This is a genomic window from Dactylosporangium maewongense, from assembly GCF_039531485.1.
Classification (GTDB): domain Bacteria; phylum Actinomycetota; class Actinomycetes; order Mycobacteriales; family Micromonosporaceae; genus Dactylosporangium; species Dactylosporangium maewongense.
Map to the genome: position 1 here is coordinate 1 of NZ_BAAAQD010000005.1, position 57,671 is coordinate 57,671.

Below are 57,671 nucleotides of genomic sequence, written 5' to 3' on the forward strand. Positions count from 1 at the left end.
AACCGGCGCCGCAACTCCGCGGCCTCAGCCCGCACCACCGCCAACTCAGCCCGCAACGCCTCGATCGTCGCCGCCTGCTCAGCAATCACCACAGCCTACGCAGCCACCAACGCCGCCAGATCGACAGACATCACAGGCTCCGACACCCCGCGATCGTCCTACAACCAGCCATCACCATCGATCAGACACGCCGACCACCTGAATAGTTACGGATCCGGTCGTGCTGACGGCCAGAATTGTCCTTCGATCATGCCGCGGCGCGAGGATCAGCGTTGCGCACCTGGCGGCTGGGCCCGGAACACCGGCACGGGGGCGGACGCGGGATCGACCCAAACATTGAGCGCCGGAAGCACAACCCATCGCAGCCGGCCAGCGGATGCAGCGCGCAAGCGAGTGAGGCTGCCGCGCGCAAGCGCTGGCAGCGCGCCGCGCGGCGGCGCACTGGGGCGCGGGTGAGGATCCCGCCAGTGCCCGCCGCGCCAGCAATGGGCCGGAAGCTCAGCCCGGCCGGCGCCGCCCCGGACGAATCCTGCGGCAGGCAGGCCGCGGCCAGGACCGGCTCGGGTCAGGGATCGATCCGGTCGCCAAGCGCGTCGCTGCTGGATCCCCCGCCTGGTGATCCAAGGACGGATCCGGTCGTGCTGGCGGCCAGAACTGTCCTTCGATCATGCCGCGGCGCGAGGATCGGCGTTGCGCGCGTGGTGGCCGGGCGTCGGGAGCACAACTCGTCGCAGGCCGTCCACCGGACGCCGCGCGCACGCGTCCGAAGCTGCCGCGCGCAAGCGCTGGCAGTGCGCCGCGCAGCGGCGCATTGGGGCGCGGGTGAGAATCCCCGCCGGGACCCGCCGCGGCAGCGGTGGGGCGGAAGCACAGCGGTCGGGTGAGAATCCCCGCCGGGACCCGCCGCGAAGCGGTGGGGCGGCAGTACAGCAGCAGGTCAGCCGGCGCCGTAGCAGACGAAGCCGGCGCTGCTGTAGCGGGCGTCGCCGTCGGTGGCGAGCAGGGCGGCGGAGAGGGCGGCGGCCTCGGTGCAGCCGGTGCCCAGGCGCTTGTGGAAGTCGGTCATCAGGGTGCGGGTGGCCTCGTCGTCGACCGGGCCGGTGCTCGCGACCACGGTGCGGGTGCCGAGCTGGAGCAGGGTGCTGGTCAGGCCGAGCAGCTCCTCGCCGGGGTGCACGGCGGACAGGCCGGTGTCGCAGCCGGACAGGACCAGGGTGCCGGGCGGGCGGTTGAGGGCCGAGAGGTCGTACATCGTCAAGGGGCCGTCGGCGAGCAGGAGCGCGGAGAAGAGGGCGTTGTCGGTGCGGAACTGGCCGTGGCAGGCGATGTGGCCCAGTGAGGCGCCGTCCAGGGCGTGCAGCACGTCGCCGACGAGGGCGCGGGCGCCGGCGAGCAACGTCGCGCCGGGTGTACCGGCGGCGATCCCCGTGACCTCGCGCAGCGCCTGCGGCGGGTCGGCGGCGCCGACGAAGACCGAGGGGCCGTCGGGGCGGGGGGTCCGCTGCGCCCGCCACCAGGTCGCGGCGGAGGGGGTGACGCGGACGGCGCGGCCGCGGCAGCGGGGCAGCAGGGACCAGGACAGCGCCTGCAGCTGGCCGGTCGGGGCGAGGACCAGGTCGCGGTCGCCGATGAGGTCGTCGAGCGGGGCGAGCAGCATGCGGTCGAGGTCGGCGGCGGCGTGGTCGGCGGCGAGGGTCGCGGCGCCGCGGTGGCCGCGGCGGGCGACGAGGCGGCGCTGGGCGAAGCGCAGGGCGTGCAGCTCGTCGAGGACCGGCTGGGCCGGGCCCAGGGGACGGTGCGTGACCCGGCCGCCGACGAGGACCAGCGCGTGCAGGCAGGCGTCGACGGCGAGCAGGTCGACGAACGCGAGGTCGCCGAGGGCCGCGGCCAGCACGTCGAGGGGCGGGCCGGCGGCGGTCGCCTCCTCGGTGCCGTGCGCCTGCCAGGAGCGGCGGCGCACCTGCTCCTCCAGGTCGCGCTGGCGCTGCAGCAGGCGGCCGGTGTGCGCGGCGCCGATCGGGGCGGCGGCCAGGTCGGCGTGGACGCTGCGCAGGCGGGCCAGGTCGCGGGCGATCACGGGGTCGCCGCTGGGCCGGGCGGGCGGCAGCCAGAGCGCCGCGGCCCGGCACCGCTGCGACCACTGCAGGATCTGCTCCGCGGGCTCGTGCTCCACGGCCAGGCGCAGCCGGAACGCGGCGAGGTCGGCGACCGTGCCGCCGCTGCGGACGCGCAGCTCGGTGGCGCCGAGGCTGGCCCGGTGCGCCTCGAACTCGCGCAGCCCGGCGTCGGCGCAGCGCGCGGCGGCGGGGACGTCGCCGTCGGCGAGGTGCGCGACCGCCCGCAGGTGCCACCAGCGGGCTCGCAGCACGGCCGGGCCGCGCCGGGCGACGACGGCGGCCCGGTCCAGGCAGGCGGCGGCGGTGGCGCGGTCGCCGAGAGAGCCGAGCGCGAGGGCGAGTTGGGCGGCGTCGAGCCACGACTCGCAGCCGGGCAGCAGCCAGCCGGCGGTGGTGAGCTCCGCCGCCACCTCCTGGACCGCGCGCAGCGTGCCGCGGTGCGCCCGGCCGGCGGCGATGACCGCACCCAGCTCGACGGCGCGGGCGCGGGCGGCGGGCAGGTGGCGGCGCTGCGCGGTGAAGGCGCGCCGCGCGGAGCGGGCCGCGTCGCGGGCCTCCTCGGCGTTGCCGCGGGCCAGCGCGACCCGGGCGAGCAGGAGCGCCGCCTCGCCGCGGGCGGTGTCGAGGCGGCCGCGGCGGCAGGTGTCGACGGCGTCCTGGGCCGCCTGTTGCGCCTCCGGGAGCAGCCGGGCCGAGCGCAGCAGCTCCGCGAGGTCGAGCAGGGCGTCGGCGGGTACCCCGGCCTCGCGGGTCAGCACGGCGCGGGCCTGCTCGTAGCGGGCCAGGGCGAGCGGGACGTCGCCGGCCTGCGCGGCGACGAACCCGAGGTTGTGGTGCACCTGGGCGGCCGCCGTGGGCAGGTCCAGGTCGGCGTAGATGGCGGCGGCGGCGCCGAGGTCGGCGGCGGCGAGGCGGTGGCTGCCGTGGTAGCCGTGCAGGATGGCCCGGTTGTTCAGTGCCCGGGCCTCCCAGAGCCGGTCGCCTTCGCGCCGGAAGACCCGCAGCGCCGACCGGTAGCCGGCCATCGCCTCCTCGTCGTGGCCGAGCCGGCGCAGGATCAGCGCCCGCTGCATCACGGCCCGGCCCCGGCGCAGCCCGCGCAGGCTGCGCAGGGCGACGTCGATCTCGCGGACCGCGGCGGCCGGCCGGCCGAGGTCGTCGAGCACCAGCGCGAGGCTCATCCGCGCCTCCGCGGCGAGGGTCATCCGCTCGTGCCGCTCCGCGACCCGCAGCGCGGCGCGCAGGTGCCGGGCCGCGGTGTGCGCGTCGTCGCCGACGCGGGCGGCCAGTCCCAGCGCCCGGTGCGCCACCGACGTCGCGTCGGGGTCCTTCGCCCGGCGGGTCGCGGCGAGGGCCGCCACGGCCAGGGCGCGGGCCTCGTCGGGGTCGGCGGCAACCGCCTCGACGGCACGCGTCGCCAAGGTCAAGGCAGACGGCGGCGCCGGCGTCGGGCCGGAAAGCGGCGGCTTCACAACCGACGATCCTTCCACCGCCGGGAACTGTCGGGTACCCGACGTATCGGCGGACTCGCTCGAACGTCACGTTGAACATGACTGACTTCGAAGGCGGCCCCGTGGACCCGACCCGGCGACTCGAGCGGTGGCGGCAGCGGCGCGCGGCGCACCTGGCCGGCCTGCGCTGGCTGGGCACGGAGACCACCGGCGGCCAGCCGGTGCGGTACGTCAGCGGCGAGCTGCTGGTCGTCGACGAGCACTACGACGACGCCCGGCGGGTCGTGGAGGGCCTCGGGCACCGCGCCGCCGACGTGGCGACCGACGAGCCGCTGCCCGGCGTGCGCCGGCTGCGGGCCCCCGGTCTCGACGCGATCAAGGCGACCCGCCGGACCCGCGAGCGCGCGTCCGACGGGACCGTCGCCGGCCCGAACCACGTGCTGCTCGCCTCGCCGTTCGAGCAGGGCGGCCCCTTCGGCCGGCCGATCGCGGCGGCGGCCGCCTCGATCGACGCGGCACCCGCGGCCGCCGGCGCCGCCCGGGTCGTGGTCATGGACACCGGTGTGTGGGCGGACAGCCCGCTGCCGGCCAGCCGGTACCGGGTCGGCGAGAGCGACTACGAGACCGAGATCGACGTCGACCGGGACAACGTCATCGACTCCGACGTCGGGCACGCCAACTTCATCGCCGGGGTGATCCTGCAGGGCACCCGGCGGGCGCAGGTCCGCATCGTCAAGGTGCTCGACACGTTCGGCGTGGGCACCGAGCTGCAGCTGGCGCTGCGGATCGCCGCGCTCACCGACACCGACGTGCTCAACCTGTCGCTCGGCTCGTACACCGTGGACGGCCAGCCGCCGGTGCTGCTGCGCTGGGCGCTCAACCGCTTCCTGGTCGGCCGGGACCGGGTCGTGGTCGCCGCCGCCGGCAACGACGGCGTCACCGACCGGCCGTTCTGGCCCGCCGGGTTCGCCGGCGCGGACGTGCCGTGGCGGCAGCAGGTCGTCGCGGTCGCCGCGCACAACGGCACGGCGCTGTGCGAGTGGAGCAACAGCGGGCCGTGGGTGACCGTGGCCGCGCCGGGCGCCGACGTGGTCAGCACGTACATCCACCACCCGGACTTCGGCACCGGCTGGGCCACCTGGAGCGGCACGTCGTTCGCCACCCCGCACGTGGTCGCGCTGATCGTGGAGCGCGCCGCGTCGACCGGAAGCGTGCTTTCGGCGACCAAGGAGGTGACGTCGGAATCGACACGATCAGTTGGCGGGTACGCTGCTGTGCTGTGACGGCATTCGATCCGACCATCGCCCTGATCGAGGCCGCGGACGGCGATCAGCGGGCCTGGGACGCACTCGTGGCCCGCTATTCGGGGCTTGTATGGGCGGTCGCGCGCGGCTTCCGGTTCAACGAGGCCGACGCGAGCGACGTGTTCCAGGCGACCTGGTTCCGCCTGGTCGAGAAGCTCGGTCAGATCCGCGACGGCGACGGTCTCGGGTCGTGGCTGGCCACGACCGCCCGCAACGAGGCGATCGACATGATCCGCAGGCGCGGCCGGGAGTCCCCGGCCGACGTCGCGGAGCACCTCGGCCGGGCGCCGTCGACGACGGACCTGCCGGAGGAGGAGGCTCTGCGCGCGGAGGAGCAGCGGCTGCTGTGGCAGGCGGTCGACCGGATGCCGGACCGGTGCGCGCGGCTGCTGCGGGCGATGGGCGCACACCCGGCACCGTCCTACGCGGAGCTGGGTGCCGCGCTGGACATGCCGGTCGGCAGCATCGGCCCGACCCGGGCCCGCTGCCTGGAGACGTTACGCGGCCTGCTCACGGGCGAGCCGTACCCCGGAGCGGCCGCACACAGGCAACAGGCGGCCGCGCCCAGGCAACAACACGGACAGCACGGACCGACGGTGAAGGGAGGCACACATGACGCAACCACCCGCGGGTGAGGATCTGGGCGAGGCGGTGGCTCGACTGTACGTCGACACCGACCCCGTCCCGGCGAGGCTGCTGCAGGCGGCGTCGGCCGGCCTGGCCTGGCGCGACCCGGACGCGGCGCTGGCCGCCCTGCTGCTGGACAGTGCCGTCGCGGGCGCGCCCGCCGGGGTCCGTGCCGGCCCGGGACCGGACGGTGACGCGGACGACCCCCGGCTGCTGAGCTTCGACAGCGGCGGCACCGTCATCGACGTCGAGGTCGTCGTCGACGGCGGCCGGGTGCGGCTCGTCGGGCAGGTCAGCCACCCGGTCGAGGCGCCGGTGCGGGTCCGGCACTCCGGCGGCGAGTGGACCGGCACGACCGACCGGCTCGGCCGCTTCTCGGTGCCGGACCTGCCGGTCGGCCCGCTGCGCATCTGGTGGGGCCCGGCCGGCCCCGAGACGACCCAGGTCGGCACCGCCACGTTCCTCACCTGAGGAACGCGGCGGTGCCGCCGCATCCGCGGTCGCTACCTGGTCAGCGCAGCGACCAGACCTGGTTGGACTGGGTGCCTCCGCCGCCGTAGCAGTCCCAGATCTGCAGGCCGGTGCCGTTGGCGGTGCCGCGGCCGGACGCGTCGAGGCACTTGCCCGACGCGGGGTTGACGAACGTGCCGTTGCCGTTGACCACCCACTGCTGGGCGGAGTTGTTCAGGCACGTCCACAGCCACACCTGCGCGCCGTTGGCGGTGCTGGCGCCCCGGACGTCGAGGCACTTGCCCGACTGCGGGTTGACGAACGTGTTGCCGCTGCGGGTCCACTTCTGCGCGCCGCTGCCGTTGCAGTCCCACAGCTGGACCTTGGTGCCGTCGGCGGTGCCCTGCGCGTCGACGTCGACGCACCGGCCGGAGCCCTGACCGACGATCGTCTGCCCGCCGCCGGTGTTGCCGCCGGTGGTGCTGTAGTTGAAGTCGGTGACGGCGAGCCCGGCGCCGCCCTGCCACGGCTCGAACCCGGCCTGCACGCTGGTCAGGTACCAGCTGTTCTGCGCGTACCCGCGGGCCATCATGTCGTTGTAGAAGTCGCGGACCGCGAAGTTGATGGAGCCGGTCCCGGCGGTGCGCACGTACGACACGACGTTCCAGCCGATGTTGCCGAACCACACGGTCCAGGTGCCGCCGGCGATGTTCACGGTGCCGACGGGCGAGCCGACGGGCTGCGGCGCGCCCGCGTGGTTGAGCCACACCATGAGCTCCGCGCCGGTGTTCTGGCCGTTGGTCCGCGGGGTGGGGTCGAACCAGACGTCGTACGCGGCGTCCCACTGCCCACCGGCGTACGTCATCGACACGCTGGTCGTCACGTTCTGGAACGCGCTGCTGGAGACCTGCATCGGCAGGCCGCTGCCGGTGGTGCAGTTGCCGTAGTGGCAGCCGGCGTAGATCGAGGGGTAGGAGGCGGGGGCGCCGTTCGTGGGCACGTTGTGCCCGGACTGGGTGATCGTGAAGCCGCGGTCGGTGGCGTTGATGCACTGCGGCGTGCTGGCGCCCCAGACGTTGTTCTGCACGATGTACTTCCCGCCGGCGACGCTCGCCGAGCCGAAGGTCGCGCAGATCTGGGTGTCGGCGCTCGCCGCCTGCGGGCTGACCGCGACGGCGGCGGTCAGCAGCAGCGCGAGGGCGCCGAGCGATTGCAACAAGCGGAGCATGGTACTGCCTTTCGGAAGGTTGGCGGACATTCCGGAAGGCAGGGTGCGGCCGGGGCCACGCCGCCCGGGAGTTTGTCCCTGCGGCGCGGCCCGATTCCGTGAAACTTTCACGCCGCCCCGGGACGACCGGGGCACGCGACAGCGTCAGGCGTTGGACTTCGGCAGGCCCGGCGGGTTCACCTGGGAGGTCGGCACGGCCTCCGTGTCCAGGTTGTAGGCGGCGAGCCACTGCTTGTACTGGCCGTTGGCGATGAGGTAGTTGATCGCCTCGGCGAGCGCCCTGGCGAGCTGGCTGTCCTTCTTCGTGGTGGCCGCGATCAGCCCCTGGAGGGTCTCGCCGGCGCCGGAGTACACGCCCGCGTTCCGCACGGCGTCGGCGGTGCCTTTGGTCCGGCTGATCTGGTAGGCGATGCCCGGGTTCGGGCCGAAGTAGGCGTCGATCTGGCCGGAGACGAGCGCCTTGAAGGTGGTGGGTGTGTCAGCGAAGTACTTGATGTCGAGGGTCTTGCCTTCGGCCTTCAGCTTCTCCTGCCACGCGACCAGGATCTTCTCCTGGTTGGTGCCCGCGCCGACGGCGACCTTGAGGCCGGCCAGCTTCTTGAGGTCCTTGTCGAAGTTCCAGGCGTTGCCGTCCTTCACCGCGAAGCCCAGGTTGTCCTGCCGGTATGAGGCGAAGTCGTACTTCTCCTTGCGTTGCTCGGTGTCGGTGATGTTCGAGAAGCCGACCTCGGTCTTGCCGGAGTCGATGCCGACGAACAGGTTGTCCCACGTGGCGTTGTTGATCTCGGGTGTGAGGCCGAACACGGCGGCGACGAGGCGGCCGAGGTCCGGCTCGGCGCCGGTGAGGGTCTTGTCGTCGTCGCCGACGAAGGCGAGCGGCGGGAAGCCGGTCGGCAGCGCGCCGAGCCCGATGGTCAGCTTGCCGTCGGCCTTGATCGCGTCCGGGACCAGATCGGCGATCGCCTGCTGCTTCTCGACCTTCAGCTCGGTCTGCTTGCCGATGCCGTTCGCCTGCGCGCCGATCGTCACCGTGCCGCTCGCGGCGGCCGCGGTGCCGGCCTCGGCCTCGTCGTCGCTGCCGCAGGCGGCCAGGCTCGCGGTGAGGGTGACGGCGATGGCCGCGGCCGCGAACGCCCGGCGGGATGGTCTGACGGTGCGCATGGTTCTCCTTCGATGCATTTTTCAGAGGACTTTGGAAAGGAACTCGCGGGTGCGGGGCTGCTGCGGAGCGGTGAGCACCTGGGCCGGCGGCCCCTGCTCGACGATCACGCCGTCGTCGATGAACACCACGGTGTCAGCGACTTCGCGGGCGAACCCGATCTCGTGGGTGACGATGATCAGCGTGGTGCCGCTGTCGGCGAGCTGCCGGATGACCGAGAGCACCTCGCCGACCAGCTCGGGGTCGAGCGCGGAGGTCGGCTCGTCGAAGAGCAGCAGATTCGGTTCGAGGGCCAGTGACCGGGCGATCGCGACGCGCTGCTGCTGCCCGCCGGACAGCCTCCGGGGGTACGCGTCGCCGCGGTCACCGAGGCCGACCTTCGCCAGCAGCTCCGTGGCCCGCTCGTACGCGGCGGGCCTGGCCAGCCGCTTGTGCGCGATGAGCGGCTCGGCGACGTTGTCCCGCGCGGTGAGGTTGGGGAACAGGTTGAAGCTCTGCGCCACGAAGCCGATCCGGGTGCGCTGCCGCCGCACGGCACGCGGGGACAGCTCGTGCAGCCGGGCGCCGCGGGCCTCGACCCCGATCAGCTCGCCGTGCACCGCGACATAGCCGTGGTCGGGCTGCTCGAGGTGGTTGATGGTGCGCAACAGCGTCGACTTGCCCGACCCGGATGGGCCGAGGATCGCCACGACCCCGCCGGGCCGGACGGTCAGGTCGACGCCGCGCAGCACCTCCCGGGTGCCGAACGACTTGTGCACATTGCGGATCTCCAGCGCAGCCGCCGTGTCCAGGGTCGCGGTCATCTACAGGCCCCTCCGGGTCAGGCGGACGTAGGACGAGACGGTGAGGCGGCGCAGCCGCTGCAGCGGGGTCGGCGGCAGTACCCGGACGGTGCCGCGGGCGTAGAACCGCTCGACGTAGAACTGCACGACCGACAGGGCGGCGGTGATGACGAGGTACCAGACGGCACCGACGATGAGAATCGGCACGAGCGACTCGGGGTGCCGCGACTCCAGCACGAACACCGCGCCGAACAGGTCCAGCAGCGAGACGTAGTAGACCAGCGAGCTGGCCTTCACCAGGCCGACGAGCTGGTTGCCGTAGGCCGGCACGATCGAGCGCAGCGCCTGGGGCAGCACGATCCGGCGCAGCTGCCGGGCCTTGGACAGGCCGAGCGCGTTGGCGGCCTCGATCTGACCGGGCTCGACCGACAGGATGCCGCCGCGGATCACCTCGGCCGCATACGCCGCCTCGTTGAGGCCCAGCGCGATGACGCCGATCACGAGCGGTGTGAGGCTGGCGGTCCGCACCTCGGCGAACACCGGCCCGAAGGGCACGCCGACGCCCAGCCGCGGGTAGAAGTACGAGAAGTTGAAGGTGATGATCAGCAGCAGCGGCAGGGGCAGCGCGCGGAAGAACCACACGTACGCCCACGACAGGCCGTTGACCAGTGGGTTCGTCGACAGCCGGCCGAGCGCGACGAGCACGCCGAGGACCAGTCCGACCAGCGCGCTGAGCGCCACGACCTTCAGGGTGACCACGACGCCGTCGACGATCGACTCGCGGGTGAAGTACGCCCAGAACTTGTGCCACTCGTAGCGGGGGTTGGTGAAGACGCCGACGACGACCTGGGTGAGCACCACCAGCACGACGGCGCTGACGAACCAGCGCCAGGGGCGCGGCCGCGGGGTGACCCTGCGCTGCGCCGCCTGCGGGTCGAACCGGACGGGCGGGGTGTCGATCGGTGGACCGGCGGGTGCGGCTTCGAGGGTTGCGGGCTCGCTCATGCGCGCGCTCCATCAGGGTGCGACGAATCCACCCACGACGAGGGGGGCGTGGGCGGATCGGGTTGCGGATCGGGCTTGCCAGCAACCTAAAGAGACGCGAATAAGTTGTCAATCCCTATCGGAAAACTAGTATTTACACATGGCGCAGGACACGTCCGCGGCGCGCAGGAGCGCCGCTACGGCAGGGGCAGCCAGGCGAGGACGTCGCGGATCTTGTCGTCCCAGTGGGACCACTCGTGCGTGCCGGCGCTGAACTGCGACGTGAGCGGGACACCACGGGAGGCGCAGGCGTCGCGGAAGCGCACGTTGCCGGGGTACAGGGCGTCCTCGGTGCCGCACCACTGGAACAGCGGCGGCGGGTCGCTGACCTTGTCCAGCAGGGCGAACAGGTCGTTGTCGCCGCCGTCGAACGGGGCGTCGCCGAAGACCCGCCGCCACATGAGCGGGTCCACCTCGGAGGTCATGGTCCGCATCCGGTCGCCGAGGTCCAGGACCCCGGAGAGGCTGGCCGCGGCGCCGAACCGGTCGGGGTGGCGCAGGGCGAGCTTGAACGCGCCGTAGCCGCCCATCGACAGCCCTGCCACGAACGTCTCCTCGGGCCGCGCCGACAGCCGGAAGAACTGCCGCGCGATCGCGGGCAGCTCCTCGGCGACGAACGTCCAGTACGGCCGGCCCCACACCTCGTCGGTGTAGAAGCTGCGCTGCACCTGCGGCATGACGACGGCGATGCCGAGCTCCGCCACGTACCGCTCGATCGAGGTCCGCCGGGCCCAGATGGTGTCGTCGTCGCTGAGACCGTGCAGCAGGTAGAGGGTCGGCACGTCGCCGTCGCGCCCGCTGCCACCCATGCCGACCTGCCCGGACGTGCGCTGCGGAAGCACGACCGTCATCGATGTACTGAAGCCGAGGACATCGGAGAAGAAATCACACCGCACAAGGGCCATGCCCCTTACCCTAAACAGCACTTATGGTGGTCAGGTGGACCGCCGCGCCAACGCCGCCCTCGCCGCGTTGTCGGTTGCGACATTCACGTTCGTCACCGTCGAGGTGATGCCGATAGGGCTGCTCACGGTGATCGCCGACGACCTGGGGCGCACCCGGGCCGAGGCCGGCCTGCTGCTGACCGGGTATGCGGCGGTCGTGCTGGTGCTGTCGGTGCCGATGGCGGTGCTGACCCGGCGGCTCCCGCGCCGGCTGCTGCTGGGTGCGGCGCTCGGGGTGTCGGCGGCGGCGACGGCGGTGTCCGGGCTCGCGCAGGGGTACGCGATGCTGCTCGGCGCGCGGCTCGTCGTCGGCCTGACGCAGGCGCTGTTCTGGTCGATCGTGGCGTCGACGGCGACCGCCATGTTCCCGCCGTCGCGGCGGGGGCGCACCGTCGCCCGGCTGTCGATCGGGGCATCCCTCGCGCCGGTGCTCGGGGTGCCGCTGGGCACGTGGCTCGGCCAGCAGCTCGGCTGGCGGGCCGCGTTCGGGGTGATGGCCGTCATCGGCGCGGCGACCTGCGTGGCCGTCGTGGCGCTGCTGCCCGGCGCGCTGCCCTCCGGCGCCGCCTCGGCCCGCGGCGCGGCCCCCGACCTGCGGCGCTACCTGTTGCTGCTGCTCGTCACGTCGCTCGGGGTCGCGGGGGCGATGACCGCGCAGACCTACGTCACGCCGTTCCTGCTGGACGTGACGCACTTCGACGCGTCGTCGCTCGGCCCGCTGCTGCTGGTCTCCGGCGTCGGCGGCGTCGTCGGCACCCTCGCCGTCGGCCGCTTCCTCGACCGCTACCCGTGGCCGGCCCTGGCCGTGCCGATGTCGCTGCTGTGCGCGGCGTCGGTCGTGCTGTACGCCGGCGGCACCGTGCGGGCCCTCGTGGTCGCCGCGCTCGCCACGTCCGGCGGCGCGTACGCGGCGTTCGCGGCCGCGGTGCAGAACCGGGCGCTGCAGATCGCCCCCGGCAGCACCGACATGGCGTCGGCCGGCGGCAGCTCCGCGTTCAACATCGGCATCTCCGCCGGGTCGTTCGTCGGCGGCCTGATCATCGAGGGCGCCGGCCCGCGGGCCGTCGCGCTCGCCGCGGCCGTCCTCATCGCCACCGCCCTCGCGGCGCTCCTGCTCGACCCGCTGCTGTCCGCGGCCGGGCCGCCGCCGTCCGGGCACCCAGTACCGAAGCAGCGCGACCCTCAGCAGCACGCCGCCGCATGGGGCGAAAAGTCCGGTAATCCGAACGCGTGACCCGCTGTCGGATCTCCTACATTCACCCCGGGAACCCGCCGGCGAATACACCTTTTCCGAATCGCGAGCACCGCTGCCAGCAGCGCAAACAGCGGCACTTGAATCCACACGTACCAATGCGGAAACGGCGAAAAGACAGCACCGCCGGATGGCTGTGCTCCCCTACGATCGGGCTGGTTCAGGCAGTTTCTTCGGGACCGGTGAGGGGGGCAGGGACGTGGCGGACGAGCATGCCGCGACCGTCCGCACCACACCCGCCGAGAAGCGAGCGCTGGCGCGCCGGCTCCGCGACGCCGACACCCACCGCGCCTACGCCGCCTGCAACACCCTCACCGGTCCGCTCACCACCCCCGCCGGCCCCCATCTGCCGGTCGTGTACAGGAACACGGCCCGGCCTGCGCAGCGGTTCATGCTCAGCGTCCTCATCTCGCTCAACTTCCTGACCGCGATCGTCTTCATCGGCTGGCTCGCGCTGCCGCGGCACGTCCCGGGCGCGATGACCGGCGAGCTGTCGGGGACCGTGGTCGTGGCGCGGGTCGCGTTCTGCTTCGTGCTCCTCGTGGAGCTGGTGCGCCTGCTGCAGAACCTGGCCGTGTGGGTGTTCGCGTGGAAGGCCGCCGACCCGGTGCCGATGGTGCCGGAGCCCGGGCTGCGCATCGCGATGCTCACCACGATCGTGCCGGCGAAGGAACCGATCGACGTCGTCGAGCGGTCCCTCAAGGCGATGCAGCGGGTGCGGTACCCGGGACACGTCGACATCTGGATCCTCGACGAGGGCAACGACCCGCGGGTGAAGGCGATGGCGAAGAAGCTCGGCGTCAAGCACTTCAGCCGCCGCGGGAAGCCGGAGTTCAACCAGCCCGACGGGCCGTTCCGCGCGAAGACCAAGGCCGGCAACCACAACGCGTGGCGCTTCACCCACGAGCACGTCTACGACGTGGTCGCGCAGATGGACCCCGACCACGTGCCGCTGCCGAGCTTCCTGGAGCGCACCGTCGGCTACTTCCGCGACCCCGACGTCGCGTTCGTCGTCGCCCCGCAGGTCTACGGCAACATGTACGGCGGCTGGGTCGTGCACGGCGCGTCGGTGCAGCAGTACCTCTTCAGCGGCCTGATCGAGCGAGGCGGCAACGGGCTCGGCGCGCCGCTGCTCATCGGCACCAACCATCTCTACCGGCCCCTGGCGTGGGCGCTGATCGACGGCTACCAGGACAGCATCATCGAGGACCATCTCACCTCGATGGTCGTGATGGGCGCGAAGAACCCACTGACCGACCGGCGCTGGAAGGGTGTCTACACCCCCGACGTGATCGCGGTCGGCGAGGGCCCGACGACCTGGACCGACTACTTCAACCAGCAGAAGCGCTGGGCGTACGGCGTGTGGGAGATCCTGCTGCGCTCCAAGCGTTTCCTGAAACCGCTGAGCCTCACCCAGCGGCTCTGCTACGGCCTCGTGCAGTCGTACTACCCGAGCGTCGCGCTGTCCGCGGTGTCGGGCACCGTCGCGACCGCCGCGTACCTCGCGTTCGGCATCGGCGCGATGCGGGTCGAGTGGCAGCTGTGGCTGGTCCTGTGGTCGGCGAGCATGGGCAGCTGGGCGCTGCTGTGGCTGTGGCTGCGCCGGTTCAACCTGGCCGAGCACGAGCGTCGCGAGCTGGGCGTGCACGGGATGCTGCTCGCGTTGTTCGCGGTCCCGGTGTACGTCGTGGCCGGCGTCGCCGCGCTGCTGCGCCGCCCCCTGGCGTACGCGGTGACCGCGAAGGGGCGGCTCGCGTCCGCGGACGGGCTGAAGTCGTTCCGGCTGCACATGGCGTGGGCCGGGGTGTCGGCGGCGTTGCTCGGGGTGAGCATGTGGCTCGGCCACCACTCCGACGCGCTGCGGTTCTGGTCGGGGCTCAGCATCGTCGCCGGGCTCTGCCCGCCGCTGATCGCGTGGGTCACCGGGCTGCGCAACCGGCGTCTCGTCGCCCAGGAGGTCGACCTCACCACGCAGACCGGTCCGCTGGTCATGACGGTGCGCGGCAAGGCCGCCGTGGTCCGCGAGTCGCTCACCACCACCTCGACGATCCGGCTGTCGGACCTGCCGCAGGTGCCGGGCCTCTCCGTCACCCGGGGGCCGGCGTGATCACGCTGCCCCGGGTCATGCTCGTCGTGCTGCTGCTCGTCGGCGGCTACACGTTCGTGGTCGCGCCCGCCGTCGCCGCCTCGTCCGGCCCGGCCGTGCGCTGGGAGACGAAGCGGAGCGAGCCGCGCCCGACCTTCCCTCCCGCACCCGGGCGGCCGGTCGCCTTCCCGCAGGCCGGGAAGGCGTTCTTCGGCGTGTTCACCTCGCGCGGCCCGGCCGACCTCACCGAGTACGACGGGTTCGTCGCCGCCGCCGGCCGGCAGCCGCAGGTGATGATGTTCGCGCAGGGCTGGGCGGGGGCGAAGACGTTCGACCGGCAGCCGTTCGACCGGATCGTGAACCGGGGCATGCTGCCGATGCTCGCATGGGAGCCGTGGAACTTCCGCTCCGAGCCCAAGCAGGACGCCTCCCGCGGCGACCAGCCCGACTACCGGCTGTCGAGGATCACCGGCGGCTCGTACGACGCCTATATCAAGGCGTGGGCCGCCGGGATCAAGGGGCTCGGCTACCCGGTCGCGGTCCGGTTCGCGCACGAGATGAACGGCTACTGGTACCCGTGGTGCGAGTCCGCCAACGGCAACCGCAAGGGCGACTACGTCGCGGCGTGGCGGCACGTGCACGACCTCTTCGAGGCCGCCGGCGCCGGCAACGTCATCTGGGTGTGGAGCCCCAACGTCGCCTACGACGGCTCGACGCCGCTGCAGCAGCTGTACCCCGGCGACGACTACGTCGACTGGGTCGGCCTGTCCGGCTACTACGGCACCGGTGGGCTCGAGCAGTACCAGACCTTCGACCAGATCTACCGCAGGACGCTCGCCTCGGTCACGGCGATCTCGAAGCGGCCGGTCGTCGTCACGGAGGTCGCCGCCACCGACGCCGCCGGGCGCAAGGCGGAGTGGATCACCGATCTGCTCCGGTCGCTGCCGAAGCACCCGGAGATCATCGGGTTCCTCTGGTACGAGGCGGTCAAGGAGACCGACTGGCGCATCGCGGCGACCCCGGCGGCGGCGAAGGCGTTCGCGGCCGGGATCGCGCAGCCGTACTTCACCGCGTCCTGGTCACCCGACATGACGCCGTCCGTCGTTCGTCGCTCAGGGGGCACCTCATGACGGGTCACGTCGTCGGCATCGACCTGGGCACCTCCAACACCGTCGCGGTGATCCGCTCCCCCGACGGCCGGCGCCGCCCCGTCCTCTTCGACGGCGCGCCGATCCTGCCGTCCGCGGTGTACCTCCAGGACAACGGGCAGCTCGCGGTCGGCCGCGACGCGCAGCGCCTCGCCCAGCTCGACCCGGCCCGCTACGAGCCCAACCCGAAGCGCCGCATCGACGAGACGACGGTCCTGCTCGGCGGCACGGAGGTCCCGACCCGGGAGATGCTCGCCGCAGTGCTGCGGGCCGTCGCCGCCGGCGTCGCCGAGATCACCCGGACCCCGCCGCCGGCCGTGCTCACGTACCCGGCGTCGTGGGCGCACACCCGCCGCTCGCTGCTGCAGGAGGCCGCGGCGCTCGCGGGCTGGCGGCAGGTCAGCCTGGTGCCGGAGCCGGTCGCCGCGGCCCGCTACTTCATCAGCGCCCTCAATCACCCGCTCCCCCTCGGCGCGGCCATGGTCGTCTACGACTTCGGCGGCGGCACCGTCGACATCGCCGTCGTCCGCCACTCCCCCGAAGGCTTCACCGTCATCGGCGCGGGCGGTCTGGAGGACGTCGGCGGCCTCGACCTCGACGCGACCCTGGTCGAGCACGTCGGCGGCCTGCTGCGCCGCTCCGACCCGATGGCGTGGCAGCGCCTGCACCAGCCGCACACCGCCCAGGACCGCCGCGACCGCCGCCTCTTCTGGGAGGACGTCCGCGGCGCGAAGGAGATGCTGTCGCGGACCGCGGCCGCGCCGGTCTCCGTGCCCGGCGTCGAGGCGGCGCTGCACCTCACCCGCGACGAGCTGGAGGCGCTCGTCGAGCCGATGCTGCGCCAGACCGTCGCGGAGACGGCCCGGGTCGTCGCCTCGTGCCGGCTCGCCCCGAACCAGCTCGCCGGCATCATGCTCACCGGCGGCTCGTCGCGGGTGCCGCTGGTCGCCCGGATGCTGCACCGCTCGCTCGGCGTGGTGCCGACCGTCCTCGAGCAGCCGGAGCTCCCGGTCGCCGAGGGCGCCGTCGTCCACCCGTCGGAGCTGTCCGCCGCCCCGGCCACCGGCACCGCCTCCGTCGCCCGCACGCTCCCCCAGCAGACCACCTACCAGACCGAGGGCTACCGGGCGCAGCAGCTGACCGGCGCCACCACCGGCGTCTACGGCGCCCCGGTCTCGCCGGCGTCCCCGCCCGACGCCCCCGTGTCGGGCGTGCCGGTCTCGGGCGTGCCGGTCTCGGGCGTGCCGGTCTCAGGAATGCCGGTCTCGGGCTCCCCCATGTCCGGCGCTCCCGTCTCGGGCCCGCCGGTGTCCGCGCCGCCGGTGCCTGTCCCCGCTCCCGGCCGGCGGCGCCTCGCGCTCGTCGCGGCCGCCGTGGTGCTGCTGCTCGTCGCCGGTGGCACCGCGTGGTGGCTGACCAGACCGGATCCGCTCGGCTCGTGGGAGACCCTGCCGGACGTGCCGACCACGACCGGCGGCGGTCCCGTCGGCATCGAGGGCGCCGCCGCGGCGGTCCTGGGCGGCAAGCTGTACGTCATCGGCGGCTTCACCGCGGACGACCCGCGCACCCGGCTCGACACGGTCTGGGTGCTCGACACCGCGACGAAGACGTGGACGGAGGGGCCGCGGCTGCAGCAGGCGGTGAGCCAGACGGCGGCCGTGGTGACGCCCTCGGGCGAGCTGTTCATCATCGGCGGCTGGGCGAAGGACGGCCCGATCCCGAACGTCTACCGCCTCGACCCGGCCGCCGGGAAATGGGTCGGGGCCGGCGCGCTGCCGGTGCCCCGGCAGGCGGGTGCCGCGGTCTTCGACGGCAAGGGCATCGTCTACGCCGGCGGCAAGGACAGCAACGGGCAGCCCACGGCCACGATCTTCGTGCAGCAACCCACCGGCGACGGCTGGGGCGTGGCGGACGTCTCGCTGCGCCAGCCGCGGGAGAAGCTGGCCGGAGCCAGCGACGGCGCCGGCACCTCCTGGTTCATCGGCGGCAACGGCACCGGGGGCACGACCAGCGACATCGACGTCCTCGTCGAGCGCAAGCTCGCCGACGACCATCCGAAGCTGCCCGAGCCGCGGCAGGGCGCCTCCGCCGTGCGCCTCGAAGGCTTCGGGCTGTGCGTGCTCGGCGGCAACAACGACGAGAAGGTCTTCCAGTGGTGGTGCCAGCAGGACGGGGTCGCGGAGCGGCTGCCCGAGCTCGCCGTCCCGCGCGCCGGCATGGCGGTCACCACCAGCGGCAACACCGTCTACGCCGTCGGCGGGTACAACACCGCGAAGAACTCCAACGGCACCACCGCCGCGGAGCGCTTCACCGCCCACGAGTCGTAAGGCTCCCGGAACGCTGCTAGTCGTTGGCGAGGCTCCAGGCGACGGTGTTGAGGTTGTCGGTCAGGAAGATGTCGTGGCCGCCCAGGCGCTGTGCCCAGGAGGTCGGCATCAACTCGGCGGCCCGTGTGACGACCGCGTCCATCCAGACCTTGAGTCGAGCCTGCCGGTTGTCGTCCGGCACGCCGGCGGCTGCGGCGGCCTGTGGCAGGGCGACGGTGCGTAGCGCTTCGGCGGCGCTGGTGCGCAGGTCGTGGATGTACTCGCGGTTGACCACGACGTCCTCGGGGGTGCCGGGCAGCGCCATGTGTCCGGACACGATGGTGTCGAAGTCGTACTGCAGGATGCGGTCCATCGCGTCGAAGTACGCGGGCACGTTCGGTGAGAAGAGCAGGCGGAAGAACGGCGCGTTCTTGACCGTGAAGCTGTCGATCGCGGTCAGGATCCGCCGTTGTGGCAGATGGATGAAGAGGTTGCCGGGTTGGTGCCAGTCGCCGGTGTACTCCAGGACGAGCCGTTCGCCGTCGATGGTCAGGTCGTGCCTGGGTCCGTTGAATGCCTCGGTGGGCAGTGGGCGGCGGTCGTCGTGGGCGTGCTGGATGAACCGGCCGGTGAATTCGTGGGCGACGATCTGCAGGTCGGCGCGGGCGAGGAGGTGCGCGGAGCCGATGTGGTCGGCGTGGGCGTGGCTGTAGATGAGGTGGGTGACCGGTTTCGGGGTGACCTCCCCGATACCGGCCAGCAGGCGTTCGCCGAGGTCTGTCGGGGCGTCCACGAGGACGACGCCGTTGCGGGTCTCCAGGAACATGGTGTTCACCGTGCCGCTGGTGATGAAGTAGGCGCCGCCGCCGAGCTCCGTGACGAGGTAGCCGGCGCCAGGGATGTCGGGGCCTCGGGCGAACGCCGGCACGGGTGCGAAGACCGTCATCCTTCCGAAGCTAGGACGGTGCCGGCCCGGCCATGCCGGCGTTTCCGGATTTTCATTCGTCGCCGCCCCGACCCGACCACGGACCGACACGCCTAAAGCACGGCGCCGACCTGCTTCACGTGGCGCAGGGCCGGGGCGGTCTCGACGCGCTCGATGCCGGGCAGCGGGCCGATCCGGCGGGTGAGGTAGTCGTACAGGCCGGCCATGTCGGGGCAGATGACGGTGGCGACGAGGTTGGTGGCGCCGGTGGTGGCCGCGGCGAAGACGACCTCCGGGTGGGTGGCAAGGGCGCGGCCGGCGGCCTCCAGGTGGGCGGGCGCCACGGCCATCCAGAGCAGGATGCGGGCCCTGAAACCGAACAGCGCCGGGTTGACCTCCACGTCGAAGAACAGGGCGCCGGTGCGCAGGAGGTGCTCGAGGCGGCGCCGCACCGTGGACTCGGACCAGCCGGTGGCGGCGGCGAGCTCGGGCAGGCCGGTGCGGCCGTCGCGGGCGAGGGCGGCGACGAGCGGCCGGTCGGTGTCGAGCAGGACGGCCTCGCCCGCGGGCGGCTGCGGCTGGACCGCCGCGGTCTGCGCCTGGGTGAGGGCGGTGGGTCCGGCGGCGTCGACCGCCCCACCGGCGAAGTCGTGGATCAGGCAGTGCGCGCGGACCGACACGATCCGCGGGGTGCTCGGCAGCTTCTGCAGCAGCAGCGCCTCCCGGTCGGCGGTGCCGGGGTTCTGCACGATGCAGGTCACCTCGGTGCCGCCGGACGCGATCGTCACCCACGTCGTGTCGGGGCGGCGGGCGAGGGCCTCCGCGATCGCCGACGCGCCGCCCGGGGTGCTCTGCACGCGGATCATCCACTTGTCGTAGCCGAGCCGGACCCCGTTGGGCAGGCCGACGACCCGCACCCCGGCCTCCGCGCGCAGCCGCCGGAACCGGCGGGCGACCGTCTGGTCGGAGACGCCGAGCACCTCGGCGATGCGGCTGAAGCCGGCCCTGCCGTCGACCCGCAGCGCGTCCACGATCTGCCGGTCCAGCGTGTCGATTTCCACCACCCGAGCGTACGTCGTGTCGAAATCCGCAGGATCTGCCCCGCTCGCTTCGCGACAGCGTCAGGGAAGCCGCAGAGTCGTCGGCATGCGAAAATGGTCCCCCTTGCTTGCCGTGTGCATCGGCACGTTCATGCTGCTGGTCGACGTCACGATCGTGACCGTGGCGCTGCCGGCCGTCGCCGGCGACCTGCACGCCTCGCTCGACGGGCTGCAGTGGGTCCTCGACGGCTACGCGCTCGCCCTCGCGGCCCTGCTGCTCGGCGCGGGCGCCCTCGCGGACCGGCACGGCCGGCGCCGGATGTACCTTGCGGGCACGGTCGTCTTCGCCGCCGCGTCGCTGCTGTGCGCGGTCGCGAACAGCGCCGGGCTGCTCATCGCCGCGCGGTTCCTGCAGGGCGCCGGCGGTGCCGCGATGTTCGCGACCACCGTGGCGCTGCTCAGCGTGACGTACAGCGGCAAGGACCGCGGCGTCGCCTTCGGCGTGTGGGGCGCGGTCAACGGCGCCGCCGCGGCGGCCGGGCCGATCGTCGGCGGGCTGCTCACCGAGCACCTCGGCTGGCGCTGGATCTTCCTGGTCAACCTGCCCGTCAGCCTCCTCGCCGTGTGGTTCACCGTCCGCGGCGTCACCGAGTCGAAGGGCCGCCCCGGCACCCGCTTCGACCTGCCCGGCACCATCGCGTTCACGGTCAGCGCCGCGGCGGTGACGTTCGCGCTCATCCGCGGCGGCGAGGCGGGGTGGACCGCGCCGTCGACGTCGGCCGCGTTCGGGATCTCGGCGGCGGCGCTGGTGGCCTTCGTACTGATCGAGCGCGCGACCGAGCAGCCGATGCTGGACCTGCGGCTGTTCCGCAGCGCCTCGTTCGGCACGCTGATGGTGGCGGCGGTCCTGGTGCAGGCGGCGGCGTTCGCGTACCTGCCGTTCGTGACGGTGTGGCTGCAGGAGTTCCTCCACAAGGGCCCGGTCGACGCGGGCCTGCTGGGCGCGCTGCCGATGAGCATCGCGTCGTTCGTGGTCGCCGCGCTGGGCGGCCGGCTGCTGCAGCGGATCGCGCCGCGCTGGACGGTCGGCATCGGCCTGCTGCTCATCGCCGCCGGCGACCTGTTGCAGGCGCGCCTCACCGCCTCGAGCCCGGCGACGGCGCTCATCCCGGGCCTCGTGGTGGCGGGCGTCGGCGTCGCGGCCGTGCTGCCGGTCCTGTCCTCGGCCGCCCTCTCCGCCGCCCCGCCCGAACGCAGCGGCATGGCCAGCGGCGCGGTGAACACGTTCCGCCAGCTCGGGTTCGCCCTCGGCGTGGCCGTCTTCGGCGCCGTGTTCAGCCACCGGCTCGCCGCCCACCAGGACCCCCGCGCCGGGGTGGCGGACGCGCTCAACCAGACCCTGTTCGTCGCGGGCGGCCTGGCCCTGCTCGCGGGCGTGCTGGTCCTGCTCCTGGTCCGCCACGCCGCCGCCGCGCCGTCGGCCGGCCGGCCGGTGGCGCCGGCCACGTCCGGGGTCACGGCCGCGGCCACATCCGGCGGTCACTGACCCGGCCACGTCCGGCGACTGACCCGCACGGGCCGCGCCGGTCCTGCTGTGGCGGTGGAACGCCTCGTACGACCAGTCGTGGGACATCAACTACACCTACTGAACCGTGCGGGGCGCGTCCGGCGGCGGGCGCGCCCCTACGAACGGACGGCCGGCCGGGGTCAGTGCGCGCCGGCGGGGATCGGGCGGAGGTCGGGCTCGACCCAGCCGGTCCTGGCGGCCTCCGACGCCAGGGTGGCGGAGCGGTAGAAGCGGGTCAGGAGGCGCTTGTCGAGCAGGTCGGGAAACCTGGCCAGGAACGCGTCGAAGTCGTCCCCGCCGGGCTCGTCGTGGCAGGCGACCAGCTCGACCCAGGCGCGGCTGACAGTGGCGTGGTACTTCTGCGGCACGCCGGCATACCTGGCGGTGCGGCGGATCCCGTCGCTGATCAGCTCGACGGCCGCCGCGGTGCCGTGCCGCCGGACCGCGAGCCAGGTGACGTGGACGTGCTCCCGGTGGCCGAACCGGCCGGCGGCCCCGACGACCTCGGCGAACAGTGCCTCGAACGGCCCGGCATCCGCCCGCGGCTCCTGCGTGGGGCTCATGTCAGGGCCCGCAGGACGGTGAGGGCGGCCTCGACGGTCCCGGCGGGCAGGTCCGCCAGGGCCTCGCGCTCCAGATCGGCGATGGCCCGGGTGATGACGGCCGCGGTGGCGGCGCCCTCCGCGGTGAGGGTGACGAGGACGGCCCGGCGGTCGCCGGGGTGCGCGGCGCGGGTGATGAGGCCACGCCGCTCCAGACGGTCCAGGACGCCGGTGAGCGTGGTGGGGCGGGTGCCGGTGGCGGCGCCGAGCTCCGAGACGGTGCGGCCGGCGCCCTCCTCCGGCCGGTCCCCGGAGGCGGTGCGGCCGAGGTTGCCCAGGGCGTTGAGCTCCGACGGGGTCAGGTCCAGGTCGGCCAGGCGGGCCGACAGCACCTGCAGGGTCGCGTGGGTGGCACGCTGCAGCTCAAGTATCACGGTTTCGGATTATACGGATCCGTAGTATCAGGGCAACGCGTCGACCCAGGCGTCGTCGAGGTGGTCGGCGTACGGGCCGCCCGGCGGGTCCACGGTCCACACGTGGATCATCTCCGGCAGGGTCGTGGCGAAGGTGAGGCCGGGGCACGAGCCGAACGGCGACACCACGCCGAAGCCCGGCGGGAGCAGCCCCACGCACACGTCGTGCGCGTGCCAGCGGGCGCCGCCGATCGAGGGCCCGGCCGCGCCTGCGACGGGCACCTGGAACACCACGCCCAGCAGGATCGCGCGGTCCGGGCGGACGGCGTAGACGAGCTGCTCCGGCGCGGCGGGGTCGAGGACCCGGCCGTCGTTCTGGTGGCCCTTGTGCTCGAAGTGCACCTGCGTCCCGGTGCGCGGGCCGGTCGCGTGGTATCCGTCGGCCTCGGCGGCGGCCAGGTCGGCGTAGCGGGCGGTCGACGCGCGGACCCGCGCGGCGAGGTCCCGGGCGCCGGCCCGCTCGACGGCGCTCGGCGGCGGGCCGGCCGGGCGCCGCACCGTGCCGGCCTGGATGCGGTCGGGGCCGTCGTGGTCGTGGGCGGCGAGGGACACGGCCCACATCGCGGTGCCGAACACCAGCACCAGCGCCACCGTGCCCACCCGCGCCAGGAAGCGCCGGCAGGAGACGGCGAGCAGCGCGAGCTCCAGGCACGCCACCGTCAGGGCGACCTGGTCGGGGGCGACCGCCCGTACACCCGACGCCGCGACGAACAGGAGCAGCTGCGCCGGCACGAGGAACCCGGCCTGGACCCGCCACGAGCGGCCGGCGAGGCAGCGCACGGCGAGCCACCCGAAGAGCCCGGCGGACAGCACCGAGCCGAGCGGCCACGGCAGTCCGATGTGGACGACGGCGAGGGTGGCGAGCAGGCCGGAGCACCAGCGGACCTCGGAGCCGGCCCGGCGCCAGGCGGGGAGCTGGACGAGCAGCAGCGGCGACGCGACCAGCAGCAGCAGTGCGACGCGGTGTGCGGGGGCGATGCCGAGCCAGAAGTCACGCACGGGCGGTCACCCGCCGCGCGCACAGCACGAGCACCGTCAGCGGCAGGGCGAGGGTGGTGAGCAGGCCGGTGAGGTTGACGGTGAAGTCCAGCTGCGGCAGCAGCCCGAGCAGCAGCTGCCCCTCCCAGCCGGCCACCGCCAGAACCTCCGCGACCAGCGCCGCGACGAGCGCCCAGCGGCGGCGCTCCAGCAGCGCGCCGAGGGTCATGAGCAGCGCGGCGTGCGCGACCGGCGCGACCGCGTACACCGGGTTGAACCCCATCAGCGTCAGCATGCCCAGGGTGCCGGTCAGCCCCAGCGCGCCCTGCAGCAGGAGCAGTCCCCGCAGCACAGCCATGCCGGCCATGCTCGGCCCCGGCGATGAGCCGCGGATGAGCGGAAGCTAAGAAGACGATGAGAGCGGCAGGTCCGCGACGAACGACGCCCCGCCGGTGGCGTTGTTGGCGGCGACGATCGTGCCGCCGTGGGCATCCACGATGGACAGTGCGATGGCGAGGCCGAGCCCGGCGCCGGGGCCGGTGCGGGCCTCGTCGCCGCGGTGGAACCGTTCGAAGATCTGGCGTTCGGCGCCGGGCGGGATGCCGGTGCCGTCGTCGGTGACGTTGAGCTGCGCCCGGTCGCCGCGCTGGGTGACGGTGACCCACACGTTGCCGCCGGTGGCCGAGTACTTCACGGCGTTGTCGAGCAGGATCCACACCAGCTGGGTGAGCGCGTCGGGCGAGCCGTGCACCGGCGGCGCGGGGGTGATCGCGCGGTGGAAGTGCCGGTCGGGGTGCTGCGCCTCGGCCTGCCGGCACACGTCGGACACGAGCGCGCCGAGGTCGACCGGCCGCAGCTCGAGACCCGACGCGTCGGACCGGGCGAGGGTCAGCAGGTGCTCGACGAGGCGGCTCATCCGCGCGCTCTCCCCGGCGATGTCCCGCACCGCCGCGGCCACGTCCTCCGGCGCCGCGTCCGGGTGCCGCCGCAGGAACCCGGCGTTGTTGCGGATCGTGGTCAGCGGCGTGCGCAGCTCGTGCGACGCGTCGGCGACGAACCTGCGCTGCGCGGCGTAGCTGCCCTGCAGCCGCTCCATCATCGTGTTGAACGCGGCGGTGAGCCGGCCGACGTCGTCGCGGGCCGGGGCGGGCGGCAGCCGGCGGGTGAAGTCCTGCTCCCGCCCGATCTCCTCCACGTGGCCGGTGAGCTGCCGCAGGGGTTTGAGGGCGCGGCCGGAGACGAGCCAGGTGGCGCCGGCCGCCGCCGCGAGCGACAGCACCGCGTAGACGCAGACCAGCACGAACAGCCCGCGCCGGTCGTCGGTGACCTTCCGGGTCGTCTGCGCGGCGACGACGTGCCCACCGGCGGCCTCGCGCACCGCGACCCGCACGGGCACCCCGATGTCCACGGTGGACCTCGGGGTCAGCGTCGCCGTCGCCGGTACGGGCGGCAGCCGGCCGTCCAGCGCGCCGGTGCTGACGAGCACCCGCCCCTGCGCGTCGAGCACCATGACGAAGACGTCCGGGCTGGTGCGCACGTCGACCGCCGCGGGCGCCGGGCCGTCGGCGGCGGCCGGCAGGCGGGTCAGGGACCGCGCGACCTCGTCGGCCCGCTTGCCCAGGGCGGTGTCCTGGCCGGTCGCGGCGCCGGCGGCGAGCAACAGGTACACGGCGGCGCAGAACAGCCCGAGCACGGCACCGGCGACGCCGAGCCCGAACAGGGTGATGCGCAAGCGGATCGACATCACGGCGCCTTGAGCACGTAGCCGACGCCGCGGACCGTGTGCAGCAGGCGCGGCTCGCCGAGCTTGGCCCGCAGGTAGCCGACGTAGACGTCGACGACGTTGCTGGCGCTGGCGAACCCCATGCCCCACACGGCGTCGAGCAGCTGCCCCCGGCTGAGCACCTGCCGCGGGTGGGTGAGGAAGTGTTCGAGGAGCCGGAACTCCAGGGCCGTCAGCTCCAGCGGCGTGCCGCCGCGCCGGCACTCGTGGGCGCCCGGGTCGAGCCACAGGTCGTGGAACTCGAGGCCGTCCTGCCTGGTCCGGCGCAGCAGCGCGCGGACCCGCGCGAGGAGCTCGTCGGGCTCGAACGGCTTGACGAGGTAGTCGTCGGCGCCGGCGTCGAGCCCTTCCACGCGGTCGGCGGTCGTGTCGCGGGCGGTGAGCATGAGCACGGGCAGGTCCCGGTCGGTGGCCCGCAGCCGCCGGCACACCCCGACACCGTCGAGCCCCGGCAGCATCCTGTCGAGGACCACGAGGTCGGGCCGTTCGTGCGCGACCGCGTCGAGCGCCGCCGGCCCGCTGCCGGCGACGGTGACGCGGTAGCCGCTGTAGACGAGCGCCCGCCGCAGCGAGTCCGCGAGCGGCGGGTCGTCGTCGACCACCAGGACGTGCACCACGGCAGCATCGTAGTTCCGCGGCGCACGGTGCACCTGGCTCAGCAGAAGAACGCGGCGGGAGGTCAGGCGGCTTCGCGGCGGGCGAGCGCGGTCGACGGGGCGGCGGGCTCGGCGGCGGGGACGGCGGTCATGCCCTTGCGCACGGCCTCCAGCAGGGCGGTGCCCTGGGCGGCGAGGGACGCGACGACGCTGTTGAGGCCCTCGGCGCCGTCCAGGACGGTAAGGTTGGCGCCCTGCAGGCCCTCCGCGGCGGCGCGGAGCAGGTCCGGCAGCTGCTCGATCATCATCTGGTCGAGGGCGATGCGGCCCTGCGCGGCGGCGGCCTCCGCGGACAGCTTCGTGGCGTCGGCGTCGGCGCGGGCCAGGGTGCGGATCCGCTCGGCCTCGGCCTCCGCCGGGCGGATGACCTCGGCGACGAGCTCGGCTTGGCGCAGCTCGGCGCGCTTCGCCGCGACGATCGCCTGCTCGACGAGGACGTGCTGCTGGGCCTGGGCGGCGGCGAGCGGGCCGGCCTGCGCGGCGGTCTGCTGGGCCTGGTCGATCTCGGCCTGGTAGCGGGCCTGGGCGATGGCGGTCTGCCGGGCGTACTCGGCCTGGTTGCGCTTGCTCTCCTGCTGCGCCATCGCGCTGGCCTGGTCGGCGACGGCCTGGGCGACGTTGGCCTCCTGGTTGACCCGCGCCTGGTGCGGGGCGGCCAGGGCCTTGATGTAGCCGACGCCCTTGTCGTGGATGCTGCTGATCTGCAGCGAGTCGATGTCCAGGCCGATGCGGGCCATCTCGGTCTTGCTGGCGTCGACGATCGCGTCGGCGAGGGTCTGCTGCTCGCGGATGATCGCCTCGACGGTCATGCTGCCGATGATGCTGCGCAGGTGCCCGCTGAAGATCCGGCCGACCAGGACGGGCATCTGCGACTGGTCGCCCTGGAAGCGGCGGGCCGCGGCCGCGATCGACTCGTGGTCGTCGCCGACCTTGAAGGCGATGACCGCCTGGACGTGCAGGGTGAGGCCCTGCTGGGTGTAACAGTCCTCCTCGACCTCGGCCTCCTGCATGGCCAGGGTCAGCCGGGACGCCTTGGAGAAGATCGGGACGACGAACGCGCCGTGCCCGGTGACGATCTTGAACGGCAGGGCATCGACTCCCCGCTGCCGCCGGCCGCTGATCAGCAGCGCTTCGTTGGGGGCGGGCACACGGTAACCGAGCATGGTGGCCTCTCTCAGCCAGGGGTGGTGTGGTCACCGGGCATCGGCGGCCACGGTTCGACGTCGACCTGACGCGCGCCGCGGAAGTGGATGACGAGCACGTGAGCGCCGGCTGGCAGCGACTCGGCGGCGTAGGCCAGATAGTGGTGCGGCACGCCCTGGACCACGACCCGGATCTCCCCGGGCCGGTCTCCCCCGCGGACCGCGGTGACCACCACGCCGACCTTGCCGACCAGCGACTGACCACGCACCGGCTGCTCCCAACCCCGTCGACCGCTCCGCGCCCATCGCGTGCCGTGACGTGTGCGATCCAGATTCTGCTCCTGTCGCACCAACCCGTGTGACCGGCGAGGTGTGTCCTGCGAGACACCCCGGAACACCCGGAACACCCCCCGGGTGGCACCCCGCGCACGGCAGGTGCCACCCCTGTTCGGCCGGTCAGGCCTTGCGGAGCCAGAAGGTGAGGCCGAGCGAGTCGTCGGTGAAGGGCACGGCACCGGGCCAGGACGGCTCGCCCTCGGCGCACGCCGTGGCCAGGACGTCGTCGGTGACGAGGTCGCGGTGCTCGGCGAGGGCGAGGGCGGTGTCGTCGCGGGTGCTGGTCCAGGCCAGCTCGATGCGGTCGACGACCTCGAGGCCGCTGGACTTGCGGGCCTCCTGGACCTGCCGGACGACGTCGCGGGCCAGGCCGGCCCGCTCCAGCTCCGGGGTGAGCCGCAGGTCCAGGGCGAGGGTCGCGCCGGAGTCGGCGGCGACGGTCCAGCCCTCCCGCGGCGTCTCGGTGATGAAGACCTCGTCCGGGGTCAGCTCGACGGGCGCGCCGTCGACGACCACGGTGGCGGTACCGGTGGACCGCAGCGCATCCCGCAGCACCAGGGCGTCCGCGGCGGCGATCGCCTTCGCGACGTCCTGGACGCCCTTGCCGAAGCGTTTGCCGAGGGCCCGGAAGTTGGCCTTGGCGGTGGCGTCGACGAGCGACGAGCCGGCCGCGTCGACCGGCACGATCGAGCCGACGTTGAGCTCCGCCGCGATCTCCGCGAGAAGCTCGGCGGGCAGCTGGTCGAAGCCGGCCGCGGAGGCGAGGGCCCGCGACAGCGGCTGGCGGACGCGGATGCCGGAGTCGGCGCGGGCGGCGCGGCCCAGCTCGACGAGCCGGCGGGCGAGCGCCATCTGCCCCGACAGCGCGGGGTCGATCAGGTCCGCGGCGACCGGCGGGAACGCGGCGAGGTGCACCGACGGCGGCGCCTCGGGGGACGCGGGCACGACGACGTCCTGCCAGACCCGCTCGGTGATGAACGGGACGATCGGGGCGAGCAGCAGCGTCACCGTCGTCACGACCTCGTGCAGGGTGGCGAGCGCCGCGGGGTCGCCGCGCCAGAACCGGCGGCGGTTGCGGCGCACGTACCAGTTGGAGAGGTCGTCGACGAACGCGGCGAGGAGCTTGCCGGTCTCGTGGGTGTCGAACGCGTCCATCGCGGCGTCGACCCGGCCGACCAGGGTGTGCAGCTCGGACAGCACCCAGCGGTCCATGACCGGCCGGTCGGCGGGCGCCGGGTCCGACGGCGACGGGGTCCAGCCGGCGGTGCGCCCGTACAGCGCCTGGAACGCGACCGTGTTCCAGTACGTCAGCAGGGTCTTGCGCACGACCTCCTGCAGCGTCGTGTGCCCCACCCGCCGCGCGGACCACGGCGAGCCGACCGCGGCCATGAACCAGCGCACCGCGTCGGCGCCGTGCAGGTCCAGCAGCGGGATCGGCTCCAGGATGTTGCCGAGGTGCTTGGACATCTTCCGGCCGTCCTCGGCGAGGATGTGGCCGAGGCAGACGACGTTCTCGTAGGAGGAGCGGCCGAAGACGAGCGTGCTGACGGCCATCAGCGTGTAGAACCAGCCGCGGGTCTGGTCGATCGCCTCGGAGATGAACTGCGCCGGGAAGCGCCGCTCGAAGACGTCGGCGTTGCGGTACGGGTAGCCGAACTGCGCGAACGGCATCGCCCCCGAGTCGTACCAGGCGTCGATGACGTCCGGGACGCGGGTCGCGGTCGCGCCGCAGTGGCAGGCGAACGTGACCTCGTCGATGAACGGCCGGTGCGGGTCGAGGTCCGCCAGGTCACGACCCGCCAGCTCACTCAATGAAGCCAGGGAGCCGACGCAGGTCAGGTGGTCCTCGGGGCAGCGCCAGATGGGCAGCGGCGTCCCCCAGTACCGCTGCCGGGACAGCGCCCAGTCGACGTTGTTGACGAGCCAGTCGCCGTAGCGGCCGTGCTTGACGCTCGCCGGCTGCCAGTTGGTGCGCTCGTTCTCCCGCAGCAGGTCGTCGCGGACGGCGGTGGTCCGCACGTACCAGGAGGGCTGCGCGTAGTAGATGAGTGCCGTGTGGCAGCGCCAGCAGTGCGGGTAGCTGTGCTCGTACGGCACGTGCCGGAACAGCAGCCCCCGCTCGCGGAGGTCGTCGACGAGCGGGCCGTTCGCGGTGCGGAAGAACATGCCGCCGACCAGGTCCAGCTGCGGCTCGAACGTGCCGTCGCGGCGCACCGGGTTGACCATGGGCAGCCCGTACGCGCGGCAGGAGGCGAGGTCGTCGGCGCCGAACGCCGGCGACTGGTGCACGAGGCCCGTGCCGCTGTCGGTGGTCACGTACGACGCGAGGATCACGATGTGTGCGTCGGGCACCTCGACCAGGTCGAACGGCGGCCGGTAGGTCCACCGTTCGAGGTCCTTGCCGCTGAACGACTCGCCGGTGAGCGTCCAGGCCTCCTTGTCGGACTCCCCCAGGACGGTCGCGACGAGAGGCTCGGCGAGCAGGAGCTGCTCGGTGCCGTCGGTCGCGACGACGTACGTGACGTCCGGGTTGACCGCGACCGCGGTGTTGGACACGAGGGTCCACGGCGTCGTCGTCCACACCAGCAGCGACACGCGGCCCGCGAGGGGGCCGGAGGTGAGCGGGAACCGCACGAACACCGACGGGTCGACGTCGGTCTCGTACCCCTGGGCCAGCTCGTGGTCCGACAGCGCGGTCTGGTCGCGCGGGCACCACGGCGCGACCCGGAAGTCCTCGACGAGCAGCCCCTTGTCGAAGATCTGCTTGAGCGACCACCAGACCGACTCGATGTACGGCGGGTCCATGGTGCGGTACGCGTCGTCCATGTCGACCCAGTAGCCCATGCGGTGGGTCAGCTCGGCGAACGCGTCGGTGTGCCGGGTCACCGACTCGCGGCACTTCGCGTTGAACGCGGCGATGCCGTAGTCCTCGATGTCCTGCTTGCCGCTGAAGCCGAGCTCCTTCTCCACCGCCAGCTCGACCGGCAGGCCGTGACAGTCCCAGCCGGCCTTGCGCTCGACGTGGTAGCCCTTCATCGTCCGGTACCGCGGGAACACGTCCTTGAAGACCCGCGCCTCGATGTGGTGGGCGCCGGGCATCCCGTTGGCGGTCGGCGGCCCCTCGTAGAACACCCATTCGGGACGGCCGCGGGACTGCTCCAGGCTGCGGGCGAAAATGCCTTCACGCTGCCAGAACCGCAGCACGTCATGGTCGAGGGCGGGCAGGTCCACCTGCGCGGGCACGGGCCGGTACATGTCAGGGCATCCTACCGGCCGGGTCGGCTCAGCTCCGGGCGGGCGCTGCCGATGTGCAAGCGGAATGATCGAGCACAAGTCACCGGTGTCATCGTCGCGGCGCCTCGTCGCGGCGGTCGCCGCCTGCCTGCTCGCCGAGATGCTGTGGACGGCGCTGTTCGCGTCCGGGGTGCCGGTGCCCAAGGTGCCGGCGTTGCTGACGGTCCCCCTGGCGCTCGGCCTGGCCGCGCTCATCGCCCGCGCCGCCGCCCGCGCACCGGGACTCCCCGCGGCGGGCCGCCGGTTCTGGCGGCTCATGACCGCCTCGATCGCGCTCATCGGCGTCGGGGCGACGATCATGGGCCACGCCAGGCTGCACCCCGAAGATCCTGACGCGCTGCGGACCGTCCAGGCCTCGGCGCCGGCGCTCGTCGCGGGCGTCGGGCTGGCGCTGTACGCGCTGCTGCGGCTACCCACCCGCAGCATGACCCGGGGCGAGTGGATCAGGCTCGGGCTGGACGGGCTGACGGTCCTCATCAGCACCGCCACGTTCCTGTGGCACCTGGCGCTGCGGCCGATGCTGGAGCGGCACACCGACGTGCGGCTCGCGCTGGGCCTGCTCCTGCTGTCCATGACCTGCCTGGTGGCCCTGGTCGCGGTGATGAAGGTCGTGCTGCTCGGCAGCGGACCGGTCAGCCCGCGCTCGATGCGGCTCATGGCCGCGGCGGTGCTCGTGGGCGGGCTCGGGTCGGCGGTGTCGCCGCTGATCGCGTCGCCCCGGTGGGTCGGTCTCCAGCCGATGATCACCCTCGTCGAGGCGCTGCTGGTGGCGTGCGCGGGGTCCGTCGCGGTGTCCGCGGGCGCCGCGCCGGCGACCCGGGCGGCCGCGTACAGCAAGCTGCCGTACTTCGCGGTCGCGGCGACGTCGCTGCTGCTGGCCGCCGTCGCCTACGGCGACCACACGGACGTCGGCCCGGTGGCGACCGGCGCCATCGCCGTCAGCGCCGCCGTCGGGCTGCGGCAGCTGGTCGCGCTGCGCGACAACGCGCTGCTGCTCAGCTCCGTCCGCCGGCACGAGCAGCGGATGCGGTACCAGGCCAGCCACGACGCGCTGACCGGCCTGGTGAACCGCGCCCGCTTCGCCGAGCTGCTCACCTCGGCGCTGCTCGGCCAGGGGCCGGTGGCGGTGCTCCTGATCGACCTCGACGACTTCAAGGGCATCAACGACACGCTCGGCCACGGCGTCGGCGACGAGGTCCTCGTCACGGTCGCGGAGCGGCTGCGGCGGGCGGTCCGCCACGACGACGTGGTCGCCCGGCTCGGCGGCGACGAGTTCGCGATGCTGCTGCGCGACGTGGACGCCGTGCCCGCCGTCGACGTCGCCGGCCGCATCCACGACGCGCTCGGCACCCCGATCCACACGACCGGGCACGAGCTGCTCGTGCACGCCTCCGTCGGCATCGCGACGTCCACGCCCGGCGACGTGCTCGAGACGCTGCTGCGCAACGCGGACCTCGCCATGTACGCGGCGAAGGAGCGCGGCAAGGGCGGCCACTTCGTGTACGTGCCGGGCATGACGACCCGGATCGTCGCGCACGCCGAGCTCGGCGCCCAGCTGCGCGACGCGATCGACGCGGAGCTGTCACGCCCTTCCGGCAGCTCCCGGGAGCTGTCACGCCCTTCCGGCAGCTCCCGCCAGCTGTTCCTGCTGTACCAGCCGATCGTGCGCCTCGACGATGGGCGGACGGCCGCCACGGAGGCCCTCGTACGGTGGCGGCACCCGTCCCGCGGCGTCGTGCCACCGCTGGAGTTCATCCCCGCCGCCGAGCAGACCGGCCTGATCGTGCCGCTGGGCCGCTGGGTGCTGCGGGAGGCCTGCCGGCAGCAGGCGACCTGGCTGCGGGACCTCGGCACGGCCGCGCCGCAGTCGGTGAGCGTCAACGTCGCCGGCCGGCAGCTGACCGACCCGCAGTTCGTCGCCGACGTCGTCGCCGCCCTCGACGACGCGGGCCTCGACGCGCGGCACCTCACCCTGGAGGTGACCGAGACGGCGGTGCTGGACAGCGCCGAGGCGGTCGCGACCCTGGAGGCGCTGCGCGGCCTGCGCGTGAAGCTGGCCCTCGACGACTTCGGCACCGCCGCCTCCTCACTCGGGCTGCTGCTGACGTGCCCGGTCACGTCGCTCAAGCTGGACCGCACGTTCGTCGCCGGGATCACCACCGTCGCCCGGCAGGAGGCCGTCGCGACCGCCGTGATCCGCATGGCGCAGGCCCTGGACCTGGCCGCGGTCGCCGAGGGGATCGAGACGCAGGAACAGGCGCGGATGCTGCGGCACCTCGGCTACCGGTTCGGTCAGGGTTATCTGTACGCGCGGCCACTCCCGCCGGACGAGGTGGCCGCAATGTCCGCTCCAGCCCTTGCCGGCCGCAATCCATCGATATGATCGCCGTCAATCTTGATTGGGGGCGGTCGTGGTTTCCTACATCCAGGTCTCCTTCGAGGGTGCCGGTGCCGGCACCGGCGGGCTCGCCTGGGGGCAGCAGCAGGTATGGCGGGCGATCGTCGAGGTCGGCGCCTCCATGAGCATGGGCGGTGCCGTGCCGGTCACCGACGGCCGCACCGTCGAGGACATCGCCGCCGAGCTGCGGTTCCTCATGAGCCGCTACGCGGCGCTGCGCTCCCGGCTGGTCTTCACCGAGCCGTGGCACGCCACCTCGGTCGACGCCTGCCACCTGGTCCAGCAGGAGATCGCGGCGGAGGGCACGGCGGCGCTGGAGGTGCACGACGCCGGACCGGACGAGGACCCCGCCGAGATCGCCGGCGCGCTGTTCGCCGAGTGGAAGGCCCGGAACTTCGACTACGCGCACGAGTGGCCGATCCGGGAGGCCGTGGTGCGCCAGGACGGCGCCGTCACGCACGTGGTCGTGCAGATCAGCCACCTCGTCGCCGACGGCAGCGCGCTCGGGACGATGATCCGTTCACTGTTCTCGCGGGAGTCGCCGTACACGGCGATGCAGCCCCTCGACCTCGTCGCGGCGCAGCGCTCGTCGTCCCGGACGACCGACACCGCGATGCGCTACTGGGAGGCGGCCCTGCGCCAGCTCCCGCCGAGGCGCCTACCGGCCGCCGTGGACCGTGGGGAGCCCCGGTGGCGGCAGGTCGTGTGGCGTTCGACCGCGCTGCTGCTGGCCTCGCGGCGGGCCGCCGCGCTGCTCGGCACCGACACCGGCTCGGTGCTGCTGGCCGCCTACGCGGTGGCGTGCCACGAGGTCACCGGCCAGCGCGCGCCGTTCGCCACGCAGGTCATCGTCAGCAACCGCTTCCGGCCCGGGCTGGCCGACGTCATCAGCCCGCTCGCCCAGAACGGGCTCGCGGTGCTCGACGTCGCCGGCCTGGCCCCGCGCGAGGTGGTGGACCAGGCCCGGCGCGCCTTCCTCAACGCGTCGAAACACGCCTACTACGACCCCGCCGCCCGGCTGGCCCTCTTCGACCGGCGCGGCGGCGTCGACCTCGCGGTCTTCTACAACGACCGGCGGGTCGGCATCCTCGAGGCACAAGGCCCCCTGGCCGAGGTGCCGGCCGCGGCGGAAGTCGAGGCGGCGCGGCCGCTCACCGCGCTGGTGTCGGAGCGGCCGCTGCCGTTCTTCAACGAGCAGCTGATGGTGAACGTCGACGACGTCGTGGACACGGTGCAGCTCACCGTCGAGGTCGACACCCACCACCTGGCGATGGCGGACCTGCACAGGCTCCTGCTGGCGATGGAGGCCTTCGCCGTCGCCGCCGCGCTGGACCAGGCCGGCGCGCCGGATGAGACGGCGGCACTGGATCAGCCGGCGGTGCTCGAGCAGGCCGGCGCGCTCGGTCAGGCGGCGGCGCTCGATCAGGCGGTGGCCTCGACGTAGATGCTCTCGTCGTTGCGCAGGACCTGGTCGAGGTCGGCGACGTCCTGGCGGGCGCCCTCGCGGTAGGCACGCACCGCGATGCCCTCCGGGTCGAAGCCGGCCGTGGTCAGCACGTACTGGAGCTCTTCGAGGTCGTAGATCCAGCGGTGCCCGTACACGTAGAACAGCTGGTTGAACATGAACGCGCCGCGCGGCGGCATCTTCGGCGCGACCCCGGTCAGCGCCCGGTCGACCCGGCGGCGGTGCTTGCCGAAGAAGCCGTCGCCGTTGACGTAGCTCTGCGCGTAGATCTTCAGGTCGGGCGTGGTGATCCGGACGAACCCGCCCGGCTTGAGCACCCGCTTGACCTCCTTCAGCCACGCGATGCCGACCTTCATCGACACGTGCTCGATGAGGTGCTCCGCGTACACCCAGTCCACGGCGTCGTCGACGATGGGCAGCGGCTGGGAGATGTCCATCTCCGCGAAGTACGCCGAGCCGTCGACCCGGTAGATGTTCCCCCGCTCGGAGGTGAGCTCCGGGCTGCTGACCGCCACCAGGTCGGTGCCGAGCGCCTGCGGGTGGTCCGTCTTGAACGCGGCGAACTCGATGCCGGTGATGCCCAGCTGCTCCAGCTGCTCCCGGGTGATGAGGTCCGTTTTGAGCAGCAGCTCCAGCTTCTCGCACTTGCCGAGGTCAGCGGTGAACGAGTCGACCACCGCCTCGATCCCCTGCGGGTCTTCCCAGTCCCAGGCTAAGGCCGCTGCATCGGTTGACATCGTCTCGTGGTCCCTCCACAGAAAAGTTGATTGATCTAAACATGTCGTGCTGTGGCCTACAAGCAGCGGAGCGTGACACCCCGTCGGGCAAGATTGGCACCATGAACATCACCTGGTGGGGGCATGCGACGGTGGCGGTGACCGACCGCGGCACCACGATCCTGACCGACCCGGTGCTGCGCAACCGGCTGGCACACCTGCAGCGCCGGCGCGGCCCCCGGCCCGTCCTCGACACGGCGCCGGACGCGGTCGTCATCTCCCACCTGCACGGCGACCACTGCGACCTGCCGTCCCTGCGCATGCTGCCGCGCTCCACGCGCATCGTGGCCCCGCGCGGCGCCGGCGCCTTCCTGCGCTCCCGCCTGCGGCGGGAGATCCTTGAGATCGCCGACGGCGAGTCCGTCGAGGTCGGCTCCCTGCGCGTCCGCGCGGTGCCGGCCGCGCACGACGGCCGCCGTAACCCTTCGTCCCGCATCCGGGCGGCCGCCCTCGGCTACGTCTTCGAAGGCACCCGCACCGCCTGGTTCGGCGGCGACACCGGGCTGTTCGACGACATGAAGTCCTTCGGTCCGCTGGATCTGGCGCTGGTACCGGTGTGGGGCTGGGGCTGGACCCTCGGCGCCGGCCACCTCGACCCGGCGGGCGCGGCCGAGGCGATGCGCATCATCAAACCGGCGCAGGCCGTCCCGATCCACTGGGGCACCCTCTGGCCCGTCGGCTGCGGCCGCGTCCGCCCCGACCGCTTCCACCGCCCCGGCGACGAGTTCGCCGCGCTGACCGCCACCGCCGCCCCGAAGACCGACGTGCACGTCCTGGCCCCCGGCGAGTCCCTCACGGTGACCGCGTGACCACCTTCGGGGCCCTGCTCGCGGCCCTCGCCGGCCTCTTCGCGGTCGTCGCCGCCGGCTCGACGGTCCCGATCCTGCCGACGGGCGCCGCCGTCAGCGCGACCGCCGTCGTCGCCGCGCACCGTTGCCCCCTGGCGGTGCTGCTCGTCGTCTGCGCGGGGGCCGCCGGCGCCTACTGCGGCGACGCCGGCACCTACGCCATCTGCCGCGCCGGCGGCGAGGCACTGACCCGCCGGCTGCGCATCCTGCGCCAGCCGCTGCACCTCGCCGAAACCGTCAAGCGGCGGCTCACCGAAAGCCCGGTGAGCGCGCTCCTCGTCTCCCGCCTGGTCCCCGGCGGCCGCATCCCGGTCCTGCTCACCGCCGCCATCGTCGGCCTCTCCTGGCGCCGCTTCGCCACGGCGAACGTGGCCGCCTGCGCCCTGTGGTCCGCCACGTACGCCGCGATCGGCCTCCTCGGCCGCAGCGTCTTCCCGCAACCCTGGCAGGGCGTGGTGGCCGCCCTGGTCATCGCCCTCGGCGCCACCCAGCTGGCCAGCTGGCTCCGCCACCGCCGCGACCGCCACCAGAGGCGCCTTGACGCCTGAGCGAAGGCGGTAGACTACGGACAGCAAGAAGCCGAAGATCGATTTCTATCGGTGGGGTAAGGTGCAGCAAGCGGCCCGGCACCACCGCCGACCTCCACCACGAACCAGCCCCGCCCACCCCGACCTGCCGTTCAGCGGACCGACCCGAGCGCAACCAGCGACGCCCCACGACCCGCGCGCGCGATGACCTGCGCGCGATGGAGCCTACGGCCCGCATGCGCGATGGAGCTCACGGCCTGCGCGCGGTGCAGCGCCCAGCGCGCGATGCAGGCAAGCCCGACGAGGCGACGCATGCGGGCCGGAGTCTGGTCGAGCCCGGAAGCCCCGCCCAGCCGCGGCCCTTCAGTCCAAGATCTCGGCCGCGTGTAACGAGCGGCCGGTGTCGCGGGGCTCGGGAAGCGGGTGCCCGCCGTCGGCGGCGTGAGTCGCAGCCTTGTTTTCCGCGGCCTCGTTGGCAGGGGCTCCGGTAGCGGCCTCGTTGGCAGGGCCGGTGGTAGCGGCCTCGTTGGCAGGGCCGGTGGTAGCGGCCTCGTTGGCAGGGGCGACGGTAGCAGCCTTGATGTCCGCGGCCTCGTTGGCGGGTGCGGCGGTAGCGGCGGCGTGAGTGGAGGCGTCGGGGGCGGGGGTTGTGCGCAGGCCGAGGTCGGTGAGCCACTGGACCAGCTGGCGGTGGACTGCGGCGGGGCCGGTCGGGGTGGGGGCCGGGGTGGACCAGCCGGCCGGGTGGACGAGGACGGCCTCCGTCTGCCAGCCGCCGATGCCGCCGTGGGAGCCGACGAGCTCCTCGAAGGCGGCGACCTCGTCGGTGCCGGGGTCGACGCGGCTGATCAGGACCAGGTCGCCGACGTTGGTCATGGCCTGGTGGGTGAGGAGGTCGCGGGCGGCGTGGGGGCCGTACGGCAGGAGGGGGTCGGTGCCGTCGACGTGGCCGTCGCGGAGGCGGTGGCGGCCGGCGGGGCCGAAGGCGACCGGGCCGTCGACCGCTGACAGGCCGACGACGAGGCCGATGCCGGGGTGCTCGGCGAGGCCCTGGATGAGGGCGGGGCGGGCCACGCCGATGTCCTCGACGGTGGCGCGGCCGGGGTGTTCGGTGAGGTAGAGCATGGCCAGGTTGCCGGAGGCGACGGTGACGACCGGCGCGGGCGGTGGCGGAGGGGTCGTGCGGTCGGGCTTGCCGGCGACGGCGAGCAGCAGGTTGTGCGCGCGGGCACGCTCGTCGTCGTTCGGGTCCGGGGTGGAGGCGGCCACGTGGCCGGCGATGGAAGCGACGACTTGTTCGAGGGTCTGGCCGTACCGCTGGGAGAAGGTCGCGCCCTGGCTCTGGCCGTGATCGGAGAGGACGACGATCTCGTAGCGGCGGCCGGCGACCTGGGCGAGGCGGTGCAGGGTGCCCAGGACCCGGTCGAGGCCTTCCAGGGTCTGCATCGCTTCGGGGCGCAGCGGGCCGGCGTGGTGGGCGACCTCGTCGTAGTCGACGAAGTCGCAGAAGATGGCGGGGGCGCCGCGGGTCATCTGCTCGGCGATGAGGGAGACGTTGAGGTCGCGGAGCAGGACGTTCGTGACGGCCCTGAGCGCCACGTAGGCGCCCGTGCGCGGCACGCGGGGGTAGACGTTGCGGAAACGCTGCCGGCGGGCCTGCTGGATCTCCTTGAGCATCTCGCCGACGGACAGGACGATCGCGCGGGCGAAGCCGTACGGGCTGGCGACGAACGCCAGGTAGCCGCGGGCGGTGCGGCCCGGCAGGCCCGCGTTGCTGAAGGTGAGCAGGCTGGTCGGGGCGTCGCCGGAGAAGACGTTGCTGATGCTGGCGCCGCCGTCGGCGAGCAGGCCGCGGCCGGTCGAGATGCGGGCCTCGACGTCCGCGGCGTCCTTGGGGCGGTTGGTGACGACCAGCCGTCCGGTGGCTTTCTCGTACCAGCGGAACGCCGGCACCTCGGATTCGCTGCCGTGCAGGATGCCGGCCTGGCTCGCCGGGGTCGTCGCGGGCAGGCCGGTGTGCCAGGGGACGAGGGCGTGGGTGCCGGTGCGCAGCCACTTGCCGAGGTTGGGCAGGTTGCCGGCCTTCACGGCCCACGACAGCAGGGGCGCGGACAGGCCGTCGAGCTGCACGAACAGCACCCCGGGCTCGGTGGCGCGGTGGTCCTGGTTGCGCCGCACCATCTGGCGCAGCGTCTGGCCGAGGAACACGTCGTCGCTGCCGGCGTCGGCGAGCCAGTTCACGAGGGCGGTGAGGACGGCGGCGGTCCAGCTGGCGACCCACGCGTCGATGACGCTGCCGACGGAGACGCCCTCGGCGACCTGCAACGCGGTGAACATCACCGCGGTCTGCAGCAGCACCCCGACGAGCAGGACGCCGAGCCCGCCGACGACGACGGCGACGCCGAAGAGCACGAGCCGCATGAGGGTGCCGATGAGAGCGAGCAGCACGGCGAGCTCCACCAGCGCCCAGGGGCCGCCGGTCGCGGTGACGCCGGGCAGCAGCCAGAACGTGACGGCGAGGACGACGACGGAGGTCACGCCGCTGCGCAGCAGCGACTTGCCCCACGCGACGGTGAGCCGCCAGTCGCGCAGCATCCGCCCGGCGAAACGGACCCGCTGCCCGATCACGGACGACGTCACAACGCGCACCAGCCAGCTCACTCGACCTAGGTTACGTCCCGTCGATTGCGCGGAATTCGCAACGAAACACCTCAGGCCGGGTAGGCTCATGCCGGCGGGTGAAGGCCGGGTGACCTGCGCCACCACGTACCTGACCCACGACACACCCGCGCCCACACCGCACCGACCCGGGCCCACAACGCACTGTCGCCCCCACACCGGGTGACGGTGCGAGGGCGACACAGAGCGGGCGAGTTACTTCTTCTTGCCCTTCTTGTCCTTCTTCTTGTCCTTCTTCGACTTCTTCGCCATGGGTGCACTCCTCTCCGTGGGAAGCGCGTCCGCGGACCGGAGTGGCCCGAAAACCTTGCGCTGCCAACACCGTAGCGGCCAAACCTGCGAACCGACAGGGTCTGCGCCATCTTTTCTTGGCTTCCTGTTTACGTTTTCGCCACACGGAGTTCTGTCGATAGGCTTGGAACATGGCCGAAAAGCTTGAGGTGGAACGGAAGTACGAGCTGCCCGACGACTTCGCGATGCCCTCGATGATCGGAATCGCTGATGTGGCCACGGTTACAGCTCCCGACGATCAACGTCTGGACGCGACCTACTACGACACCGCGGGGCTGCGCCTCACTTCCAGCAAGGTGACGCTGCGCCGCCGCAGTGGGGGTAACGACGCCGGCTGGCACCTCAAACGGCCGTCCGGCGGGGAGCGCAGCGAGCTCCAGGTGCCCGCGACGGCCAAGCAGCGCACGCCTCCGGCCGAGGTCGCGGCGCAGATCCGGGCGCTGACGAGGGGCGAGCCGCTGCGCCCGGTCGCGCGCATCCGCACGCACCGCGTCGAGCAGGGCCTGCGGACCGCGGACGGCACCACGATCGCGCTCGTCGCCGACGACACCGTCGCCACCGAGTCGCTCGTCGGTGCCGGGGTCGCGCAGCGCTGGCGGGAGCTGGAGGTCGAGCTGGTCGACGGCTCACCCGAGGACCTCGCCCGCATCGACGAGGCGCTGCGCGCGGCCGGCGCCCGCCCGTCGGCGTCGCCGTCGAAGCTGTCCCGCGCGCTCGGCCCCGACCACCCGGCGCCCGCCACCGGGTCCCGCGTGAAGAGCGCCGGACGGCGCGCGGTCGTCGACTACGTCCGCGCCCAGCGCGACGCCGTCGTCGCCCTCGACCCGGAGGCCCGCGCCGGCGACGCCGAAGCGGTGCACAAGATGCGGGTCGCGACGCGGCGGCTGCGCTCGACGCTGCGCACGTTCGCGCCGCTGATGGACGCCTCGGAGGGCGACCTGGACCGGCTGCACGACGAGATCAAGTGGCTGACCGGGCTGCTCGGCGAGGTCCGCGACAGTGACGTCATGGCGCAGCGCCTCGCCGAGCTGCTCGCCGCCGAGCCGCCGGAGCTGGTCGTCGGGCCGGTGGCGGCGCGGATCGCCCAGCTGCTCGCGGCCCGGACCGCGCAGGCACGCCGGCGGCTGATCGCCGGGCTGGACAGCCAGCGGTACATCACCCTCCTCAACGACCTGGACGCGCTGGTCGCGGCCGTCGGCGGCCCCGGCAGGGTCGCGAAGCGGGAGCTGCGGCACCTCGCGCGCCGGGCGGTCCGCCGCGCCGACCGCCGCCTGACCGCCGCCGTGAACACGCCCGAGACCACCGCCGGGGCCGTGGGCGGCACCGCACCCCCGCCGGGGCGCCTCCGCGACGAACGGCTGCACGAGGCGCGGAAGGCGTACAAGCGCGCCCGGTACGCCGCCGAGCTCGCCACCCCCGTCGCCGGCAAGCCCGCGGCGAAGCTGGCCGACCGGCTCACCGACCTGCAGGACGTGCTCGGCGCCCACCAGGACGCCAACGTGACCGCCGACCTCCTCCGCGAGTACGGCATGCACGCCTTCGGCGAGCGGGAGAACGCGTTCACGTACGGGCTGCTGCACGCCCGTCAGGCCGAGCACGGCCGGATCGCCCTCGCCCAGCTCCCCCGCGCCCGCCGCCGCGCCACCCGCCGGAAGGTGCGCGACTGGCTCTCGTAACAGCGACCAGCACTCGCAGCAGCAGCGACCGACACGAACCGCAGCGGCCGGCAGCGAGCGGCGGCCGGCAGCGAGCGGCGGCCGGCAGCGAGCGGCAAAGTGGGGAACGAGGGTGAGGCATGCGGCTGCGGCGCACCACACCCGGCAAGGGCGGCTACCGGAGGAAGGGCCGGGGCCGCGGCTTCACCTACCACCGCGCCGACGGCACGGCCCTGACCGACCCGGCGGAGCTGGCCAGGATCAAGGCCCTCGCGGTCCCGCCGGCCTGGAAGGGCGTCTGGGTCAGCGACGACCCCCGCGGCCACCTCCAGGCCGTCGGCACCGACGCGGCCGGCCGCCGCCAGTACCGCTACCACGACGTGTGGCGTGCCAAGCGCGACGCGGCGAAGTTCGACCACGTCCTCGAGGTCGGCGCGCGCCTGCCGGCGATCCGTGACCGGGTCGCCGCGGACCTGCGCGGGCGGGGGCTCGGCCGGGAGAAGGTGCTCGCCGCCGCGGTGCGGCTGCTGGACGTCGGCCGCTTCCGGATCGGCGGGGAGGCGTACGCGGCCGGCGAGGCTGGCACGTTCGGGCTGGCGACCCTGCTGCGCGAGCACGTCGCGCTGCCCCGCGGCGCGGTCCGGTTCCGCTACCCGGCGAAGGGCGGCATCGAACGGTCCGTCGACGTCGCCGACGCGGACGTCCGGGCCGTCGTCAAGAAGCTCATGGAGCGCGAGTGCGAGTGCAAGCGCGAGCGCGAGCCGGACGACGGCGGGCTGCTGGCCTACCGCGACGGGCGGCGATGGGTCGGCGTGCGCAGCGGCGACATCAACGACTACCTGCGCGACATCGGCAGGACCGAGATCTCGGCGAAGGACTTCCGGACCTGGCACGGCACGGTCCTCGCGGCGCGGCTGCTCGCGCGGGAGCCGAAGGTCACCGGGCGGGCCGTGCCGAGGGTGATGCGGGAGGTGTCGGAGTTCCTCGGCAACACACCGGCCGTCACCAGGGCGTCCTATGTGGACCCGCGGGTCGTGGACCTGTACGGCGACGGCATCACGATCCCGGGGCGGGCGGCGAGCGACCAGGCACTCGGCGAGGTGGCCGCCCTGCGGCTGCTTGCCGACGAATCGGGTCGATGACAAGATCTGCGGGTGCGTCTCGATCTTGCGCGACTTCGCGACAGCTTCCACGGCACCCTGGTGACCCCCTACGACCACGGCTACGAGGCCGCGCGGGTCCTGTTCAACACCCGTGTGCGGACCCGACCGGCGCTGATCGCGCAGTGCGCGGACGCCGGCGACGTCGCCGCGGCGATCGCGTTCGCCCGGGAGCAGGGGCTGCCCCTGGCCGTCCGCGGCGGCGGGCACCACGCCACGGGGCTGTCGCTGGTTGAGGGCGGTGTCGTCGTCGACGTCGGCGGCCTGCGGTCGGTCAGCCTCGACGCGGAGGCGCGCACGGTGACGGTCGGCCCCGGCGTGGGCTGGCGCGACATCGACAAGGTCACCTACGTCGAGCACTCGTTCACCGGCGACGACGGCCTCGAGTACGGGCTCGCCGGGCCCGGCGGCGAGTGCCCGACCGTCAGCAACGCCGGCTACAGCCTCGGCGGCGGCTACGGCCCGCTCGGCCGCACGTACGGGCTGGGCTGCGACCACATCGTCGCCGCGGAGGTCGTCGACGCGTCCGGGACGGTCCTGCGGGTCACCGAGGACGAGCACCCGGACCTGTTCTGGGCCCTGCGGGGCGCCGGCGGCGCGGGCTTCGGGGTGGTGACGTCGCTGACGTACCGGCTGAACCCGCTGCCGAAGACGGTCGTCGGCGGTGTCGTGGCGTGGCCGGTCGACCGGGCCGAGGAGGTGTTCCGCGCCTACCGCGACCTGTACGCCGAACGCAACGACGACCGGCTCGCGTTCTGCCTGCTGCTGACCACCGAGCCGTACCCGGACGGTGAGCAGGTCGTCGTCATGTACGGCCTGTATGTCGGGCCGCCCGCGGAGGCGGCGGAGGCGCTCAAGCCGATCGAGGCGCTCGGCGAGCCGCTGTTCAGCTCCATCGGCGAGACCTCGTACTTCGACCTCATGCAGGGCATGGGCGAGGAGATCGTGTACGGGCTGCAGTCGAAGTGGCTCGGCGGCTACTTCACGGCCGACGGGTTCGACGAGCCGGCGTTCGCGACGATCCTGGACAACTTCCGGCGGGTGCCGTCGGGCTACTCGATGGTCCGTTTCGACCTGCTCGGCGGCGGCGAGATCGGCCGGGTCACCCCGGACGCGACCGCGTTCGTGCACCGGGCGCCGCTGCACTACATCTCCGTCATCGCGCAGTGGCAGCGCGACGAGGACACGGACCGCAACGTGGCGTGGATCGACGGGTTCCTCGAGCGGCTCTCCCCGCACCTGACCGGCGAGGTGTACCAGAACTACGCCAGCCGGGACCTGACCGACTGGGCCGGCGCCTACTACGGTGCGAACTACCCGCGCCTGCAGCAGGTGAAGCTGCGCTACGACCCCGAGGACGTGTTCTCGACGCCGCAGTCGATCAAGCTGCCGTGACGGGTGGCGGGTTGAGCGCCGCGCCGACGGCGGCGGCCTCGATGCCGCGGGCGCAGGCCTCGACCTGCGCCGGGGAGAGCCGGTGCGTGTCGGCCCAGATCGCGAGGCCGATCGCGTCCTGCTCCTCTTCTACCTGCAGGTCGACCTGCAGGTAGAAGGTGCCGTCGTAGGTCGGCAGCCGGCGGTCCCAGCGCAGCGTGGTGCGCGGCAGCGCGGCCCGGATCCGCTCGGCCGTCGGGGGGACCTCCGGCACCGCGCCGGCCGGGCCGCGGCGGTCGTTGACGAAGCACGAGACGTCGACCGGCTCGCCGCGGGCGGTGGCGATCCGGTCGAGCATCGCCCGGTGCTCGGCGGGGTCGAAGTAGCCGTGCAGGTAGGCGCTCGTCGCGGACCGCCACACCCGCCGCGCCACCGTGTCCAGGTCGCCGCCGGTCTCGATGACGCAGATGCCGGGCTGGGTGAGGTGGCAGACGGCGTCGGCGAAGCCGGGGCGGAAGCGGTTGCTGACGAGCACTTGCGCGACGCTCGGCGTGCGGCCGGTGACCTCCGCCAGGGCGACGCCGTAGGCGGCGAGCAGGACGTGTCCCGTTTCGACGCCGGTACGGCACGCGACGACCTGCAGCGCCAGGTGCAGCGCCGGTGAGTGGCAGACCAGCTCCCAGAAGCGGGGCGTGCGCGGGTCGTTGGACCAGCCGAAGCGTTCCGCCGGCAGGTCCCGCAGCGACGCCTCCCAGTGCCGCAGGGACTTCGCGCTGTGCCGGCGCTCGGCGGGCAGCGCCTGGCGGTGCGCGAGCTCGAGCGCGCGCACCCCGGTGACGGGCTCGTCCAGGTTCGGCAGGTCGCGGACCAGGGCGTCGATGCCGAACCCGTCGACGGCGAGGTGGGAGTACTGCACGACGAGGTGGCTCGGCACGCCGCCGGTCGTCACCACACCCCACCGGACGGGGAACTCGCGCGCGAGGTCGAACGGGGTGAACTCGTACCGGCTGCGCAACGCCTCGGCCGTCGCCTCCGCGTCATCGGGTGGCGACGCGACGACCTCCAGGTCGACCGTGCCCGATGCGCGGACGGTCTGCCGCGGCTCGTCGCCGTCGAGGTCGAACAGGGTGCGCAGCGCCTGGTGACGGCCGACGAGGCGGCCCAGGGTGGCGGCGAGTCCGTCCACGGTGGTGTCCGGGGCGAGGGCGACGGTGCCGCCGATGTTCAACGTCCGGCCGGTGCGCCGCATCGTCTGCCAGATCTCCTGCTGGCCCCAGGTCAGTGGCCCGGTGCCGGCGCCGGCGCCGTGGAAGGCGACGGCGGTCCGCGATGTGGCGACGTGCATCGGCTACTCCTGAGGCTCGTCCTGAGACTCGTCCCGAGACTCGTCCTGTTGCTCGTCCTCGAGCGCGGCGGCGACCACCAGTTCCTCGATCCCCCGCAGAATCGCCACCAGATCGTCCGGCGCCACCCGCCGGGTGTCAACGCGCAGGCCGATGTCGACCGTGTCGGGCACGGGATTGATCAGGAAGAACACCGTCGCCGCGGGATCGTCGTTGTTCGAGCCCCACCGCAGTCGGCTTCTGGACAGCGCCTCGTTGATGTCTTGCGGGCTCGCCTGCGGCAGGACCTCGGCGACGGCCATGGTCCGCCGCCGGTCGTTGAAGTAGGACTGCAGGTCGAGGGCCTCGCCGCGCTCCTGCCCCACCCGGGCGATCATGTCCCACAGGTCGCGGGGGTCGTAGTAGGCGTGCATGCCGGCGGTCAGCTGCGCCTTCCAGACGCGGGCGACGAGATCGTCGAAACTTACATCCGCGGTGTCCACGACGCACAGGGCGCTCTGCGCCAGGCCGGCGACGGACTCCTTGAAGCCGGGCCGGAAGCGGTTGCTCACCAGCATCCGCACCACGGTGGTCGGGTCGCCCGACACCCGCGCCAGCATGAGGATGTACGCGGCGAGCAGGATCGTGCTGCTGTGCGCCTTGGTCCGCTCGGCGATGCGGCCCAGCGCGAGGTAGGCGGCGGGCGAGGAGTAGCTGGCCTCCCAGTACCGCGGCGACGGCGGCTCCTCGACCGCCGGGAAGCGCTGGGCCGCGATCTCGCGCAGCTGCTTCTCCCAGTGCCGCAGCGACGCGGTGTGCTGCCGCCGGGCCGAGCCCGCCCGCTGCTGGCGGGCCAGGTCTGCGGGCTGGACGCCGGCGACCGGGACGAGGTGCTCGCCGGTGGCCCGGTCCAGGTTCGGCAGGTCGTTGATGATGGCCTCGATGCCGTAGGCGTCGATCGCCATGTGGGAGTACAGCGCGACGAACCACGCCGGGGTCCCGTCGCGGCACACGACCCCGACGCGCACCGGCCAGTCCTCGGCGTTGTCGAACGGCGCGTCGCGGTACGCGGCGTCGAGGGCCTCGGCGACGTCGGCCGGGTCGTCCTGCCCCGCGTCGACGATCTCCATGAACAGCTCGCCGGTGTCCGCCAGCACCTGCCGGGGCAGGCCGTCCTCGCCGATGTGGTACCGGGTGCGCAGGGATTGATGCCGGCTCATGAGGAACGCGATCTCCATGACGATCTGATCGATCGTCTGGCCGTCGAGCAACGGCATCGTGCCGCCGGCCCAGTCGACCCGGCCACCGCCGAGCTCCATGGATCGCCATGCAGCCCATTGACCCCAGGTCAATTCCTCGACACCCGATCCCGCACCCTCGAAGTGCACGGGAATCCGCTGCGCCGTTGCAGTCTCCGCCATGATCTCTCGCCTCGCGATCGTCGATGTACGCGCAGGCCACATCGGCCCCTGACTGCGTGGCGGCCGGCCGGCGACGCCTGCGCCGTGCCGACCGGCCGCCACAACAGGATTAGAGCCGAGCGTTCCGGAGCTGGGCACTGTTGCCACGCAGCTGAGCAGCCTTCATTTCGCACCTCCCTCGCCAGGTCACTGGAGAGTGCTCGAAAGGGACCACCTGCACGTTGTCAGGATCCCGACCTGTTCGGACCCGCACGATCCCGCGGGCCCACCCTGCAAGCACTGCTTCGAAGCCTATCGGCTGTCTTCTACCTGACGAAAGAGGCGAATATTGATCTCATCCAATCAATGCCTGAAGGTCCGAATTTTAACGATCGTTATGTCCGATTTTCGCGGAAGCGCCCGGGAGATACGAAACGCATTGAAAATTTCCAAAGCGGTAACGTGAACGGTTGACACGATCCACAGTCGGGGTGATGCTTCTGGCGGTCATAGACTTCGGTCGTTCAAAATGACCGCAGGCACTTCCGCTGATTCGTCGTGAAGGCGACGGAGGTGGTGTGCTCTGCCATTCCATATCGCACTGTGATGTGCCAAACGATATGAGGAGGTGAACTTCATGCGCGTTGTCTCCAGCCGCGTCGTCTCCAGCCGCGTCGTCTCCAGCCGGGTTGTCTCCAGCCGGGTCGTCTCCAGCCGCGTCGTGTCGGGTGGCTGATCCAGCCCTCCGCATCAGATGACACAGCACCACAGCACCGAATGAGGAAAGGGAGCCCGCGCCGGTCAGGGCGGGACGGCACCCGACGGGCATGGGCGCCGCCCCGGCCCCACCGGGCGGGCTCCCCCCACGAAAGCGATCGACCACCGCAACGAGCACCATCTGGAGGCACATCGTGTCCGGCGACGAGACGTTCCCAGCAACCGTCGGGCAGCTGTCCGTCTGGCGCGACATCGAGCGGTTCCCACCCGACCGGCTGTGGGAGGCCAACCTGTCCTTCGTCTGGGACCTGCCCGAGGGCGACTGGACGCAGGAGCAGGTCTGGGCCGCGCTCGGCGCGGTCGCCATGCGCCACGCCTCGATGCGCACCACCTACGTCGTCGACCCCGAGGGCTTCCCCCGGCAGCGGATCGCCGCGCACACCGCCGAGGAGGTCCTCGCGCAGGTCAGGCAGGGCACCGCCGACGTCGCCGAGCGCGAGGAGAAGGACGCCGCGGAGATCCGCCGCGCCATCGACGCGCTCTCCGAGCTGCCCTGGCGGGCGTGGATCCTCCTGGAGGGGGACGCGCCGCGGCAGGTGCTGGTCGTGGTCAACCACATGGCCGCCGACGGCGTCGCCTCGGTCGTGCTGCGCGAGGACTTCGAGACCATCCTCGGCGGCACCGACCTGCCGGCGGCGCCCGGCCCCCTCGAGCTGGCCCTCAACCAGACCGGCGAGGGCAGCGGCCGGCTGCGCAACGCCGAGCGGTACTGGCGGCGCACCCTCGCCGCGGCGCCCCGGCGGCACGAGACCGGCGAGCTCGACCCCGTCGGCGCGGTGCTGCAGACCGGCATCCCGATGCCGCAGGCGCACGAGGCGATGGCGAAGTTCGAGGTCACCCTCGCCAGCCTGATCCTCGCCGCGTACTACCGCGGCATCCAGGCCGCGACCGGCGAGCAGGAGGTGCTGCTCTTCCCGATGTCGGCCAACCGCTTCGACGAGCAGCACGCCAGGGTCGTGACCAGCCTCAACCAGTGGGCGCCGCTGCTGCTGGACCTCGACGCGGCCGAGCCGTTCACCGAGATCCTGCCGAAGGTGCACTGGAAGGCGTTCAACGCGCTGAAGAACGGCGTCTGCTCACCGGACGCGATCTGGCAGATCCGCGACGAGCACGCCAAGCTCGACCCGCCGGCGGACCGCGGGTTCTACTACAACCCGATGCTCGCCCCGCCCGGCTTCCCGTCCGACGACCACCTCGTCGCGCCGAAGATCGACTTCTTCGACCACGGCCGCACCACCGGGCCCGGCTTCTACCTCATCGTGCGGGGCCTGACCTCGCTCAACCTGATGTTCCGGGTGAACCGGTCCGGCTTCGACCGCGACTCGGTGAACACCGTGATGACCACCATGCAGGACTGCTTCGCGCAGACGCTCGGCGGCGACCGGTTCTGAGAACGCCGAAAAGGGGGCGCGACCTGAAGGTCGCGCCCCCTTCTCATGCCCGGGCGGATCAGTCGCGCAGCGACCGTCCGGTCTTGGTGAGGAAGACGTCGTCGAGGGTCGGCCGGTGCAGCTCGATCGTCTCGAGCTTGATGCCGGCGCCCTCCAGGGTCCGCATGATCTGCGGGATCGCCGAGTCGCCGGACTCGACGTTGAGCCGCAGCTCGTTGTCCTCGCGGACCTCGACACCGTTGGCGAACGGCTGCTTGCCGAGCAGCTCACCGGCCCGCTCGGCCTCGTCACCGACGACCACGGTCACGACGTCGCCGGAGATCTCCCGCTTCAGGTCCGCGGGGGTACCCTCGGCGACGATCTCGCCGTGGTCGATGATCGCGATGCGGTCGCACAGCGCGTCGGCCTCGTCGAGGTAGTGCGTGGTGATGAAGACCGTCATGCCCTCGGCCCGCAGCCGGCGGATCTCGTCCCACATGTGCGCGCGGCTCTGCGGGTCGAGGCCCGACGTGGGCTCGTCCAGGAACAGCACCTGCGGCTGGTGGATGATGCCCATCGCGATGTCGACGCGGCGGCGCTGGCCACCGGAGTAGGTCTTGCACTTGCGGTCGGCGAACTCGGTGAGCTCGAACGCGGCCAGGGCCGCCTCCGCGCGCTTCTCCGCCTCGGCCTTGCTAATGCCGTACATGCGGGCCTGGAGCACGATCTCCTCGCGGCCGCTGACGTCGTCGGTGGTGCCGCCGCCCTGGGCCACGAAGCCGATGACGCGCCGCACGGCCTCGGGCTCGGCGCGCAGGTTCGCCCCGGCGATCGTCGCCTCGCCGTCGTCGGGGGAGATCAGGGTCGCGAGCATCCGCAGCGTGGTGGTCTTGCCGGCGCCGTTCGGGCCGAGGAAGCCGAAGATCTCGCCCTGCGCGACGTCCAGGTCGATGCCCTTGACCGCCTCGACGCTGCTCGCCTTCTTGCCCCGGCCGGACTTGTAGACCTTCTTCAACCCTTTGATCTTGATCATGAGAGTGCTCCCTTACCGGACCGAGCGCGAGAATGTGCGGGCCGACCAGATCACGGCGATCACCATGAGGCCGGCGGTGATGGCGATGCTCTGCCAGATGGCCGGGTCGCTGGTGTGCCCGATGAACAGCGCCCGCAGCCCCTTGGCGGCCCAGTTGAACGGGTTGAAGTCGGCGACCGTGCGCAGCCACAGCGGCGCGAGCGCGAGGGGCAGCAGGGTGCCGGACAGCAGCATCAGCGGCTGGGCGATGTTGTTGACGACCTGGCCGAGCACGCTGGGGTTGGCGACGCGGATCGCGATGCCGTAGGAGATCGACGCCGACGACAGCGCGCACAGGGCGAGGATCGCGTAGCCGAGCAGCAGGCTGCCGATGTTGACGAACACACCGAACGGCAGGGACAGGATCGTGATGATCATCGACTGGACGATGACGGTGACGACGTCGCGCAGCGACCGGCCCAGCAGCAGCGCGACCCGGCTGACCGTGGTCACCCGGGACCGCTCGATGACGCCGTTGGCGAGATCGCCGAGCAGCCCGAAGCCGACGTACAGGCCACCGGCCAGGGCCAGGGCGATCAGCATGCCGGGCACGTAGATCTTGTACGCGTCGCTCATCGAGTTGGCGCCGACCGACGCGAGCGCCGGCTTGAGCAGCGGCGCGAACAGGATCAGGTAGACCGCAGGCTGGGCCACGCCGAGGACGACCCACAACGGCGAACGGAGCATCAGCAGCATGTGCCGCTGGAAGATCAACCAGGTGTCACGCAGGAGTTTCACGCGCTTGCTCGCTTTCAGACGTGGTGCTTGAGGGGGAGGAGCCCGGAGCTGCCGGGAGGGCGTAACAACTGGATCAGGGCCGTCGCAGCGGCCTCGGCGCCACCGCCGGCGAGCAGGCGCTTGCCCGTCACCCGCGCCGCCTCGGCGTAGCGGGGGTCGTCGAGCAGGTCGAGCAGCGCGGCGCGCAGCGCTTCGGGCCGGGCGTGGTCGATGGAGACCCGCAGCCCGGCGCCGGCCCGCGCCACCGCCGAGGCCATGAGCGCCTGGTCGCCCTTGATCGGGGCGACGAGCAGCGGCACGCCGTGCACGAGGGACTCGTTGACGGTGTTGGCGCCGCCGTGACTGACCACCGCGTGCAGGTGCGGCAGCAGGTCCAGCACCGGCACGGGCCGGCGTACCAGCACGTGGTCCGGCTCACCGGTGATGGTGCCCTGCGGGGCCACGACGACCGCCTGCAGCCGCTCGCCGAGCGGCTCGATCGCGGCCAGGATGCGCGGGTAGAAGTGCGCGGCCTGGTCCATGTTGAGCGTGCCCATGGTGACCAGCACGTGCTGGCGGTCCGGGTCGAGCCAGTCGAACGGGAAGTCCGGGTCGGGCGCGCGCTCCGCGAGGGACGGGCCGACGGTGACGGTGTTCGGCGGCAGCTGCGACGGGTCGTCGAGGAGGTCCTCGCCGAGGAAGCTGATCAGCAGGTCCGGGGAGAACCGCAGGTCCCACGGCGGGTCGCCGTCGCGGCCGGCGACGGTCCACGCCTCCCGCATCCGCTCCTGGATCCACGCCTCGACCTGTGGCAGCCCGCGGGCGAACGGCCTGGTCAGCTCCATCGCGCTGGACGCGACAGTGGCCCACGGCAGGCCGAAGCGGTGCGCGACGATCGGCCCGGCGATCGCGTGCTGGTCGACGACCAGCAGGTCCGGACGGAACGCCTCGACGGCCGCCTCGACGCCTTTGCGGGTGTACTTGGTGTGCGGCAGGATGTAGCCCTCCCACCGCGAGCGGGTCGCGTCGAGGCCGCGCTCGGCCTGGCCGCGGTGGGCCCGCAGCGGGATCGGGTGGATCACCGCGTCGGGCCCGGCGAGGGGTCGCAGGAACGACTCCGACCCCGCCCACAGCACCTCGTGCCCCCGGCTGAGCAGCACCTTCGCCACCGCGACCATCGGGTTCACGTGGCCGGTCAGCGGCAGGCTCAGGAACAGGAACCGGCTCATGCGGCAGTCAGCTCCGCGAGGTCCGCGACGGTGAGGTCGATGAGCTGTTGCAGGTCGAGGCCGCCGATGTACGAGGGGAGGTCCACGCCGTACACGTCGCGCATCCGCGCACCGAGCTCAACGATCTCCAGGCTGTCGATGAACAGGTCCGTGTCCACGCGGGTGGACGGGGTCACGCCGGCCGCCCAGTCCTCGTCCTCGCCGGTCACCTGGCGCAGCAGTTCGACGATCTCCTGGTGGGACGCGGCCACGACGATCAGTCCTCTGCCGCGGGCCTCGTGGCGCGCACGGCGCCGTAGGTCACCGCGCCGGTCTCGAAGCCCTTGAGCATCAGCGGGCCGGCGTAGAAGAAGCCGAGCACGTCGACGCCCCGGTCCCGGGCCAGGTCACGCATCATCGACCGGCCGTTGTCGAGCTCCTTGACCTGGGCGAACCCGGGCTCCCAGGAGTTGGCGACGTTGGCGCTCCAGTCGACGATCGCGATGTCGGCGAACCCGGCCGCGGCGGCCAGCCGCTCGTGCTCCTCAAGGGAGGAGAAGCTGGGCATGACCTGGTGGCGCAGGATCTGGTCGACGACCCGCGTTTCCTCGGCGGTGAGCTCGCCGTCGCGGACCGACCAGGTGGCGATCGCGACGAGGCCGCCGGGCTTCAGCACCCGCCGGACCTCGGCGAAGAACGCCTCCCGGTCCGCGATGTGCATGAGGCTCTCGACGGCCCAGACCACGTCGAACGACGCGTCCGGATAGTCGTTGGCCATGAAGTCGCACTGGCGGAAGTTGGTCCGCTCACCGAGGCCCAGCTCCGCGGCCTTCTCGTTGGCGCGGGCGGCCTGCGCGGCGCTGAGGGTGACCCCCTCGACGGTGCAGCCCAGGGGCCCGGCCAGGTGCATCGCCGGCCCGCCGATGCCGCAGCCGACGTCCAGGACGCGGGCGCCGGCCGGGATGCCGGCGAAGTCGACCAGCTCCCGCACCAGGCGGTCGGTCGCGGTGTGCCGGTCGTCGTCGTTGCCGGGGCGCTCGCCGATGTCCCAGAAGCCGTGGTGCACGTGCTGGCCCCACAGGTCCTCGTACAGGTCCAGGGTGGTGTCGTAATACCGCTCGACGGCGGCGTTCAGCCCGGGCCCGGCCGGTGCGGACGGGTATGCGGAACTGGCATTTGCTTTCACAGTCGCAAATCTCCGAATGGGATCACCAGCTATGGGGCGTTCCTGGATAGGCACGCACGGAGCCCGGCCATTGTATGGGCGGCGCGCCGACGGTTGTCAATGCACGTTACATCGTCCGGGACGGGCCGTGGCCTGGCCTGTCGGAGATCGCGCAGGAGGAGCCTCATCATGCCGCCATACATGGGGAATCGGTATATCGGCCCGACCAGACGTGGACGCGGGTCAATCGTGGCGTTTACGCACCGTAGCGCACTGCAATGGGCGGGAGGCGAGTGTTCTCAGGTTAGATACCGGTTGTATCCGGTGCGCTGCCAGTTGCGCGTAATGCCCTTTTTGGCACCGGCTGGGTGTCCCCCCAACCCAGATTGACCTGGGGGTTCCGTAAAACGCGTCCATGACCTGCCCGAATGAAGAACGTATCGAAGCAAACGATTCTTAGTGGACGTAGGCGTGGCAGAACGGACAAACAGCGGCACAGTCGGGTTGTGCACTCTTGTAAAACGGCTTTGATTGCGTAAGGTCTATGGCTAGTCGGGGTGACTATTTCCTGCGCATTGTGTCCGGGCGTGATTCGTGCCGGTGACCGCAGGCCTGCTCCCGGCTCTCGCCAGTGTGTTCAATCGGGGGCTGCACACGCTGATCGCCGGCCAACGCGGGCCGACCGGTCGGCGACGCGGCCGCGCGCGGAGAAAGGGGTTCGCCGGTGACCGACGCCGTGCTCGAAACCCAGCCCGCCCCGCTCGACCCGTCGTGGGTCGACGAGGTGCTGCTGGCCGGCCCCGCCGACCAGGTCGCGTTGGTCTTCGACACCCCCGTCACCCGCGCGGACCTGCGCGCGCTGGTCGCCGCCAAGCAGTCCGTGCTCGCCGCCGCCGGCCTCGGCGCCGGCGGGTCCGTCGCGCTGTCCCTCGCCCCGTCGCTCGCGTTCGTCACGAACCTCCTCGCCGCCTGGCGTCTCGGCGCCCGGGCCGCCCTGCTGGACCACCGGCTCACCCCGTACGAGACGGACAACGCCCTGCAGCGGCTGGCACCGCAGGTCGTCGTCAGCGCCAAGCACGTCACCGGCGGACCGCTGCGCGGCTTCGTCGAGATCGAGGAGCGGGTCGCCACCTACCCCGGGCGGCCCGCCGACACCACGCACGCGCTCATCCAGCTCAGCTCCGGCTCGACCGGCCCGTCGAAGGTCATCGCCCGCACCGCGGCGAACCTCGTCGAGGAGATCGAACGTTATGTGAAGATCGGCGCGGGGGTGCCGCAGGGCGGCGAGCGGATCGTCTCGCTCGCGTCCATGGTGCACGTGCTCGGTCTGGTCGGCGGCCTGCTCTACGGCCTGCACGCCGGCGCTCAGCTCGTGGTGCCGGCGCGGATGACCGCCGACGGCATCCTGTCCGCCGTCGCCGCCGGGCCCGAGCCCACCACCCTGCTCGGCGTCCCCTTCCACATCGAGCTGCTCTCCTCGGTGCAGACACCGCCCAGGCTCCCCCAGCTGACCGGCATGACCACCGGCGGGGAACTGGTCCGTGCCGAGGTCTACGCCGGCTTCGTCGACCGCTACGACATCCGGCTCGGCAACATGTACGGCATGACCGAGGTCGGGGTCATCGCCACCGACCTGTTCGGCGAGCACCGCCCTTCCCTCACCCCCGCACCCGGTCTCACCGTCCGTGAAGAGGCCGGCGAGCTGCTCGTGTCGCTGCCCGCGTCGCCGTACCTCGGCCTCGTCGACCCCGCCCGCTGGGCCGACGGCTGGCTGCACACCAAGGACGCCGGCAGCGTCGACGAGGCCACCGGCAGGCTGCGCATCCACGGCCGGCGCGACTCCCAGGTCTCCGTCGGCGGCCTCAAGGTCGACCTGACCGAGGTCGAGCACACGCTTGCCGCGCTGCCCGGCGTCGCCAGCGCCGTCGTGACCCACGACAAGGCGATCGAGGCGTACGTGATGCTGCGCGACGGCGTCACCGCGGCGCAGGTCCAGGACCGGCTCGCCGAGCGCCTCGCCGGCTTCAAGCGCCCGCGCGTGCTGAAGGTCGTGGAGCAGCTGCCCCGGACCGCCACCGGCAAGCTCGTCCGGGACCGTGCCGCGCTGCTGGCCGCCTCGGCCCCGGCGGCGGCCGCCGCACCGGGCTCGACCGCGGGCGCCATCCCGGCGCAGCGGGTGGGAACAGACGTGACCGATGGCGCGACCGACCCGGTCGCGCCGGCACCTGTCAAGGAAGGGAACCACGCACGATGAGCGAGACGACCGACCAGGAGATCCGCCAGTTCCTGCTGGACTCGTTGACCGAGATGAACTACAGCGTCGAGGACATCGACGACGACACCGCGCTCGGCCCGGCCGGCGCCGACCTCGAGTCGCTGTCGCTCGCCGAGCTCGCCGTCCGCGTCGAGGACCGCTTCGGCGTGCGCTTCGACGACGACGAGGCGGAGAAGCTGGCCGGGATGACCGTCGGCGAGTTCATCGCCGCCGTCGCCGAGCGCCGGTCCGCCGCTGCCACGGCGGGCAGCTGAGCGTGGCCGCTGCACCAACCCGCGACGACGTCGTGGCGATGCTCGCCACGTACGGCGACCGATCGCCCGCTGACGTCGCCGAGGGGATCGACTCCCTGGAGCTCGCCTGGCTCGTCCACCAGCTCGAACAGCACTACGGCGTGCCGCTCGACCTCGATGACGACGCCCTCGCCCGCATGTCGACGGTGAGCGGGACGCTCGAGGTCCTCCAGGAACTGAAGGTCGAGACGGGTTCACGATGACCGCCACCATGACCGTTCGGCGCGGTCCGGGTGAGGTGGTGCTGACCGGTGCGGCCGTGCTCAGCGCGTTCGGCCGGGGCATGACCGCCCTGGCCGACGGCCTGGACGCCGGCACGCCGGCGTTCCAGCCGGTCGACCGCTTCGACGTGACGGGACGGCGGGTCGGGGTGGCCGCGGCCATGCCCGGCTCCCCCGTCCTCACCGACGAGCTGATGCGCGTCGTCGACGAGGCCTGTGACGAGGCCAAGCTCAGCACGGCCGAGCGGGCGGGCGCACCGCTCTTCCTCGCCCTGCACGGCGATCCGGCCCTCGCCAGGGTGGCCGAGGCCGACCGCCGCCGGCACAGCAGCACCGCGTTCACCGCCGCGCTCGCCGGCGGCACCGGGCTCGCCGGGGACCTGCCGCTGGGAGCGGGGATCCGGGCGTACACCTCGGCGTGCGTCGCGGCGAGCACGGCGGTCGCGGACGCGGCGGCGGCGATCGCCCGCGGCGAGCTCGACCGCATCGTGGTGGCCGGTGGGTACCTCGTGGACGCCGATCAGTTCTCCCTCTTCGACGCGGGCCGTGCACTGTCCACTGACGGACAGGTCCGCCCGTTCAGCGACGGACGCCGGGGCCTGCTGCTCGGCGACGGTGCCGGCGCGGTCGTCGTGGAGTCCGCCGCGGCGGCCCGCGAGCGTGGCGTGCCGGCGCTCGCCCGCCTCGCCGGCTGGGGACGGGCCGGCGACGCGTACCACCCGTGCCAGCCGCACCCGGAGGGCCACGGGCTCGCCCGTGCGATCACCGCCGCGCTGCAGCGGGCCGGGATCGGCGCGGGTGACCTCGGCTACGTCAACGCGCACGGCTCGGGCACCGCGCAGAGCGACGCCGCGGAGGCCACGGCGCTGCGCACCGCGCTCGGCGAGCACGCCGCGACCGTGCCGGTCTCCTCGACGAAGTCGCTGCACGGCCAGGCCCTGGAGGCGTCCGGGGTCCTCGAGCTGATCGTCACCCTGCACGCGCTACGCACCGGCCGGCTGCCGGTCAACGCGGGGTTCCTCGCCGCCGACGAGCACTGCCCGCTGAACCTGGTCCTCGACGGGTTCACCGCGGCGACCCCGTCCTACGCCCTGTCGCTGAACGCCGCGTTCGGCGGCGCCAACACCGCGCTCCTGGTCGGATCGGCATGAGCGAACTGATTCTGGATCCGACGGAGCACGAGCAGGGGCTCGGCACGGCGGAGCTGTTCGTCGAGGAGATCCCGCCGCTGACCGCCCTGGCCACCCGCGCCGGGCTGGACGTCGTCGCCGCCGCCGACTGGCCGGAGCCGGGCGACGAGGAGCTGCCGAAGCTCGCCGGGTTCGTCCACTCGTCGTTCAACCCGCTGGTCGCCGCCACCGCCGGCCGCTGCCTGCAGCGCCGCGCGGAGAGCGCTCCACCGGCGGTGACGGCGATCGTGCTCGTCACCTCGACCGGCGACGCGGCCAGCGCGGCCCACGTCGCGGGCGCGGTCGACGCCGGCGGCCGGATCGGGCCGCTGTTCTTCTTCCAGTCGGTGCCCAACGCCGTCGCCGGGCACGTCGCCGCGAAGTGGGGCCTGACCGGCCCGGTCGTGTGCGTCGACAGCACCGACGCCGGGCTGGACGTGGCCCGGCTGCTGCTCGCCGACGGCGACGCTGGCGAGGTCCTCGTCGTCCTCCTCGAACAGGCCACCGTGCCCGAGGCCATCACCGGAACCAGCCACGACACCGCGTCCGCGGTCGTCGTGGTCGAAAGGGGTACAGCATGAGCAGATCCGTTGCGGTGACCGGGATCGGGCTCGTCACCCCCGTCGGGCGCACGGGCGCCGAGGTCTTCGACGCGATGTGCGAGGGCCGGTCCGGGCTCGTGCGGCCCCCCGCCGACCATCCCCTCGCCGGGTCCGCCGACGTCGCCGCGTTCTCGCCGCCGATCGACCCGACATCGGTCCTGCCGGCGCCGGAGACCCGCGTCGTCGACCGGTACATCATCATGGCGATGGCCGCCGCCGAGCAGGCCCTCGCGGACGCCGGCATCGAGGTGGGGCGCGACGTCGACCCGTTCC

General features: G+C 72.9%; 48 protein-coding genes (1 of these 48 running past the window's edge). 22 read left to right on the forward strand and 26 right to left on the reverse strand.

What is annotated here, in order from left to right:
* Positions 1-937 precede the first annotated feature (937 nt).
* Positions 938-3,538, reverse strand: coding sequence for a CHAT domain-containing protein (locus ABD332_RS14305; RefSeq protein ID WP_344502348.1), 2,601 nt, complete (start codon positions 3,536-3,538; stop codon positions 938-940).
* A 128-nt stretch (positions 3,539-3,666) separates the two neighbouring features.
* Here ABD332_RS14305 and ABD332_RS14310 point away from each other — a divergent pair, with 128 nt between their 5' ends.
* Genes ABD332_RS14310 through ABD332_RS14320 form a run of 3 tightly spaced genes read left to right on the forward strand, consistent with a single transcriptional unit; the run spans position 3,667 to position 5,970 of the window.
* Positions 3,667-4,851: a S8 family peptidase gene (locus ABD332_RS14310; protein WP_344502349.1), complete on the forward strand. Its 1,185-nt coding sequence runs from the start codon at positions 3,667-3,669 to the stop codon at positions 4,849-4,851.
* Positions 4,848-5,507, forward strand: coding sequence for an RNA polymerase sigma factor (locus tag ABD332_RS14315; RefSeq protein ID WP_344502350.1), 660 nt, complete (start codon positions 4,848-4,850; stop codon positions 5,505-5,507). Before ABD332_RS14310 ends, ABD332_RS14315 begins: the two co-directional genes overlap by 4 nt.
* Positions 5,485-5,970, forward strand: coding sequence for a hypothetical protein (locus ABD332_RS14320; protein WP_344502351.1), 486 nt, complete (start codon positions 5,485-5,487; stop codon positions 5,968-5,970). The genes ABD332_RS14315 and ABD332_RS14320 overlap by 23 nt, the downstream gene beginning before the upstream one ends.
* A gap of 40 nt (positions 5,971-6,010) precedes the next feature.
* Here ABD332_RS14320 and ABD332_RS14325 read toward each other — a convergent pair whose 3' ends face one another.
* The 5 genes from ABD332_RS14325 to ABD332_RS14345 all read right to left on the reverse strand — a co-directional run bounded on the left by ABD332_RS14325 (position 6,011) and on the right by ABD332_RS14345 (position 11,067).
* The gene (locus tag ABD332_RS14325) at positions 6,011-7,177 is read right to left on the reverse strand and encodes a GH12 family glycosyl hydrolase domain-containing protein (RefSeq protein ID WP_344502352.1); all 1,167 of its coding nucleotides are present in this window, start codon (positions 7,175-7,177) and stop codon (positions 6,011-6,013) included.
* 144 nt (positions 7,178-7,321) lie between these two features.
* Positions 7,322-8,338, reverse strand: coding sequence for an ABC transporter substrate-binding protein (locus ABD332_RS14330; protein WP_344502353.1), 1,017 nt, complete (start codon positions 8,336-8,338; stop codon positions 7,322-7,324).
* 21 nt (positions 8,339-8,359) lie between these two features.
* Positions 8,360-9,139, reverse strand: coding sequence for an amino acid ABC transporter ATP-binding protein (locus ABD332_RS14335; RefSeq protein ID WP_344502354.1), 780 nt, complete (start codon positions 9,137-9,139; stop codon positions 8,360-8,362).
* A complete protein-coding gene (locus ABD332_RS14340; RefSeq protein WP_344502355.1) occupies positions 9,140-10,123 on the reverse strand; it encodes an amino acid ABC transporter permease in 984 nt (327 codons plus the stop codon).
* Between the two features lie 176 nt (positions 10,124-10,299).
* Complete coding sequence (locus ABD332_RS14345) at positions 10,300-11,067, reverse strand: alpha/beta hydrolase (RefSeq protein WP_344502356.1); 768 nt, start codon at positions 11,065-11,067, stop codon at positions 10,300-10,302.
* A gap of 34 nt (positions 11,068-11,101) precedes the next feature.
* Between ABD332_RS14345 and ABD332_RS14350 the strand changes: the two genes are divergently transcribed.
* The 4 genes from ABD332_RS14350 (at position 11,102) to ABD332_RS14365 (ending at position 17,919) form a co-directional block, all read left to right on the forward strand.
* Entirely contained in the window at positions 11,102-12,340 is a 1,239-nt protein-coding gene (locus ABD332_RS14350; protein ID WP_344502357.1) for an MFS transporter, read from the forward strand.
* Between the two features lie 217 nt (positions 12,341-12,557).
* Entirely contained in the window at positions 12,558-14,465 is a 1,908-nt protein-coding gene (locus tag ABD332_RS14355) for a glycosyltransferase family 2 protein (RefSeq protein WP_344502358.1), read from the forward strand.
* Positions 14,462-15,574: a glycoside hydrolase family 26 protein gene (locus tag ABD332_RS14360; protein WP_344502359.1), complete on the forward strand. Its 1,113-nt coding sequence runs from the start codon at positions 14,462-14,464 to the stop codon at positions 15,572-15,574. Before ABD332_RS14355 ends, ABD332_RS14360 begins: the two co-directional genes overlap by 4 nt.
* Positions 15,571-17,919: an Hsp70 family protein gene (locus ABD332_RS14365; RefSeq protein ID WP_344502360.1), complete on the forward strand. Its 2,349-nt coding sequence runs from the start codon at positions 15,571-15,573 to the stop codon at positions 17,917-17,919. Before ABD332_RS14360 ends, ABD332_RS14365 begins: the two co-directional genes overlap by 4 nt.
* A 16-nt stretch (positions 17,920-17,935) precedes the next feature.
* On the opposite strand, the gene ABD332_RS14370 is transcribed toward ABD332_RS14365, so the two are convergent.
* A complete protein-coding gene (locus tag ABD332_RS14370; protein ID WP_344502361.1) occupies positions 17,936-18,844 on the reverse strand; it encodes an MBL fold metallo-hydrolase in 909 nt (302 codons plus the stop codon).
* A gap of 92 nt (positions 18,845-18,936) precedes the next feature.
* Positions 18,937-19,884 (reverse strand): Lrp/AsnC family transcriptional regulator, encoded by a 948-nt coding sequence (locus ABD332_RS14375; RefSeq protein ID WP_344502362.1) that lies wholly within the window; start codon positions 19,882-19,884, stop codon positions 18,937-18,939.
* 85 nt (positions 19,885-19,969) lie between these two features.
* Between ABD332_RS14375 and ABD332_RS14380 the strand changes: the two genes are divergently transcribed.
* A complete protein-coding gene (locus ABD332_RS14380; protein WP_344502363.1) occupies positions 19,970-21,409 on the forward strand; it encodes an MFS transporter in 1,440 nt (479 codons plus the stop codon).
* 161 nt (positions 21,410-21,570) lie between these two features.
* Here the strand turns inward: ABD332_RS14380 and ABD332_RS14385 are convergent, their stop codons facing one another.
* From ABD332_RS14385 to ileS, 9 genes are all read right to left on the reverse strand, one after another.
* Positions 21,571-21,993 carry a hypothetical protein gene (locus ABD332_RS14385; protein ID WP_344502364.1) on the reverse strand — a complete coding sequence of 141 codons (423 nt, stop codon included), beginning with the start codon at positions 21,991-21,993 and terminating at the stop codon, positions 21,571-21,573.
* Positions 21,990-22,406, reverse strand: coding sequence for a MarR family winged helix-turn-helix transcriptional regulator (locus tag ABD332_RS14390; RefSeq protein WP_344502365.1), 417 nt, complete (start codon positions 22,404-22,406; stop codon positions 21,990-21,992). Before ABD332_RS14390 ends, ABD332_RS14385 begins: the two co-directional genes overlap by 4 nt.
* A 27-nt stretch (positions 22,407-22,433) precedes the next feature.
* On the reverse strand, positions 22,434-23,444 hold the full coding sequence (locus ABD332_RS14395; RefSeq protein ID WP_344502366.1) for a hypothetical protein: 1,011 nt from the start codon (positions 23,442-23,444) through the stop codon (positions 22,434-22,436).
* Positions 23,437-23,781, reverse strand: a complete 345-nt coding sequence (locus ABD332_RS14400; protein ID WP_344502367.1) for a hypothetical protein — start codon at positions 23,779-23,781, stop codon at positions 23,437-23,439. Before ABD332_RS14400 ends, ABD332_RS14395 begins: the two co-directional genes overlap by 8 nt.
* A gap of 45 nt (positions 23,782-23,826) precedes the next feature.
* A complete protein-coding gene (locus ABD332_RS14405; RefSeq protein ID WP_344502368.1) occupies positions 23,827-25,167 on the reverse strand; it encodes a sensor histidine kinase in 1,341 nt (446 codons plus the stop codon).
* Entirely contained in the window at positions 25,167-25,823 is a 657-nt protein-coding gene (locus ABD332_RS14410) for a response regulator transcription factor (RefSeq protein WP_425552195.1), read from the reverse strand. The genes ABD332_RS14405 and ABD332_RS14410 overlap by 1 nt, the downstream gene beginning before the upstream one ends.
* 62 nt (positions 25,824-25,885) lie before the next feature.
* Positions 25,886-27,025 carry an SPFH domain-containing protein gene (locus tag ABD332_RS14415; RefSeq protein WP_344502369.1) on the reverse strand — a complete coding sequence of 380 codons (1,140 nt, stop codon included), beginning with the start codon at positions 27,023-27,025 and terminating at the stop codon, positions 25,886-25,888.
* 11 nt (positions 27,026-27,036) lie between these two features.
* A complete protein-coding gene (locus tag ABD332_RS14420) occupies positions 27,037-27,273 on the reverse strand; it encodes a hypothetical protein (RefSeq protein ID WP_344502370.1) in 237 nt (78 codons plus the stop codon).
* A 187-nt stretch (positions 27,274-27,460) separates the two neighbouring features.
* Entirely contained in the window at positions 27,461-30,595 is a 3,135-nt protein-coding gene (gene ileS / locus ABD332_RS14425; protein ID WP_344502371.1) for an isoleucine--tRNA ligase, read from the reverse strand.
* 85 nt (positions 30,596-30,680) lie between these two features.
* On the opposite strand from ileS, the gene ABD332_RS14430 reads away from it, so the two are divergent.
* Complete coding sequence (locus tag ABD332_RS14430) at positions 30,681-33,017, forward strand: putative bifunctional diguanylate cyclase/phosphodiesterase (protein WP_344502373.1); 2,337 nt, start codon at positions 30,681-30,683, stop codon at positions 33,015-33,017.
* Between the two features lie 28 nt (positions 33,018-33,045).
* The gene (locus ABD332_RS14435; protein WP_344502374.1) at positions 33,046-34,476 is read left to right on the forward strand and encodes a condensation domain-containing protein; all 1,431 of its coding nucleotides are present in this window, start codon (positions 33,046-33,048) and stop codon (positions 34,474-34,476) included.
* Here ABD332_RS14435 and ABD332_RS14440 read toward each other — a convergent pair.
* Positions 34,455-35,234 carry a methyltransferase domain-containing protein gene (locus ABD332_RS14440; protein WP_344502375.1) on the reverse strand — a complete coding sequence of 260 codons (780 nt, stop codon included), beginning with the start codon at positions 35,232-35,234 and terminating at the stop codon, positions 34,455-34,457. The genes ABD332_RS14435 and ABD332_RS14440 overlap by 22 nt on opposite strands.
* A 101-nt stretch (positions 35,235-35,335) precedes the next feature.
* On the opposite strand from ABD332_RS14440, the gene ABD332_RS14445 reads away from it, so the two are divergent.
* Positions 35,336-36,082: an MBL fold metallo-hydrolase gene (locus tag ABD332_RS14445; RefSeq protein WP_344502376.1), complete on the forward strand. Its 747-nt coding sequence runs from the start codon at positions 35,336-35,338 to the stop codon at positions 36,080-36,082.
* Entirely contained in the window at positions 36,079-36,669 is a 591-nt protein-coding gene (locus ABD332_RS14450; protein ID WP_344502377.1) for a DedA family protein, read from the forward strand. Before ABD332_RS14445 ends, ABD332_RS14450 begins: the two co-directional genes overlap by 4 nt.
* Before the next feature lie 342 nt (positions 36,670-37,011).
* On the opposite strand, the gene ABD332_RS14455 is transcribed toward ABD332_RS14450, so the two are convergent.
* On the reverse strand, positions 37,012-39,288 hold the full coding sequence (locus ABD332_RS14455; RefSeq protein WP_344502378.1) for an alkaline phosphatase family protein: 2,277 nt from the start codon (positions 39,286-39,288) through the stop codon (positions 37,012-37,014).
* A gap of 461 nt (positions 39,289-39,749) precedes the next feature.
* On the opposite strand from ABD332_RS14455, the gene ABD332_RS14460 reads away from it, so the two are divergent.
* The 3 genes from ABD332_RS14460 to ABD332_RS14470 all read left to right on the forward strand — a co-directional run bounded on the left by ABD332_RS14460 (position 39,750) and on the right by ABD332_RS14470 (position 43,828).
* A complete protein-coding gene (locus tag ABD332_RS14460) occupies positions 39,750-41,294 on the forward strand; it encodes a CYTH and CHAD domain-containing protein (RefSeq protein ID WP_344502379.1) in 1,545 nt (514 codons plus the stop codon).
* 119 nt (positions 41,295-41,413) lie between these two features.
* Complete coding sequence (locus ABD332_RS14465; RefSeq protein ID WP_344502380.1) at positions 41,414-42,415, forward strand: DNA topoisomerase IB; 1,002 nt, start codon at positions 41,414-41,416, stop codon at positions 42,413-42,415.
* A gap of 12 nt (positions 42,416-42,427) precedes the next feature.
* Positions 42,428-43,828, forward strand: a complete 1,401-nt coding sequence (locus ABD332_RS14470; protein ID WP_344502381.1) for an FAD-binding oxidoreductase — start codon at positions 42,428-42,430, stop codon at positions 43,826-43,828.
* On the opposite strand, the gene ABD332_RS14475 is transcribed toward ABD332_RS14470, so the two are convergent.
* Positions 43,815-45,152 (reverse strand): condensation domain-containing protein, encoded by a 1,338-nt coding sequence (locus ABD332_RS14475; protein WP_344502382.1) that lies wholly within the window; start codon positions 45,150-45,152, stop codon positions 43,815-43,817. The genes ABD332_RS14470 and ABD332_RS14475 overlap by 14 nt on opposite strands.
* A gap of 3 nt (positions 45,153-45,155) precedes the next feature.
* A complete protein-coding gene (locus ABD332_RS14480; protein ID WP_344502383.1) occupies positions 45,156-46,550 on the reverse strand; it encodes a condensation domain-containing protein in 1,395 nt (464 codons plus the stop codon).
* 890 nt (positions 46,551-47,440) lie between these two features.
* Here ABD332_RS14480 and ABD332_RS14485 point away from each other — a divergent pair.
* Complete coding sequence (locus tag ABD332_RS14485; RefSeq protein ID WP_344502385.1) at positions 47,441-48,697, forward strand: condensation domain-containing protein; 1,257 nt, start codon at positions 47,441-47,443, stop codon at positions 48,695-48,697.
* 58 nt (positions 48,698-48,755) lie between these two features.
* Here ABD332_RS14485 and ABD332_RS14490 read toward each other — a convergent pair whose 3' ends face one another.
* The 5 genes from ABD332_RS14490 to ABD332_RS14510 are packed head-to-tail and all read right to left on the reverse strand — an operon-like array spanning position 48,756 to position 52,859.
* Positions 48,756-49,709: an ATP-binding cassette domain-containing protein gene (locus tag ABD332_RS14490; RefSeq protein ID WP_344502387.1), complete on the reverse strand. Its 954-nt coding sequence runs from the start codon at positions 49,707-49,709 to the stop codon at positions 48,756-48,758.
* Between the two features lie 12 nt (positions 49,710-49,721).
* A complete protein-coding gene (locus ABD332_RS14495; RefSeq protein WP_344502388.1) occupies positions 49,722-50,486 on the reverse strand; it encodes an ABC transporter permease in 765 nt (254 codons plus the stop codon).
* A 14-nt stretch (positions 50,487-50,500) separates the two neighbouring features.
* Entirely contained in the window at positions 50,501-51,694 is a 1,194-nt protein-coding gene (locus ABD332_RS14500; RefSeq protein WP_344502389.1) for a glycosyltransferase, read from the reverse strand.
* Positions 51,691-51,945, reverse strand: coding sequence for an acyl carrier protein (locus ABD332_RS14505; protein WP_344502390.1), 255 nt, complete (start codon positions 51,943-51,945; stop codon positions 51,691-51,693). The genes ABD332_RS14500 and ABD332_RS14505 overlap by 4 nt, the downstream gene beginning before the upstream one ends.
* A gap of 5 nt (positions 51,946-51,950) precedes the next feature.
* Positions 51,951-52,859: a methyltransferase domain-containing protein gene (locus ABD332_RS14510; protein WP_344502391.1), complete on the reverse strand. Its 909-nt coding sequence runs from the start codon at positions 52,857-52,859 to the stop codon at positions 51,951-51,953.
* Between the two features lie 703 nt (positions 52,860-53,562).
* On the opposite strand from ABD332_RS14510, the gene ABD332_RS14515 reads away from it, so the two are divergent.
* From ABD332_RS14515 to ABD332_RS14540, 6 genes are all read left to right on the forward strand, one after another.
* Complete coding sequence (locus tag ABD332_RS14515) at positions 53,563-55,092, forward strand: class I adenylate-forming enzyme family protein (RefSeq protein WP_344502392.1); 1,530 nt, start codon at positions 53,563-53,565, stop codon at positions 55,090-55,092.
* Complete coding sequence (locus tag ABD332_RS14520) at positions 55,089-55,367, forward strand: acyl carrier protein (RefSeq protein ID WP_344502394.1); 279 nt, start codon at positions 55,089-55,091, stop codon at positions 55,365-55,367. Before ABD332_RS14515 ends, ABD332_RS14520 begins: the two co-directional genes overlap by 4 nt.
* Before the next feature lie 38 nt (positions 55,368-55,405).
* On the forward strand, positions 55,406-55,609 hold the full coding sequence (locus ABD332_RS14525) for a phosphopantetheine-binding protein (RefSeq protein WP_344502797.1): 204 nt from the start codon (positions 55,406-55,408) through the stop codon (positions 55,607-55,609).
* Positions 55,610-55,617: 8 nt separating this feature from the next.
* Positions 55,618-56,778, forward strand: a complete 1,161-nt coding sequence (locus ABD332_RS14530; protein ID WP_344502395.1) for a beta-ketoacyl synthase N-terminal-like domain-containing protein — start codon at positions 55,618-55,620, stop codon at positions 56,776-56,778.
* Positions 56,779-56,864: 86 nt separating this feature from the next.
* The gene (locus tag ABD332_RS14535) at positions 56,865-57,377 is read left to right on the forward strand and encodes a beta-ketoacyl synthase N-terminal-like domain-containing protein (protein WP_344502798.1); all 513 of its coding nucleotides are present in this window, start codon (positions 56,865-56,867) and stop codon (positions 57,375-57,377) included.
* Positions 57,374-57,671 carry the beginning of a beta-ketoacyl-[acyl-carrier-protein] synthase family protein gene (locus ABD332_RS14540; protein ID WP_344502396.1) on the forward strand. The gene runs 953 nt beyond the window's last position, so 298 of the gene's 1,251 nt are visible here — the first part of the coding sequence; the start codon lies at positions 57,374-57,376; its stop codon lies off the right edge, out of view. The genes ABD332_RS14535 and ABD332_RS14540 overlap by 4 nt, the downstream gene beginning before the upstream one ends.

Bases quoted from the DNA above. Each gene is read 5' to 3' on its own strand.
- ABD332_RS14310 (WP_344502349.1), top strand. From the start codon at position 3,667: ATGACTGACTTCGAAGGCGGCCCCGTGGACCCGACCCGGCGACTCGAG.
- ABD332_RS14320 (WP_344502351.1), top strand. From the start codon at position 5,485: ATGACGCAACCACCCGCGGGTGAGGATCTGGGCGAGGCGGTGGCTCGA.
- ABD332_RS14325 (WP_344502352.1), bottom strand. From the start codon at position 7,177: ATGCTCCGCTTGTTGCAATCGCTCGGCGCCCTCGCGCTGCTGCTGACC.
- ABD332_RS14330 (WP_344502353.1), bottom strand. From the start codon at position 8,338: ATGCGCACCGTCAGACCATCCCGCCGGGCGTTCGCGGCCGCGGCCATC.
- ABD332_RS14335 (WP_344502354.1), bottom strand. From the start codon at position 9,139: ATGACCGCGACCCTGGACACGGCGGCTGCGCTGGAGATCCGCAATGTG.
- ABD332_RS14340 (WP_344502355.1), bottom strand. From the start codon at position 10,123: ATGAGCGAGCCCGCAACCCTCGAAGCCGCACCCGCCGGTCCACCGATC.
- ABD332_RS14345 (WP_344502356.1), bottom strand. From the start codon at position 11,067: ATGGCCCTTGTGCGGTGTGATTTCTTCTCCGATGTCCTCGGCTTCAGT.
- ABD332_RS14365 (WP_344502360.1), top strand. From the start codon at position 15,571: ATGACGGGTCACGTCGTCGGCATCGACCTGGGCACCTCCAACACCGTC.
- ABD332_RS14370 (WP_344502361.1), bottom strand. From the start codon at position 18,844: ATGACGGTCTTCGCACCCGTGCCGGCGTTCGCCCGAGGCCCCGACATC.
- ABD332_RS14380 (WP_344502363.1), top strand. From the start codon at position 19,970: ATGCGAAAATGGTCCCCCTTGCTTGCCGTGTGCATCGGCACGTTCATG.
- ABD332_RS14385 (WP_344502364.1), bottom strand. From the start codon at position 21,993: ATGAGCCCCACGCAGGAGCCGCGGGCGGATGCCGGGCCGTTCGAGGCA.
- ABD332_RS14400 (WP_344502367.1), bottom strand. From the start codon at position 23,781: ATGGCTGTGCTGCGGGGACTGCTCCTGCTGCAGGGCGCGCTGGGGCTG.
- ABD332_RS14405 (WP_344502368.1), bottom strand. From the start codon at position 25,167: ATGTCGATCCGCTTGCGCATCACCCTGTTCGGGCTCGGCGTCGCCGGT.
- ABD332_RS14415 (WP_344502369.1), bottom strand. From the start codon at position 27,025: ATGCTCGGTTACCGTGTGCCCGCCCCCAACGAAGCGCTGCTGATCAGC.
- ileS (WP_344502371.1), bottom strand. From the start codon at position 30,595: ATGTACCGGCCCGTGCCCGCGCAGGTGGACCTGCCCGCCCTCGACCAT.
- ABD332_RS14440 (WP_344502375.1), bottom strand. From the start codon at position 35,234: ATGTCAACCGATGCAGCGGCCTTAGCCTGGGACTGGGAAGACCCGCAG.
- ABD332_RS14445 (WP_344502376.1), top strand. From the start codon at position 35,336: ATGAACATCACCTGGTGGGGGCATGCGACGGTGGCGGTGACCGACCGC.
- ABD332_RS14460 (WP_344502379.1), top strand. From the start codon at position 39,750: ATGGCCGAAAAGCTTGAGGTGGAACGGAAGTACGAGCTGCCCGACGAC.
- ABD332_RS14465 (WP_344502380.1), top strand. From the start codon at position 41,414: ATGCGGCTGCGGCGCACCACACCCGGCAAGGGCGGCTACCGGAGGAAG.
- ABD332_RS14475 (WP_344502382.1), bottom strand. From the start codon at position 45,152: ATGCACGTCGCCACATCGCGGACCGCCGTCGCCTTCCACGGCGCCGGC.
- ABD332_RS14480 (WP_344502383.1), bottom strand. From the start codon at position 46,550: ATGGCGGAGACTGCAACGGCGCAGCGGATTCCCGTGCACTTCGAGGGT.
- ABD332_RS14490 (WP_344502387.1), bottom strand. From the start codon at position 49,709: ATGATCAAGATCAAAGGGTTGAAGAAGGTCTACAAGTCCGGCCGGGGC.
- ABD332_RS14500 (WP_344502389.1), bottom strand. From the start codon at position 51,694: ATGAGCCGGTTCCTGTTCCTGAGCCTGCCGCTGACCGGCCACGTGAAC.
- ABD332_RS14520 (WP_344502394.1), top strand. From the start codon at position 55,089: ATGAGCGAGACGACCGACCAGGAGATCCGCCAGTTCCTGCTGGACTCG.
- ABD332_RS14525 (WP_344502797.1), top strand. From the start codon at position 55,406: ATGCTCGCCACGTACGGCGACCGATCGCCCGCTGACGTCGCCGAGGGG.
- ABD332_RS14530 (WP_344502395.1), top strand. From the start codon at position 55,618: ATGACCGTTCGGCGCGGTCCGGGTGAGGTGGTGCTGACCGGTGCGGCC.